This window comes from Paramicrobacterium fandaimingii, from assembly GCF_011751745.2.
GTDB classification, from domain to species: Bacteria; Actinomycetota; Actinomycetes; order Actinomycetales; family Microbacteriaceae; genus Paramicrobacterium; species Paramicrobacterium fandaimingii.
This window is the reverse complement of sequence record NZ_CP061170.1, coordinates 1,478,254-1,534,262: the sequence shown is the minus strand read 5'-3', so window position 1 is coordinate 1,534,262 and position 56,009 is coordinate 1,478,254. Positions and strand designations below refer to the sequence as shown.

The window sequence follows — 56,009 nt, the reverse complement described above, 5'->3', positions numbered from 1 at the left end:
CCTTTCCGTCCTTGATCTTCTGCATCACGTCGGGTTGGGCGGCGAGTGCGTCATCGATCGCGGCAATGAGGGCACCATCGTCCGAGACGACGGCAAGGCCGCGCTTGTCAACGACCTCCGACGGAGTTCCCTCGCCATCGATGACCCCCTCGAGCACCTGCCGAGCAAGCTTGTCTGTGAGGGTTCCGTCCTCGACGAGCGTCGTGAGCTCGGCGACGCTCTGCGGAGTGATCAGAGACGTCGGTTCCTCGCCGCGGGAGTTGGCGAGTCGCGAAATCTCGCCTGTCCACCACTTGCGTGCAGCAGCAGGCGCGGAGCCCGCGGCGATCGTGGCGGCGACCTCGTTCACAAGGCCGCCATTCTGCACGTCCTGAAACTCCAGGTCGGTGAAGCCCCACTCGGCCTTGAGGCGCCGACGCCTGGCCGCTGGTGGTTCGGGGAGCGCAGCCCTGAGCTCGTCGATCAGCTCGGCGCTCGGCACAACGGGAAGCAGATCAGGCTCCGGGAAATAACGGTAGTCATCCGCGTCGCTCTTCGGGCGACCTGCCGACGTCGTTCCCGTGTCTTCGTGCCAGTGACGGGTCTCTTGCGTGATCGTTCCACCGCCATCAAGAATTGCCGCCTGACGCCGAATCTCGTAGCGCACAGCGCGCTCGACGGATCGCATCGAGTTCACGTTCTTCGTCTCGGTGCGCGTGCCGAGCTTCTCCTGGCCGTACGGGCGAAGCGAGACGTTCGCATCGCAGCGCAGGTTTCCGCGTTCCATGCGCGCCTCAGAGATTCCCAACGAGATGACGATGTCGCGAATCGTCGAAACGTACGCCTTCGCGATCTCGGGAGCAAGGGCACCCGCTCCGAAGATCGGGTGCGTCACGATCTCGACAAGAGGAACGCCCGCACGGTTGTAGTCGACGAGCGAGTGGTCGGCTCCCTGAATGCGGCCGCTTGTGCCCACGTGCGTCAGCTTGCCCGCGTCTTCTTCCATGTGCGCGCGCTCAATGGGAATGCGCCGAATGCTGCCGTCAGACAGCTCCACCTCGACTTCGCCCTCGAACGCGATCGGTTCGTCGAACTGGGAGATCTGGTAGTTCTTCGCCAGGTCGGGGTAGAAGTAGTTCTTGCGTGCGAACGACGACGACTCGGCAATGGAGCAGCCGAGCGCGAGGCCGAGGCTGATCGAATAGCGTACAGCCTGCTCGTTGACGACCGGGAGCGAGCCCGGAAGGCCAAGGCACACGGGCGAGACGTTTGTGTTCGGTGTGTCACCGAAGCCGTTTGGCGCCGCCGAGAACATCTTCGTCTTCGTTCCGAGTTCAATGTGAACCTCGAAACCGAGCACGGGCTCGAACTTCTCGATCGCCTCGTCGAAGTCCATGAGTTCAGCTGTCGACATCAGTGCTTTCCTCCCAGCTGCGGAGCCTGTGACATGAGCGTGTGTCCCCACTCTGCTTCCAGCAGAGCCTCGAGCGATGCGCCAGCTCGGTACAACCGGGCATCTTCCCTCGCCGGAGCCATGAATTGGATGCCGACGGGCAAGCCGTCTTCTGGAGCAAGCCCGACGGGAACGCTGATTCCTGGCACTCCCGCCAGGTTCGCGGGAATCGTCGTGACGTCGTTGAGATACATCGCCATGGGGTCGTCGAGCTTTTCTCCGAATTTGAACGCCGTCGTCGGCGCGCTCGGGCTCGCAAGAACATCGACCTGGGCGAATGCGCTCTCGAAGTCCCGCTGAATGAGCGTGCGAACCTTCTGCGCGCTGCCGTAGTAGGCGTCGTAGTAGCCAGCACTGAGCGCGTACGTTCCCAGAATGATGCGCCGCTTCACCTCGGGGCCGAAACCGGCTTCGCGGCTCGCGGCCATGACGTGTTCAACGGTTCCCCCGGAGTCCGGTGTGACGCGAAGTCCGAAGCGCACAGAGTCAAACCGGGCGAGGTTCGACGATGCCTCTGCCGGCAGAATGAGGTAGTAGGCGGCAACGGCGTACTCGAAGTGCGGAGCCGAGATCTCGACGATCTCCGCCCCGTTCTTCTCGAGCACGGCGAGCGCTTCGCGAAAGCGCGTTGCGACACCGCTCTGCACGCCGGGGCCCATGAGATCGGAGATGACGCCGATCTTGAGTCCCGCGACTCCCTCGCCGCGAGCACCAGCCCGCGCGGCATCCGCCATCGATGGCCACGCGTCTGGCAGCGATGTGGAGTCGCGCGGGTCATGTCCCTGAATGACGTCCTGCATCAGACCGGCATCCAGCACGGTGCGCGACACCGGGCCGATCTGGTCGAGCGACGAGGCAAGCGCGATGGCGCCGTAGCGACTGACAGCACCGTACGTCGGCTTGACGCCGACGGTGCCCGTCACGTGTGCGGGCTGGCGGATCGATCCGCCCGTGTCACTGCCGAGGGCAAGCGGCGCCTCGAATGCGGCGACGGCTGCGGCGGAGCCTCCTCCGGACCCTCCCGGAATGCGGTCAAGGTCCCAGGGGTTATGCGTCGGCCCATATGCTGAGTGCTCTGTCGACGACCCCATGGCGAATTCGTCCATGTTCGTCTTTCCCAGAGGCACAAACCCGGCCGCTCGCGAACGCTCGACCGCCGTCGCGTCAAACGGCGACATGTACCCCTCGAGAATGCGGCTTCCCGATGTCGACGGCATGTCGTTGGTGACGAGAACGTCCTTGATTGCGAGCGGTACGCCGGCGAGAGGGCCAAGCTCGTCGCCCGCGGCGCGACGCGCGTCGATGTCGGCTGCAACATCGAGAGCATGGTCAGACACGTGGAGGAACGCGTGAATATCTCCATCGACAGCGGAGATTCGATCGAGATGCGCCCGCGTCACCTCGACCGAGCTGACCTCGCCAGACGAGAGCTTTGCCGACAGCTCGGCGGCGGACAGTGCGGTGATGTCGCTCACTACTGCTCCTCCCCCAGAATCGCGGAGACGACAAAGCGCTCACCGTCGTCGTCTGGCGCGTTCTGCAGCGCCTGCTTCTGTGTGAGGGTGTCGCCGACCACGTCGGGTCGATACACGTTGCGCAGCGGAATCGGGTGACTCGTCGCCGGCACGTCGGCTGTCGCGACTTCTTGCACCTTGGCGATGCTGCCGACAATTTGGTCGAGTTCTGACGTGAGATTCGTGATCTCTTCGTCAGTGAGCGCGATTCGAGCGAGGCCCGCGAGGTGCGCCACCTGCTCCTCGGATATTTCAGACATAGGTCTCCGTCACATGGATCGTGGGGTATCTGACCATTCTAGGCGGTGAAGTAGACGTGGGGTTCTGCCTTGTGTCGGCGTTAAGGTGGATGGGTGACTCCCGAAGACGCCCCGTGGCTGCACAGCTACGCACCAAACGTTCCGCACACGATCGACGACGTGACGGGATCGCTCGGCGACATCGTCGCAGAGTCCGCCCGCTCGTATCCGGATGCTCCCGCTCTGGAGTTCTTCGGCGTCGAAACGACGTACTCCGAGCTCGACGATGCTGTTGCTCGTGCCGCCGAGGGACTGCGCCGTCGCGGCGTTGCCCGCGGCGACCGCGTGGCGATCGTTCTCCCCAACTGTCCGCAGCACATCGTCGCGTTCTATGCCGTGCTGCGACTCGGCGCCATCGTCGTCGAGCACAATCCGCTGTATACGGCGCGCGAACTGCGGCATCAGTTCGAAGACCACGGCGCCACAACGGCGATCGTCTGGAACAACGTCGTCGACACCGTCAAGGATTTCCCCCGTGATGTCGCGGTGAGTACGCTCATATCCGTCGATGTTGCGCGCGCACTTCCCACCGGAATGCGACTGGCGCTGAAGCTGCCGCTGAAGAAGGCCCGAGAGTCGCGGCGCGCGCTCACGACACCCGTGAGCGGCACGATTCGGTGGGAGCGGCTGACCGTCTCGGAACGGCTGGCAGACGACCACCCGGTCCCGTCGAAAGACGACGTCGCCGTGATTCAGTACACGAGCGGCACAACCGGAGCCCCGAAGGGTGCCGTGCTCACCCACGCGAACCTCCTCGCGAACGCCGCCCAGGCTCGGGCGTGGGTCCCCACGATCTCTCGAGGCGAGTGCGTCGTCTACGCCGTTCTGCCGATGTTCCATGCCTACGGCCTGACGCTTTGCCTTACCTTCGCAATGAGCATGGGGGCACGGCTCGTGCTGTTCCCGAAGTTCGAGCCCGATTTGGTGCTCAAGGTCATGCGCAAGCATCCACCGACCTTCTTCCCCGCGGTTCCACCGATTGCAGAGAGATTGCTTTCCGCGGCGAAAGACAAGGGCATCTCCCTCACGGGAACGGAGATTTGCATCTCGGGGGCGATGCCGCTGTCGCAAGACCTCGTCGAGCCCTGGGAGGAAGCGACAAACGGCTACCTCATCGAGGGATACGGCCTCAGCGAATGCTCGCCCGTGCTCATCGCCAACCCGATATCACCGGGGCGCAAGGCAGGAACCGTCGGCCTTCCGCTTCCCAATACCGAGATTCGCGTTGTCGACCCGAAGAACCCGTCAGCCGATGTCGAGCGTGGAGAACCCGGCGAGCTCATGGTCCGAGGGCCACAAGTGTTCAGCGGCTACTTCAACAAACCAGACGAGACAGCTGCGGTGTTCACGGATGACGGCTGGTTTCGAACGGGCGATATCGTCACGCTCGATGACGATGGTTTCGTTACCGTGGTCGACCGCATCAAGGAACTCATCATCACCGGCGGGTTCAACGTGTCGCCGTCCGAAGTCGAAAATGCCCTCTGCTCGCACCCGAGCGTCGACGAGGCCGCCGTTGTGGGCATGCCGAGCGAGCATTCGGGCGAAGATGTCGTCGCGGCAGTCACCGCAGCGCCCGGCGCGACGATCGACCCCGAGAAGCTGAGAGCGTTCGCTCGCGACATCCTCACTCCATATAAGGTTCCACGCCGCATCGTTCAGGTCGATGAGCTGCCGAAATCGCTCATCGGCAAAGTGCTGCGAAAGGACGTGCGGGAGTCGCTTCTCGACGCGTGAGGCGAGACTAATCGTCTGAGTCTGAGTCTGAGTCTGAGTCTGAGTCGGCGAGAAAGCCGGGCCCCTCCGTCACGAGGCGAGCGAACTGCTCGGCGTCGAGAATTGTCAGACCGAGCTCTTCGGCTTTGCCGAGCTTCGAGCCGGCCCCGGGCCCTGCGGCGACGAAGTCCGTCTTCTTCGATACGCTCGCTGCTGCCTTTCCCCCGGCGCTGATGATCGCCTCTTTCGCGCCGTCTCGGGAGAATCCCTCGAGCGACCCCGTCGCCACCACCGTCAGACCGGCAAGCACGCCGCCCTGTTTGGCTGCTGCCCCCGGCCCCGGGTGATCCGGGGTCGAAAACTGCACTCCGGCATCGGTCCAGACCGTCACGATGTCGCGATGCCAGTCCACGCCGAACCAGGCGAGGAGCGAGTCAGCGATGATGCCGCCGACGCCGTCGACATCGGCCAGCTCATCGCGAGACGCCTTTCTGATTGCGTCGAGCGAGCCGAACCAGTCGGCAAGCGCTCGCGCGGCGACGGGCCCGACATGGCGAATGTTGAGCGCAACAAGCAGCCGCCAGAGCGGTTTTGTCTTTGCCCGCTCGATGTTCTCGATGAGCTCGAGAGCACTCTTCGACGGAACGAAGCCGTCGTCGCCGGAGAACTCGGCGGATTCAGGATCGAACCCACCGTCTTTCTTCGTGCGCTTGCGGGCAAACGGCGTGACGACCTTCGCCTTTCCCTCGTCATCTGTTCGCGGCCGCCCGGTTTCGGGATCGATCACCTGCGTGCGAATCGGAAACACATCGGCGAGAGTGAGGTCGAAGAGGCCGGCCTCCGTCACGAGCGGAGGCTCTGACGGTTCGATCGGCTGCGTCAGTGCGGATGCGCTCACTTCCCCGAGCCCCTCGATGTCGAGGGCTCCTCTGCTGCCGATGTGCTCCACACGTCCACGAACCTGCGCCGGGCACGAGCGCGCGTTCGGGCAGCGCAGATCGATGTCGCCCTCCTTCGCCGGCTTCAGCGGCGTCCCGCACTCCGGGCACTCTCTCGGCATGACGAATTCACGTTCGCTGCCGTCGCGCGCCTCAACCACCGGACCGAGAATCTCCGGAATGACGTCGCCGGCCTTGCGCAGCACGACGGTGTCGCCGATCAGCACTCCCTTGGCCTTCACGACGTCTTGATTATGCAGCGTTGCCTGGCTCACCGTCGACCCGGCGACATGTACGGGTTCAACGACAGCATATGGTGTCGCCCTCCCGGTGCGACCGACGCTCACAACGATGTCGAGCAGCCGCGTATTCACCTGTTCTGGCGGATACTTGAACGCTGTCGCCCATCGGGGCGCTCTGCTTGTCGCCCCGAGTTCGTCGTGAAGCGCCAATTCGTCGACCTTGATGACGATTCCGTCAATCTCGTGCTCGACCGATCCCCGGTTTTCTCCATACCAGTGAATGAAATCGACAACCCCGTCTGCGTCGTCGAACACTCGATAGTGCGTCGAGGTCGGAAGCCCCCATCCCCTGAGCAGTTCGTAGACGTCCGATTGGCTCGCAACGGGCGGGTTCGGCCACGCGCCGATTCCATGAACAAGCATCTGCAGGCGCGAGAGCCTGTCTCTCATTGTTTCGCGCTGCGCGTCTGTCTTGGCTTCCGACTTCTGCCTCAGGCTCCCGCTCGCTGCGTTGCGCGGGTTCGCAAACACCTTCTCCCCGGCTTTTTGCTGTCGTTCGTTCAGGGCAGTGAACGCGTCGACGGGAAAGAAGATCTCTCCCCGCACCTCAACGAGGTCAGGATGCCCCTCCCCCACGAGCGTGCGTGGAATGGAGGGAATGTACCGCACGTTCTCTGTGACGTCTTCACCGACAACCCCATCGCCACGCGTTGCGGCAGAGACCAGACGGCCGTTCTGATAGCGCAGGTTCACGGCGAGACCATCGATCTTCAGCTCAGAGAGGTACCGGATGCTGCGGCCCGCCGCGCGTTCGGTGCGCGACGTCCACTCACGCAACTCCTCGTCGCTGAACACGTTGTCGAGACTGAGCATCCGCTCGGCATGAATCACCGGAGCGAACAGAGTCGTCTCTGCGAATCCGCCGACAGTCTGCGTCGGTGAGTCCTGCCCCTGCAACTCGGGGTACGCTCGCTCGAGCGCTTCGAGGCGGTGCATCATCTCGTCGTACTCGTGGTCAGAGACGAGCGACGCATCACGCTCGTAATAGGCATCGCGAAGCTCGATGATTCGCGACGTCAGTGCGCGGGCTTCTTCTGCTGCCTGGTCAAGACTCAATTCGCTGGCGTCAGTCACGGAATTCAGTCTACGATCCGCAACCGACATCGGTTCCGCCGAAATGCGCTATCACACGCGCAGAGAGTCGGCCACTGTGCGTTACAGTGATTCCGTGGCTCAGAAAGGCGACCCCTACCGGGTCGAATCAGTGGATCGGGCAATGCATCTGCTCGAGCTCCTTGCCGAGCGAGGAACTCTCAGTGTCACCGACGCCTCGGCAGAGCTTGACGTGGCCGCGTCGACGGCCCACCGTCTACTCACCACAATGACGCACCGCGGCTTCGTCGAGCAGGGTGAGAAGCGCCTCTATCACCCCGGCCCGAAGCTCACGGGTCAGCGAACGGACGGCAATCAGCTTCGCCGAATCGTGCGCACGATGCGCCCGCACCTCGAGTCGCTCGCCCGCCGTCTCGATGACACCGTTCACCTCGTCATTCTCACGGGGCCAGACGTACGCTTCCTCGACGGCATCGAGGGCACGCAATGGCTGCGCGTCAGCCTTCGCATCGGGTCACGAACTCCGGCTTTCGCCACGTCGGGAGGCAAAGCGATTCTGGCCGACCTCGGCGACGCCTCGCTGCCCGCCCTCTACCCGACGGGACTGCCGCCGTGGCGCAATGAGAAGCAGGCGACGCTCGACGAATTTCGGCGAGAGCTCACCGGCGTGCGACAACGCGGATACGCCGTCAATTTCGGCGAGAGCGACCCCGACGTGGTTGCGGTCGGCGTCTGCATCGCGAGGGAGCCGTCGCTCGCGCTCTCCGTCGCGGTAGCCCGCGATCGATTTGACGAGAACGTCGAGAAGACACTCGCGCGGGAACTGCTGGCTACAGCAGCATCCATTCGGTCACACTGACGCGCCGACCGGAACGGCGCTCACCGTACGGTCGATCGTGAACTGTCCGAGCACTCGCGTTCCCACGTACAGCACGGCACTCTGCCCGGGAGCGACACCGTCAAGCGGTGTCTCGGGGCGCACGACGACTTCGAGGTCGCCGGACTCACCATTCGCTTCCATCACCGCGACAGCGGGAACGGGGTCTGCGTGTGCGCGAATCTGAACAGCGCACGAGAACTCGCTCTCGGCGCTCTGCGGGGGAAGACCCGCCCAGCTGTATCGAGACCCAGCAATCTCGGCGATCGCAAGCGCCTCCTTCGGCCCGACGATCACTTCGTTGCTTCGCGGCTTCACCTCGAGAACGAATCGCGGTCGACCGTCTGGCGCCGGAACGCCGAGGTTCAGACCACGCCGCTGTCCGACGGTGTACGCGTGCGCGCCCTCATGGTTACCAACGACGTTTCCCTCGCGATCGCGGATTTCACCCGACTCCGATCCGACGTGCTCGGCGAGCCACCCGCGGGTATCTCCGTCTGGGATGAAGCAGATGTCGTGGCTGTCTGGCTTGCTCGCCACGGTGAAGCCGCGCTCAGCGGCCTCGGCGCGAACGAGATCCTTCGACGGCGTATCTCCCAGCGGAAAGAGTGAGTGCTCAAGCTGGTCGGCGGTGAGCACGCCGAGCACATACGACTGGTCTTTCGCCCACGCGCTTGCCCTGTGCATCTCGCGATTGCCGTCGGCGTCATACCGGATGCTGGCGTAGTGCCCTGTGCAGACGGCATCGAATCCGAGGTCGAGCGCCTTCTCGAGAAGCGCGGCAAACTTGATCTTCTCGTTGCAGCGCAAACACGGGTTCGGCGTGCGGCCTGCTGAATATTCTGCGATGAAGTCGTCAACGACGTCTTCTTTGAACCGCTCCGAGAAATCCCACACGTAGTACGGAATGCCGATCATGTTCGCGGCGCGCTGGGCGTCCATCGAATCCTCGATGGTGCAGCACCCACGACTGCCCGTGCGCAGCGTGCCTGGCATGCGGCTGAGCGCCAAATGGACACCGACGACCTCGTGTCCTGCGTCAACGGCTCGAGCGGCCGCAACTGCAGAGTCGACGCCTCCGGACATAGCAGCGAGAACTTTCATCGTTCCAGTTTACGGCCGCGCGGCTGAACGTCAGCGCCGTGTCACCTCGCGGTCAGAGAGCCCAGCCTTCTTCGCCTGCCGATGGGCCTCGGGAAGCGCGGCGAGAAATGCGTCGATATCGGCCCGAGTCGTTGTGCGGCCGAGACTCACTCGCAGAGCACCATGAGCTTCGCGCTCATCGCGCCCCATCGCCTGCAGAACATGCGACGGCTCGGGAATCCCGGCCTGGCATGCAGAACCTGTCGACACCGCGACTCCGGCCATGTCAAGCAGAAAGAGCAGCGAATCTCCTTCGCAGCCGGGAAACGAGAAGTGAGCGTTGTTCGCCAGTCGATGAGTGCGCGAACCGTTCACGCGCACCTCGGGAACCGCGTGCCGAACACCGGCGATCAGCACATCCCTCAGTTCGGTGAGCCGCTGCGCTTCGTCAGCACGCTCGCTCGCGGCCAGCTCCGCTGCCGTTGCGAAGGCGATCGCCCCCGCGACATCTTGGGTTCCCGACCGCACGTTCCGCTGCTGTCCACCCCCGTGCAGAAGCGGCTCTACCGTCGCACCCCGCGAAAGATAGAGAGCGCCGACCCCCACCGGCCCCCCGATCTTGTGTGCAGACACGCTCAGGGCAACAAGCCCGGCTTCTCCGGATGCACCGCTGATCGCTCGCAGCCGTGCAACGTCGATGTCCACGTGCCCGTATGCCGCCACGGCATCAACGTGAAGCGGAACCCCGTGACGCGCGGCCACCCGGCTGAGCTCATCGATCGGCTGCACGGTGCCAACCTCGTTGTTCCCGTAGATCACCGTGGCAACCGCGCACCGGCCCGCCGCCTCGACGAGTGCCGCATCGAAAACATCGGCATGCAGGGTCCCTTCCTCGTCGAGCGGAAGCCACCGAACGTCCGCTCGATCGTGCGCGACAAGCCACTCGAGCGTGTCGATCGTTGCGTGGTGCTCGCCGCCGGGCGCGAGAATGATCGGGCGCGCCCCTTCGGCATTGCGCGACCAGAACAGGCCCTTGAGCGCAAAGTTGATCGCCTCTGTGCCACCGGAGGTGAGGATCACTTCGATCGAATCACAGCCGAGCGAGCGGGCGATTGTCTCTCGCGACTCTTCGAGCAGCTGCTTTGCCCTCTGGCCGACCCCGTGAATGGATGCCGGATTGCCGACGATGTCGAGCGCGTCAATGTATGCAGCACGCGACTCCGCACGCAACGGGGTCGTTGCGGCATGATCGAGATACACGCTCACGTGTCGCCTTTCACCGGTCGGCTCAACGCAGAATCGCGTTGCATTCACTACTCTAGATCCGTCACGCGGGGTCTCGGAACTCGGCGTCGCGAGATCGATCGGAGGGGTCATGGCGAAATCGAATGCGTCGGGAACGGGCGGAACCCCGGCAACAGCTTCGCTCACGGCGAGCGACGTGCCGTTCACTCTGCACAGATACGAGCACGATTCCACCGTGACCGATTTTGGTGCAGAGGCGGCGAGAAAGCTCGATGTCGCGGCCGAGCGCATCTTCAAGACCCTCGTCGTTGATGCAGGCGGCCAACTCGCAGTTGCCGTCATTCCCGTGAACTCCCGCATGCAGCTCTCCGCTGTTGCCTCAGCCCTCGGTGTCAAGCGAGTACGGCTCGCCGATCCGGCGGTCGCACAGCGAAAAACGGGCTACGTCGTGGGCGGGATCAGCCCGCTCGGCCAGAAGAGCCCTCTGCCGACGGTCATCGACGAGTCCTGTCTCGAGCACCCCACCGTGTTTGTCTCGGGAGGGCGCCGCGGCCTCGATATTGAGATCGACCCGGCTGCCCTCCTCGCGCTCACACGCGGAAAGGCGGCACAGCTCACCTCGAGCTGATGCTCAGAACAGCAGACCGGCCAGTCGAGCGCGAGCCTTGGTGACGCGCGGGTCGGCCCCGACGATCTCGAACAGCTCCAAGAGCCTCTCGCGCACCGTCGACTTGCCATCATCGTCAAGGTCAGGGAAGAGCGTGAGAAGCCGGTCAAATGCATCGTCGACGTGGCCGCCCGAAACGTCGAGGTCCGCGACGGCCATCTGCGCGGCGACATCGAGAGGAGAGGATGCCGCGGCGCTGCGCGCCTCGTCGAGCGACGTCCCGTTCACGCGAACAAGCAGGCGAACCTGTGCTCTCCCGGCTTTTGCCTCGTCGTCCTTCGGGTTCTGCGCGATTGCCTTGTCGTACGCGGCGACAGCAACGGCGAAGTCTCCGCGTTCGATCGCGTCAAGGGCTTCCTGGTGCAGAGGGGGAAGCGGCTCGGGCTCCGGCTCCTTCTCTTCGGCATCTGTCGTGTCCTCAGACACTGTTGCCGTGCCGGTGACACCGTTCTGCGCGGCGATCTGCAGCACCTGCTCCAGCACCTCACGCACCTGTGCTTCGGGAACGGCCCCCTGAAAAACCTGCATCGGGCGTCCGCCGAGCAGCACTCCGACCGTTGGGATCGACTGCGCCTGAAAAACCTGCGCAAGCTGGGGGTTTGTGTCGACATCAACCTTCATCAGCAGAATCTTGCCCGCGTACTCGGCAACGACCTTCTCGAGAATGGGCGTGAGCTGCTTGCACGGGCCGCACCACTCGGCCCAGAGGTCGACGAGCACCGGAACCTGCATCGAGAGCTCGACGAACTTCTCGACTGTCTGGTCTGTCGCGTCGAGCACGAGGCTGTCGACGACGATCGGACCGTTGTTCGCCTGGGAAGGCTGAGCCTGACCCGGCGCAGGCTGCTGCGTGGTCGGGGCGTCTCTGTTGACAAGGCTCGACAGGTCGACAGCACCGCGTATGGATGCTCCGTCAAAAGGCATTTCACTCATTTCAACTCCGTGGCACTCAGAAGCCCCTGACTGAAGCCGAGAAGTGTGATCTTGCCTTCGGAGTCAGCGGGCGGAACATAGAACAGCAATTGATCAGAATACGTCGATTCGATGCCTTTTGCAGTCTCATCGAGTCCTGCAAGAGCGGCCATCGTCGTTCCCTTGATCTTGATGAGCGCACCCTCTTGCTTCGGCTTCACCGTTTCGACCTCGAGCATGCTGACCGAAACAATCGCCCCCGAGTTCAGCGTCGCGAGCGACACGGGCGCGGAGTCACCGGCCTTCGTCGCGAACGAGATGGTTGCGGTATCGGGCAGCTCCGACTTCTTCGTGTCTCGATCGGAGGCGATCGCGTCAATGAGCGTGTCGTTGCTCACATCGAATTTCGAAGCAAATTCGCTCTCATCGCCCTTCGCCACGACATCCGCGTAGGCGGACGCCAACTCACCGGGAGGCATTGTCAGCCACGCGGAATCCGCGGGGATGCCGGCAGCGCCAACGCTCGCCGGTGCGAGCTGGGGCACAACGGCGTCCGGTTCGAGGCGTTGCGTATAGACGACCTTGTAGTTGTCACGCGGTGTCTTCTGCTCGAGCACAACCGACGTCGGAGCAACAGTTGGATCTTCGTCCTTCACCATGGTGATCACGGTTCGCGGCCAGGTATCTGTCGCTTTCGGGAGGCTGATCGTCAGGGGCGATGCGGGAATCGGCTCGGGCGCCGCGTAGTCAGAGATCTTCTCTCTGATGTCGTAGTTTGTCTGTCGCTCCGTGAGCGCTGCTCCGGCAAAGCGGGTCGCGGCAAGATCTGAGTCGCGTGCGCTGTCAGCCTCGGTGGCAACGGAAGAGACCTGGGCCATGATGCGCTCGAGCTGCGGCACGGATACCGCTGGTTCGGGCAGTTCTTCACCGTCGGCGGTTGGTGTCGGCGTCGCCGTTGTCTGGAGGCGCGGATCGGGCGTGAAGTCGGGCCAGAAGGCCTGTGAACACCCACTGAGACTGATGGCGCCAACCAAAACGAGGGGCACCGCAACCATGCGCAACCGCCCTCGACCCGACTTCTGTGAACCGGTGAGGGCTCGCGGGCGCGGTCCTCGGCCGAGGAGGCCCTTCTTGCGCCCATCGTCGATTCCCTTTCTGCGCGGCCCTCGCGACCGGCGCAGATGGTTGATCCCTAAGAGATAGAGGATGAGGCCGACGATGATCATGATGATTCCGCCGACGATCAGCGGGCCGGCCCAGGGCGTCGAGTTATCGCTCGGCCAGGTGAGTTTGAGCTGAGACGGAGCAGCGTGCGCGCCGTCGGACGCGACGAGAACGCTCACGCCTTTCGGAATGTTCATCGGAGCGATAACAGCATCCTCCTCGATGTTCTCCATCAGCCAGAGGTCAGATCCGGCGGGATTTGGGGCGGTCCTCTCGTCGTCCGCTTCTGTCTCCGAGGCGGCTGCATCGTCGGTCGCCTCGGGGTCAGGAGTCTCGGTTGCGTCGGGGGCCGGAGTCTCGGTCTGGTCAGGATCGGGTTCTGCCGGCTTCGCCTCGTGCTTCTTCGAGACGAGTTCTGTCTTGTCGTCGTTGAAGGAGATCGTGTTGTAGGGCTCGTCACCCAGCCATGCCGTAATGTCTCCCGTGCGCGCGTACGCGACGAAGACGGTGTCGGACCCGGTCGCTGTCACGGACTGCTTGCCTGGCAAAGCCGTCATGGTCTCGCCGTCGATGACGGTGAACGCCAGATCATCGTCGGTGCTGACCTCATACGAAACCGCTGCCGGCGGAAGAAAGATCGTCCGCTGGGCGATTCCGAGGACGATCATGGCAGCCGCCACGACAAACGCGGCTATAGCCAAGACGAATCGCACGAGTTTCTCCTCCAGCATCACCGCGATTGAGGCGCAGCATCCGAATCTCGGGTCGAGAGCAACGGCGGTGACGAATACAGACGCTACAGATTAGCCCATTTGCCTGAAAACCCGCTCGGCGACTCGGCCCCGGATGTGCCGGTGGCGAATGCCGTGGGCGTTTAGGATGAGGGGCACGCATTTCAAGGGGGCTCGAGTGAAAATCCAGAACGCGTTCCGGGTCGGACTCGTTGGCACCCTCGGCGTCGGCATCGGCCTTCTGATCATCAACTCGGTCGTGTCGCTGTCGACGATCATCATTTACATCGGGGCCGCACTCTTCATCGCGCTCGGCCTCGACCCGATCGTCACCTGGCTCGAAAAGAAGAGCTTTCCGCGCTGGGCCGCGCTCATCACGGTGATGGTGTGCGTACTCGCGCTGTTCACCGGCGTGATTTGGATGGTCGTTCCGATCATCGTGGACCAAGTGGGAAAACTCGTCGCTCTCGTGCCGCAGATCCAGCGTCAGATCGGCGATCTGACGCTTCTGCAGTTTCTCGAGCAGCAGTTTCCGTTCGTTCCCTTCGACGAGCTCATCGACAGCGCCGCAGGCTGGCTCACCGACGCGAGCAACGTCTCGAATCTCTCGAGCGGAATCCTCAATGTCGCCCTCTCGATCGGTTCGTTCTTTTTCGGCGCGCTGATCATCTTGATTCTCACCCTGTACTTCACGGCGTCGCTCCCCACGATGCGCCGCGGCATGTACCTGCTCGTCCCGGCGTCGAAGCGGGAACGGTTTGCCGATCTGAGCGAGCAGATCACGGACTCGATCGGGCACTATGTGATCGGACAGGCAAGCATCGCCGCCTGCAACGGCATCCTGTCGTTTATTTTTCTGTCGATTATCCAGGCACCGTTTCCGCCCGTGCTCGCCGTGATCGCTTTCGTCGCCTCGATGATTCCGCTGGTCGGCACGCTGTCCGGCTCGATCATCATCACGCTCGCCTGCTTGATTCCTGGGCTTGGCTCACCCTTCACCGCGCTCGTCGCGGGCATCTACTATCTCGTGTACATGCAGATCGAGGCATACGTGATCAGCCCGAACATCATGCGGCGCGCTGTTTCGGTGCCGGGCGCTGTCGTCGTCATCGCCGCTCTTGCCGGGGGCTCGCTCCTCGGCCTGCTGGGAGCCCTCGTGGCGATCCCGACGGCCGCGGCGATCCTTCTGATCATCAAGCAAGTGGTAATTCCGCGGCAGAACGAACTTTAACCGAGGTGGCCATCCCACTCCTGCGCGAGAGGAAGCGCCTCAGGGTTGACGACGGAGAGAATCTCGGTCAGCACTCGACGAGTCTGCTTCTCCCCCACCCAGAGGTGTCTGCCGTTCTCAACGGGCACCACAGTCGCGTCGGGAACGAGCGAGAAGCGCTCTGTCGCCTCAGCGGGTCGCAGATAGTCATCCAGCTCGGGAATGACGGCGATGAGCTGTCGCGAATCACCGGCCCAGGCGCCCAACTCGACATCCGTCGTGCGATGCAATGGCGGAGAAAGCAGAATCGCCCCGGTTACCGGGTGGGCGCGGCCGTACTTCAGTGCGAGCTCTGTGCCGAATGACCAGCCGAGAAGCCACGGGTTCGGCAAGCCGCGGTCGGCGACGAACTTCATTGCCGCCGCAACGTCGGCCTCTTCGTCGATGCCGTCGCCAAAGCGGCCCTCGCTCGTTCCGCGGGGGGATGTCGTGCCGCGCGTGTTGAATCGCAGAACGGCAATATCGGCGATGGCCGGAAGTCGAGCGGCGGCCTTCTTCAGAATGTGCGAATCCATGAACCCGCCCGCCGTCGGCAGAGGATGCAGCGTCACGAGCGTCGCAATCGGTGTGCCGGTTGCGGGAGTCGCGAGTTCGCCGACAAGGCTCAGACCATCTTCGGTGCGCAGCGTGATGTCCTCACGGTTTGCGGGCAGCACGATCGCGCCCTTGATCTCAGTCGTCATGAAATTCTCCAGCAGTGAGAGTGCCAATGGCGCCGGGCATCGAGGTCTGAGGAGTCGCCGAGAACACCGTCTGCGCGCCAGGCGACAAGGTGGGCGACACCCGTCACCACGACGCCGCCGCATCCAGGGCAGCTGTACTCCTTCAGCGCACGGGCAGCGGACACCGGCTGAACGTTCCAGGCAACACCGCGACGCATCTCCGTCCGTTTCCAGCCCGAGAGCAGGTGACTGAGGTCATCGTCATCGTTCTGAACGGCAGGGCGTCGTCGACGCGGCCGATTGCTGCGCGGCATCATCAACTCCACAGAGATCGTGTGAGGTCAGTACCAGCCCGTCGCTTGCGAGTGCGACCATGCCCCGCACGGCGACCCGTACCGTCCTGAAATATAGCCAAGGCCCCACGAAATCTGCGTTGCCGGGTTCGTCTGCCAATCGGCTCCCGCCGAAGCCATCTTGCTGCCTGGAAGCGCCTGAGGAATGCCATAGGCGCCGGAGGAGCCGTTGTGGGCGTAGACGTTCCACCCGGATTCCCTGTCCCACAGGGAGACGAGGCAGTTGTATTGATCATCGCCCCAACCACGGTCGGCGAGCATTGCGTGCGCAATCGCCTTGGCAGAGCCGGGGTCGGGTGTTCCTGCGGGCGGAGCGCTGGACCCAGAGGATCCAGATGACCCACCGTTGTCTGTCGACGTCTCTTCAACGGGGTCCGGCTTGGGCTTGGGCTTCGGCTTGATGTAGACGTCGTACCCGTCGCGATCAACTGCCGTCTCGTACGAGCCGGCAACGACAAGCGATTGCGCATCGGCAGCGCGATCGGTCTGGGCGACTTGGAAGTACGGTGACGCGGTTGCGCCGGAATACGGGTCAACGATATTGACAGCTAAGAATCCGAAGGCGGCGAGAAACGAGAAGAACCCGAGCGCAATGGCGCGCCGCGTACGGGGTCGTTGACGCCTGGCCGTGACCGGATGAACGGTGGCCGAGATTTTTGCAACATGCTTTCCCACGATAACGGTCATGTTACACGAGAGGCGCGCCGGGATTCCAGTGCCACGCGCCGACCGTCAGCGAACGGCCAGCATCACGCTCACAACAGTGTCGAGCACAGCGTCAACCTGCGCTTCGTCGTATCCGCCGCGCTCGCTCGCGAAAACGACGGTGCGCACCCGGTCGATGCTGATCGGCGCGCCATCTGTGAAATAGTCCTCGATCTTTCGGGCGAATGAATCGACGTCGTCGCGTCGGTACCCCTGCGTCAGAATATTCACGCGGCGAAATCGTTCGCCGTCCGGTCGAGCGAGGCGGTTGAGAACGACTTGAGCCGTCGTCGTCGCCTCCTCGATCCAGTGGTCACGCCCTTTCTCGTCATACGAATTCTCACGCTCACGCCGAGCAAAAGCATCCTCGAGGCGCTCGAGAGCGGCATCAACGTGCACGGGCGAGTATCCCTTGCGTTTCATGCTGAACGACGCCGAACGTAAGTCGGAGGCGGTCATCTGCGCGGACTCGGACTCGTTGTACGCCTCACGGGCACGCTCGAGGAACGCTTCGACTTCGGCGACAGCGTATCCCTTGCCGTGCTTGACCAACGGAAAATGTGATGTCACGTTTTTATTGTCTCTCACGAGCTGCTGAAAACATCCTCACTGCACCGCCACCGTGTAGACAGCGAACATCACGGCTGCCGAGGGCAGTATCGAATCAAGTCTGTCGAGAAATCCGCCGTGCCCCGGCAGCCACGAGCTCATGTCCTTGATGCCCATATCGCGCTTGATCATCGACTCGACGAGGTCTCCGACCGTCGCGCTGCCCAGAATGAGCAACCCCAGAATCACCCCGACCCACCACGGCTGACCGATCATGAAGAGCGCGAGCAGCACGCCGGCGAGGATGCTGCAGACGACGGCGCCGGCAAAACCCTCCCACGTCTTCTTCGGGCTGATCTTCGGGGCCATGGGGTGCTTTCCGAACGACAGACCTGCGACATATGCGCCGACGTCAACCATCACGACGAGCGCGATGAAGGCGAGCGTCCACCATTCCCCGCCCTCCTGCGCGACGAGAACGACAGCGAAGCTCGCCAACCAGGGAACGTACACCTGAATGAATGCAACGGTTGCCAGGTCGCTCACCGTCTGCTTCACACTTCGCGCCTGCCCAGACGCCATCTGCGCGACGAGCCGATAGACGATGACGAACACGATGCCGCCAGCGAAAACCATGCCGCGGGAGGGAGCATCGATGAAGTAAGCGGTTCCGATGATGAGCACCGCTGAAATCACAGCGGCGATCGGGTCGACGGCCCGCCCTGTTCGCTGCAAGGCCTTCGCGAGCTCAAAGGCGGTGAAACCGACGATAATCGTCGCGAAGACCGCGAAGACGACCTTCACGAAGATGAGACTCGCCACGAGACCGCCGCCGAGAACGACGCCGATCAGGATCGCGAGAATCAGATTTCGACCCGTTCGGGCCTCAATCCGCTCATTCACCTGGTCAAAGCGCACCCGTCCGTCACGAACCTGACGTTCGAGATCGTCTCTCGTTTCGCGCAGCTGCGCGTGCAAGTCCGATCGACGACGACGGCCGCTCTCACGTCGCGCCGGGTGCTCCTCATCAGCGTTCACTGAATTCCTCGCTTGTGATCCCCGATGTCACACCTCGAGAAGCTCGGCCTCTTTGCGCTTGAGCGCTTCGTCAATGGCATCGGTGTGCGTCTTGGTGATCTGCTCGAGCTCTTTCTCGCCGCGCGCAACCTCGTCATCTCCGACGTCGCCCTTCAGCGCATCGAGATCGTCTTTCCCCTTGCGCCGGACGTTGCGTACGGCGACCCGTGCATCTTCGCCCTTGCCCCGCACCAGTTTGACGTATTCTTTGCGACGTTCCTCTGTGAGTTCCGGCATCGTCACTCGAATGATCGTCCCGTCGTTTGTCGGGTTCACACCGAGGTTCGGAGCGTCTCGAATTGCCTGCTCGATGTCTTTCATCGCCGTCTTGTCGTAGGGCGAGATGACGATCGAACGGGCATCGGTGTTGTTGACGGAAGCGAGCTGTTCCAGCGGCGTCGGTGATCCGTAATAGTCAACGAGAATGCGCTGAAAGAGCTGCGGGTTCGCTCGTCCAGACCGCACGGTCGCGAAGTCTTCCTTGGCCACTTCAACGGCTTTGTCCATCTTTGCTGACGTCTCGGTCAATACATCGGCGATCACTCGTCGCTCCTTCTCGTCGTAGGCCTTGATCCAGTCTAGTTGCTGACGAAGGTTCCCAGTTCACTGCCGCGCAGGGTGGACGTGACGTTGCCCGAGGGCTCCATGCCGAACACCTGCATCGGCATGTGGTTGTCCATGCACAGGCTGAACGCTGTGGAATCGACAACCTTGAGTCCCCGCTGCAGTGCTTCCTGATACGTGATGTTGTCGATGAGTGTGGCATCTGGGTCGATGCGCGGGTCGGCCGTGTAGACGCCATCGACCCCGTTCTTCGCAACGAGCACGACATCGGCACCGATCTCAAGGGCACGCTGAGCCGAGACGGTATCGGTCGAGAAGTAGGGAAGGCCCGCCCCGGCGCCGAAAATAACGACTCGGCCCTTCTCGAGGTGCCGCTCAGCGCGACGGGGAATGTACGGCTCGGCCACCTGGGTCATCTCGATTGCAGACTGAACGCGCGTCGTTGCTCCCGCCTGCTCGAGGAAGTCTTGCAGAGCAAGAGCATTCATGACGGTGCCGAGCATGCCCATGTAGTCGGCGCGTCCGCGTTCCATGCCTCGCTCTGAGAGCTCGGCTCCGCGAAAGAAGTTGCCACCTCCAACGACGATCGCAATCTCGACTTCACCGGCGGCCTCTGCAATCTCGCGGGCGATGTTGCCGACAACGTCGGGGTTCACTCCGAGCTGGCCTCCACCGAACGCTTCACCAGACAGCTTCAGCAGTACCCTGCGCTTCTTTTCCGACATGCAGATGACATCCTTCCGATCCTGTGCTCTTCAAACTACTGGGTGTCGTGCATGCATGCACACACAAAGAAGTCCGGGCTGCTGAATTCGCAACCCGGACTCCTCTTGTTTTGTTACGCGCCGACCTTCAGACGAGCAAAGCCGGTGACGGTGAGGCCGGAATCGGCAAGCACCTTCTTCACCTGCACCTTGCTGTCGCGGGCGTACGCCTGCTCGACAAGCACAACCTGCTTGAGGAAGGCATTCACGCGACCCTCGATGATCTTCGGCATCGCGGCTTCGGGCTTGCCCTCGTTGCGCGAGATCTCGGTGACGATCTCTCGCTCCTTGTCGAGCACGTCTGCCGGAACATCGTCAACGCCAAGGTAGGCCGGGTCGAACATCGCAACGTGCTGCGCGAGGGCTCGAGCGGTCTCTGCGTCGTCGCCTTCGTACGACACGACGACGCCGATCTGCGGTGGGAGGTCCTTCGACGTGCGGTGCAGGTAGACAGCGAAGTTGGAGCCCTCGACGCGCACAACGCGACGGAGTTCGATCTTCTCGCCGATTGTCGCTGCCTGCTCGCTGATGATGTCGGCGACGGGCTTGCCGTCGCTGACGGCAGCGAGCCCTTCGTCGACAGACGACGCGCCAGCCGCGGCTACCGCGTCGGCAACCGTGTTTGCCAGGTCGCCGAACTTCTCGTTCTTCGCGACGAAGTCGGTTTCGCAGGCCAACTCGACGAGCGTCGTTGAGCCCTCGGACTCGCGTGAGAGGATCAGTCCCTCGCTCGTCGAACGGTCAGCGCGCTTGGCGTTGCCCTTTGCACCCTTCAGGCGAAGGATCTCCGTCGCCTTCTCGATGTCACCGTCAGCTTCGACGAGCGCGGCCTTTGTGTCGGCCATGCCCGTGCCAAGCTGCTCACGCAGCGTCTTCAGATCGGCGATGCTGAAGTTTGCCATTGTGTGGAACTCCTTGTAGTCGAAAGTTACTTTGCGTCGTCGGCTGCGGCGGCCTCGTCGGCCTCAGCAGCAGGAGCCTCTGGTGCCTCTTCGGCAGCTTCGTCAACCGGAGCCTCAGTTGCCTCGGCGGCGGGAGCCTCTGCAGCAGGAGTCTCGGTTGCCTCAGCGGCAGGAGCCTCGGCAGCAGCGGGAGCCTCGGTTGCCTCAGCGCCAGGAGCCTCGGTTGCGTCAGCAGCAGGAGCTTCGGCCTTCTGCTCGGCTGACTCTTCGGTGGACTCGGTCGTGGATTCGCCCTGCTCGGCAGTGAGAAGTTCCTTCTCCCACTCGGCGAGCGGCTCGGCCTGCTCAGAACCCTCGGCAGGCTTCTGGTGACGCTGAATGAGACCCTCTGCTGCGGCGTCGGCGACGATGCGCGTGAGCAGGCTCACAGAGCGAATCGCGTCGTCGTTACCCGGAATCGGGTAGTTGACCTCGTCGGGGTCGCAGTTGGTGTCGAGGATGGCAACGACGGGAATACCGAGCTTCTTCGCCTCGTCAACGGCGAGGTGCTCCTTCTTCGTGTCGACAATCCACAGAGCGGAAGGTGTCTTCGTGAGATTGCGGATTCCGCCGAGCGACTTGTGAAGCTTGTCGAGCTCGCGCTTCTTGATCAGCAGTTCCTTCTTCGTGAACGACGACTTCGAGGCATCCTCGTAGTCAAGTTCCTCAAGCTCCTTCATGCGTGCGAGGCGCTTCGAAACTGTCTGGAAGTTGGTGAGGAGCCCACCGAGCCAACGCTGGTTGACGTACGGCTGACCAACGCGCGTGGCCTGCTCGGCAATGGACTCCTGAGCCTGCTTCTTCGTTCCGACGAAGAGAACGCTTCCGCCGTGGGCAACGGTCTCTTTGACGAAGTCGTATGCGCGGTCGATGTACGCGAGCGACTGCTGCAGGTCGATGATGTAGATGCCGGAACGCTCGGTGAAGATGAAGCGCTTCATCTTGGGGTTCCAGCGACGGGTCTGGTGCCCGAAGTGCACGCCGCTGTCGAGCAGCTGGCGAATCGTTACGACGGCCATGGCCGTGTCTCCTTCTCTGACGCCGTGCGGCGTCTTGGCGGTTGATGGTGCGAACTGGTGATCGCACTCCCTGGTGCCCGGCACACACCCACAACGCTCACAGAGCGAAGACCGTTGGGTGAGGAGGCCGATTGGGCACGCGTAGTCATCCCGACATACGGGATGCTCCGGTTATTCTAGCATCTGGCTGGGTCTGAATTGTCGTCCACACCTGAACGCGAGTGTGTCGACGTGCACACCATGGCAGACGTGTGAGATGAACGACTCCCCTGGGACGACAATCGGGGCATGAGAACCCATTCCTCTCGACGAAGAACGCGCTGTGTCATTGCGGTCGCCGCCGTGATTCTCGGGGTATCTGCGGTGTTTGCCCATGCCCCCGCCGCGGCTGCGCCTTCCCCCGCGCCCTCGACAGCGGCCGCAACGTGGCAATGGCCGTTGGACGGTGAACGGCGCGTTGCCCGAGCGTTTGAGGCACCGGCAGATCCCTGGGGAAAGGGACACCGAGGCATCGATGCTGCCGCGACGGCGAATCAGCAGGTTCGCGCACCATCGGATGGAACGGTGTTCTTTGCCGGCACGGTTGTCAACAGACCGGTGATCACGATCGAGCACAGTGACACTGTGCTGAGCAGCTTCGAGGCGGTGACTCCGCTCGTCGCGAAGGGCGAGAGCGTGAAACGCGGACAGGTGATCGGCACCGTCACGACGGGGCCGCACTGCGAATCCGACTGTCTGCACATCGGCGTGCGCGTTCACGGCGAGTACGTGAACCCGCTCATCTATTTTGGAGGGGTCGAGAGAGCTGTGCTTCTTCCTCTCTCATCGCACGCTATGCGCGGGGGTGGGCGAGTCGATAGCTCTCTCTGAGACGGTCGGCAGACACGTGAGTGTATATCTGCGTTGTCCCGAGGCTCGAGTGGCCCAATAGCTCCTGCACGGCACGCAGATCTGCCCCGCCATCGAGCAGATGCGTTGCGGCGGTGTGCCTCAGCGTGTGCGGGCCGACCCCGCTTGCCGCCGGGACACGAGAGAGAATGCGTGAGATCACTGTATACGCCGACCGAGTGCTGAGGCGCGCTCCCCGAGTTCCCACAAACACGGCAGAGGTGTCTCCTGCCGTCGGAGCCGAACTCTGACGGAGCAGGTGGGCGCGGGCGTCGCGGAGGTAGTCAATGATCGCCGACTGAGCCGGAACGCCGAAGGGAACAATGCGCTGCTTTGATCCCTTTCCCGTCACGCGCACGGTGAGCCGGTCGAGATCAATGTCGTCGATGTCGAGACCGCACAGCTCTGAGACGCGAAGCCCCGATGCATAGAGCAGCTCAACGATCGCGTGATCGCGCACGTCGGTTGGACCGCCCTCGGCGGCTGCAGCACCCAGCCCGCGAAGAACCGCATCCATGGCGTCGCGCGGAACAACCTTCGGCAGGCGCTTGCCTGTCTTCGGGGAACGCAGACGCGCCGCAGTGTCGGTCTCGGTTGCTCCTTCACGCCACATCCACGCGGACCAGCTGCGCAGTGTCGCGGAGCGCCGGGCGATCGTTGACGGCGCGAGTCCATCGTTCGACATCTTCCAGAGCCAGTCCCGGTAGTTGTCGAGTTCAACGTCGCGCGTGTCGATCAGCGCACGCGCGGCCGCCCATTGCACGAACGCGTTCAGATCTGAGGCGTAGGCCCGAGCGGTCTGTGCAGAGAAGTTGCGTTCGACGCGCACGTAGTCGATGAACTCCTCTCGTGCCGCAGCGATGTCCATGACCACAGTTTCCACCGGCAGTGCAGGATTGTCTGCTCGGCGCACCGCGATTCTCGCAACCGAAGCCGAGCGCACACGGGTGCCGTTCCTCGCTCCTCACGACATGATCCATCCGTTCGCTGAATGACGCACATCGCCGAGAACATCGAGCGCGCCAAGACTCGCGCGGACGCTGTCGTGATCGAGTCCGCTCAACGTGGCAATCTCATCGACGCTTCGCGACCTCCGAGAGGTCATCGCGTCGAGAACTCGCGTCTGCGTCCAGTCGCGGAGCGGCTGGAGGAGGTCTCCGTCACCGCTGACACCGGCAAGCTCGGCGACGTCGTCTGCCGTGGTGACGCACGTTGCCCCGTTGTCGCGGAGCAGCCGATGGCACCCTGCCGATGTTGCGCTCGTCACGGGCCCGGGCACGGCTCCCAGCGGGCGCCCGAGCGTTGCAGCATGCGCTGCCGTGTTGAGTGAGCCGCTGCGCCACCCCGCTTCGACCACCACCGTGGCGGTTGCCAGAGCGCTTATGAGCCTGTTTCGCTGCAGAAAACGCCACTTTGTCGGCGGCGATCCGCACGGCACCTCGCTGATCAGTGCACCGTGCGTTGCTACGCGTTCGATCAGCTCAGTGTGCCCCGCGGGATACGGTCGGTCGACGCCCCCGGCAAGAATCGCAATGGTCTCACCTCTCGATGCCAGAGCGGCACGGTGGGCGTGCCCATCAATTCCATACGCTGCGCCTGAAACCACTCCCAATCCGCGCGAAACCAGACCAGACGCAATCTCGACAGTGACGTGCTCTCCGTACCCCGTCGAATTGCGAGATCCGACAAGCGCCACCGACCTGTCGGGAAAGGTGCCGAGAGCACCGCGCACCCAGAGCCCAAGCGGTGCATGCTCCCCCAGATCGTCGAGCGCCCATGGCCACTCTGAATCGGCGGGAATGACGAATCGCGCTCCGCATGCGGCGGCCGAGCGACGGACGGCGTCGACGTCAATGGCCCCAAGACGCCCTGACCACCGTTTGAGCCCATCGCTGACGAGATCAACGAGGTCGTCAATGAACTCCGCCCCAGCATCAACGTGCTCCACGAGAACGTCGACGATGTCGCGGGCAGATGCCCCAGCCGACACAAGCTCGAGCGCTGTGGAAGCCCCGAGTGCGCCGATGACGGAGTGCGCCGTACTGTCGCCGGGCTCAACAATGCCGAGCCAATGCTCGCGTGCGCGCCGTTCTGCCTCGTCTCGAGCGTTTTCGATCGCAGGGGCATTGTTGCCGACATCGTCTGGAGTCATCACGTCGTCATTCCCTTTCTCAGATACAGCGCCGTGCCGACATGCTCTGCTGTGGGCCTCGGCGATTCAGCAAGGTCGCTCACGCTCCACGCAACGCGCAGAACCCTGTCATAGCCGCGCATTGTGAGCCCGCCGCGTTCCAGCGCTCGATCGATCACCGCAGTGACGCTGCGGGGAAGCGCGCCGTCGCCGCGCAGCCAGGCTCCGGTGACCTCCGAGTTTCGGGCCCACGGTGTTTCTCTCAGCCGCTCCGCTGCACGGGCTCGCGCGGCCGCAACCCGCTCTCTCACATCACTCGACCGACGCGCTGACGCCGGGTGCGCCCCACGCAGATGTGCCGTGGAGACGCGCGGGATATTCATATGGATATCGACGCGGTCACGCAGCGGCCCCGACAGTCTCCCCAAATATCGGCGGATGGATGCCGGAGGACACGTGCACGAGCCATCCGCGGATCCGTATTGCCCGCACGGGCAGGGGTTGGCCGCGATGACGAGTTGAAACCGCCCAGGAAAACGGGCAACGGAATTCGCCCGGTGAATGGTGATGATGCCGTTCTCCAGCGGTTGCCTGAGTGCATCGAGAACGGTGCGAGCAAACTCGGGGGCTTCGTCGAGAAAGAGAACACCGTTCACCGCTCGGGCCGCCGCGCCGGGTCGGATCGTTCCGCTCCCGCCCCCAACGATCGAAGCAGCAGTCGCCGTATGGTGCGGCGCCTCGTAGCCAGGACGCACGCAGAGAGTTCCGTCGATCGGCTCCCCTGCAAGTGAGCGAACACTCGCCGTCTCGAGTGCCTCGTCGATCGTGAGGTCGGGCAAGATTCCGGGCAGTCGCTCGGCAAGCATCGTCTTTCCCGCCCCAGGCGGCCCGAGCATCATCACATGATGCCCGCCGGCCGCTGCCGTCTCGAGAGCAGTGATTGCCTCGGTCTGCCCAACGATTTCGCCAATATCTCGCTCGTCTGGAGGCGTTTGGCCCCGCGACACGGCCTGAATCGGCTCGACGACGTGGGCATCGAGATCGGCGCCATGGTGAATTGCTGCATCGCGAAGCGACGCAACGGGCACAACAGTGGCTCCCGGAACGAGGCGTGCCTCCTCGGCGTTCGCCGTCGGAACCATCACGACAGCTCTGCCTTCACGAACGGCGGAGCGCACGGCGGGAAGAACCCCCGGGGTTGGTCTCAGACGGCCATCAAGCCCCAGCTCTCCAATGTGAACCACGCGGTCCACAGAGGTGCGCTCCACCATTCCATCCGCGGCAAGGCACGCAAGCGCGATTGCCAGGTCGAACGTCGCACCGTGCTTAGGCAGACTCGCCGGCGACAGGTTGACGGTGATGCGTCGCGGTGCCAACCGGCATCCTGAGTTGCTCGCCGCTTGCCTCACCCGGCCCTCGGCCTCACGGAGCGAACGATCCCCAAGACCGATGATCACAAAAGCAGGCAGCTGCGCAGAAATATCGGCTTCGACCTCGATGAGTGTGCCGTCGAGCCCGATCAGCGCGACGGCCCACGTGCGTGCGACGGGCATCAGCACACCTGCTCAAGATGTTCGATGGATGGATGCCCATCGCTCGGCCAGAGAACCGCTATCGCGTCGATGCGGATGCGGCGCGGCACCGAGTGCGTATCGGCGACCCACTGACCGGCAAGGCGGCGAAGACGACGAGATTTGTCGCGTGTTATCGCCTCGAATGGGTGCCCGTAGCCGATGCTCGACCGCGTCTTGACCTCGATGAAGACGACGGTGTCTCCCACGCGCGCAATGACATCGATTTCACCAGCCGCATTGCGCCAATTGCGCTCGAGTATCTCGTAGCCTGCCTGCTCAAGGTACGCACACGCTGCCTCTTCGCCCCGCGCACCGAATTCGATCGTTGACTCTCGCATACGACCATCGTGTCGCCGCGGCATCGTGCTCGCGAGGGCCTCACGCCCATCTGTGAGCGCGTCGAGTCATGGGGCAGGCTGTGGACGACGATTCGCGTGGCGTGACCTGGGGACGACGCCGGCACGCGGCATCCGGAATTCGACTACTCGTCGAGAGCGAGATCCTTGGGAAGCTCGAACTCTCTGCTCTGCAACTCCTCGATGTTGACGTCTTTGAACGTGAGCACACGCACCGATTTCACGAAGCGGTCCGAACGGTAGATATCCCACACCCAGACGTCTTTCATCGTGATCTCGAAGTAGAAATCGTGCTCCGTGTCTCGGCGGACGAGCTCGACGTCGTTCGCCAGATAGAAGCGGCGCTCGGTCTCGATCACATAGCCAAATTGCCCGACGACGTCACGGTACTCACGAAATAGTGCAAGCTCGACCTCACGGTCGTAGTCCTCGAAATCCTCTTCATCCATTGTCGTCTCATCCTACGTGGTTCTTGAGCCAGGTTCGGCGGTGCAGCGGTGTCGGCCCGTTCAGCTTGATCGCTTCCATGTGCACCGAAGATCCGTATCCCTTATTGGCAAGCCATTCGTACTCTGGGTACATCTCGTGCTGGGCGATCATCATGGTGTCGCGGTGCACCTTTGCGACGACGGATGCCCCAGAGATCGATGCGCAGTCACGGTCGCCTTTCACCCGCGTTCGCACGTCGAGGGGGTGAGTGAGCATCGGAGAAAGGTAGTCGTGGTTGCCGTCGAGCAGGATCACTCCCGAGGCAACGGCGAGTCCTTGTTCGTGCAGAACGCCGAGGGCGCGCTTGGCCGCCAACCCGAGCGCAGCAATGATGCCGATGTCGTCGACCTCGCCAGGGCTCGCAAGGCCAACGGCGGAATGCAGAGCCCACGACTGCACGATGGGCGCGAGCATCGTGCGTTTCTTCTCACTGAGCATCTTCGAATCACGGAGTCCCTCGGGGATGCTCACGTGCGTCGCATCGACGACGGCCATTCCCACCGCGACAGGTCCCGCGACGGCTCCGCGGCCGACTTCGTCGCAGCCGATCACAAACGGGGCTCCAGCGGTGAGCAGCTCAGACTCGACGTCAAGCCTCGGATCACAGACAACCATGCACGACTCGCTTAGCTCCCAGCATCCGGAATTCCTGCAAAAGTCTCAGGATAGTCGCTGAGCCACTGCCATCGTGCGAGAGGCCAACTGATCACGAAGGCACGGCCGACAACGTTATCAACAGGCACGTAGCCCTTTCCCGGTGTGTTTCCGTTGTACCGGGAATCCTTCGAGTTATAGCGGTTGTCTCCCATCACCCAAAGTGAATCATCGGGCACGGTCACATCGAACGACGTCGCCGAGACGGCCTGAGCCGACTGAGGGAGCAGCAGGTAAGGCTCGTTGAGCGGCACACCGTTGACGCTCATCTGCCCGAGTGTGTTGCAGCAGGTCACATGGTCGCCCGGCAGTCCGATCACGCGCTTGATGAGATGGTCGTTGCTGTCGCTCACAGAAAGACCAACCGAGTTGAGCAGCCCGTCCCATGCGCTGACGATCCACGGAACGTCGGCGGCAGGTGGGGGCGAGTTCAGCCATCCGCCCGGGTCCGTGAACACGACGACGTCGCCGCGCTGCATATCGACGATGTCGGGGACGAGCTCATTGACGATGATGCGGTCATCGATCTGCAGCGTGTTCTCCATCGACCCCGAGGGAATGTAGAACGAGCGAACGAGAAATGTCTTCACGAGGAACGACACCAGCAGCGCCACGATCACAATGATCACCAGGTCGCGAAGGAACGCGAGCGCTCCGCGCCGCCGTCTGTCTGCGGGATTCTCCGCCGTCATTGATTCTTCTGTCATTAATCAGTCCGAGCTCCCCACCAGTCTAGGTGGGGAGCTCGGGACGTCTGACCAACGGCGCGGATCAGTTTGCGCGCTTCTCGCGAATCTTCGCCTTCTTGCCGTGCAGCTTTCGCAGGTAGTAGATCTTTGCGCGACGCACGTCACCGCGCGACACGAGCTCGATCTTGTCGATGACCGGCGAGTGAACGGGGAACGTACGCTCGACGCCCACCTGGAAGCTCACCTTGCGAACCGTGAAGGTCTCACGTACGCCGTGGCCCTGACGGGCGATGACGGCGCCCTGGAATACCTGAACACGCGAACGAGTTCCCTCGATGATGTTCACGTGAACCTTGACGGTGTCACCGGGGCGGAAGTCGGGGACGTCGGACTTGAGTGATGCTGCATCGACGCTGTCGAGGATGTGCATGATTGTTCGCTCTCTGCGCCCGCCACAGGTCGAGCGCGAATCATTAGGACGTTGAAGGTGCATGCCCTTTTCGGATTACTCCGGTGCGCATAAGTTCCCCTGAGGCAGAACCGAGCCAAGGCACAAGCGTCAATTCTGCCACGATTGTGGCTTAGACGCCAATCGATCAGGCGCTTTTGTCCTGGGGCCCTTCGTAGATGACAAAGACGTCGTCAGCGGATTTCGGACTGTCGTCTCGAGTGCGCGGAGGAGTCACCGTGCTGTGGCCGCCCGCTCCGGCCATCGATTCAAACTCTCTCAGCGTTGCGCGTGCTTTGCGCGTGACGCTGCGCACGAGCTCCCACAGTGCGACCCAGAATGCCGTGAGGCCGAAGACCGCGGTGAGCACGGCGAAGAGGGATGCTGTCGATCCAAAGCATCCGAAGCCGATGATGCTTGCGTGCCACGCGGCCAAAATTCCCACGTCGATCCATGAAAGCGCATTGTGCTCGCGCACTTCAGCGCGGCCATAGATCACAAGCGTGACGATCAGCAGCGAGACAAAGAGAATCGGTGCAGCGACGACGACGCCGAAAAACGTCCATGCGCTCCCGCCCCAGATGCCCCAGCCGACGAAAAGCCAGAGGGGAAGAAGCAGCACCGCGGCGAGTTGCCAGTAGTAGACGGCCCTGCGAAGAAACATGACCTCATGCTAGGTCGGCAAACTGAGAGAACAACCCACGCCCACTGCGTACTCGCTGGCTGAAAGAATGGACGTGGAGGAACCAATGATCGAATTGAAGACGCCAGACGAAATTGAGCAGATGCGGCCAGCTGGACGCTTTGTCGCCGACACTCTGAGCGCGTTGGCGGATGCCGCTGACGTCGGTGTGAACCTGCTCGACCTCGACAGGCTCGCCCACGATAGAATTCGCGCTGCCGGCGCCGAGTCCTGCTACATCGACTACCACCCGTCGTTCGGCGCCATGCCCTTCGGAAAGGTGCTGTGCACCTCGGTGAACGACGCGGTGCTGCATGGGCTTCCTCGCGACTATCGCCTCCGCGACGGCGACCTGCTCAGCGTCGACTTTGCGGCATCCGTCAATGGCTGGGTCTCCGACTCTGCGCTCAGCGTGATTGTGGGAACGCCGCGTGACGAAGATGTTCGGCTCATCGACGTGACGACCCGCGCACTCGACGCGGGAATCGCCGCGGCGAATACGGGCGGAAAGATCGGCGACATCTCCGCCGCAATCGCCGAGATCGCGCACGACGCGGGGTACTCGATCAACACTGACTTCGGAGGGCACGGTGTCGGCCGCACGATGCACGGCGAGCCACACGTTCCCAATGATGGTCGTGCCGGCCGGGGTTACCCGTTGCGCTCCGGCCTTGTCATCGCCATCGAACCGTGGTTCCTTCTGACGACGGACAAGCTGGTGACGGATGCCGACGGCTGGACGCTCCGCAGCGCAGACGGCTCGCGCGGCGCACATATGGAGCACACCATCGCGATCACCGATGACGGCCCCATCGTACTGACGCAGCGCTGACGGCTATTCGGGCAGCAGGTCGGGGCGAACGCGTCGCGTCCGTTCGATCTGCTGCTCGCGGCGCCACGTGTCGACAGCACCGTGATTGCCGCTGAGCAGCACGGCGGGCACCTCACGTGAGCGCCAGACGGAGGGTTTCGTGTAGCTGGGGTACTCGAGCAGTCCGTCTTCGTGCGACTCCTGAACAAGGCTCTCCGGGTTGCCGACGACACCGGGAACGAGACGCCCGATCGCCTCAATCATGGCCATCACCGCGACCTCTCCCCCGTTGAGCACATAGTCGCCGAGGCTCACGAGCTTCATGCGCGCCCGGGTCTGAGTGTGGTCGAACACCCTTTGGTCAATTCCCTCATAGCGACCGCATCCGAAAACCAGGTGGGACTCCTCGGCCAGCTCACGCGCCATGCGCTGTGTGAAGACCTCGCCTGCGGGCGACGGAAAGATCACCAGCGGATCGTCGGCCTCCTCAATCACATCATCGAGGGCCTCACCCCACGGCTCCGGCTTCATCACCATCCCCGCTCCGCCCCCGTACGGCGTGTCGTCGACCGTGCGATGTCTGTCGTGCGTGTAATCGCGCAGGTTGTGAACGCCGAGTTCAATCACTCCGCTCTGACGGGCGCGTCCGAGTAACGAGATGTCGAGAACTCCGAAGAACTCGGGAAAGATCGTGACGATGTCGAAGCGCATCTCACCAGTCTCCCATCGCCGTGACTGTGCAGCGCTACTCGACTGGGCCGGATGCGTGCTTCGCGCGGGTCTCGCTACCGTCGTCCGGTGCCTCCTCGAAGAGCCCATAGGGCGGAGTCACGGTGACCGTACCGGCGTCGATGTCGACGAGCGGAACGATTGCGGCGACGAACGGAACCATGACGTCCCCGTTGTCTGTTGCAACGATGAGAAGATCTTGCGAAGGAAGATGGTCGACGCGACTCACTGAGCCGACGTCAACACCGTCGCGATGCACGCGCAAGCCGACGAGCTGGTGGTCGTACCAGGCGTTCTCTTCCGTCGACTGGTCTGCGTCGTCCGTCCAGAGGATCGCCTTGACGAGCGACTCGGCGGCCGTGCGATCCGACACACCCTCGAAGAAGGCGACGGGCGCTCCGTTGTACCACCGCAGTTCCGAGAGCACGATCGACGAACCGTGCCACGGTGACGTTGAAGGAACCTGAAGGCTGAACGCGGAGCCGGGAACGAATCGACGATCTGGATCGTCGGTGAAAAGCTCAAGTTTGAGGGCGCCCTTGAGTCCGTGCGCCTTCGAGAGACGTCCGACGCGGAGCGATGTACGGCGAGGGTCTTGCTGTGCCACGTCAGTCGTCAGTGTCGACCACGTCGACGCGAACGCGCGAGCCATCGGCAAGCGCTCCGACGACGGTGCGCAGTGCCTTCGCCGTGCGACCCGCGCGACCGATGACCCGGCCAAGGTCCTCGGGGTTCACGCGAACCTCGAGGACCTCGCCGCGAGACGTACTCTTGGCAAGAACATTCACGTCGTCAGGGTTCTCGACGATTCCCTTGACGAGGTGCTCCAGAGCGGGTGCGAGCAAGACTAGGCCTGCTCTTCGGCCGGCGCCTCAGCTGCGTCAGCTTCCTTGGCCTCGTCAGCGGGCTTCTCAGCCGCCTTCTCGGCAGGCTTCTCAGCCTTGGGCTTGAGTACAGGCTTCTTCTTCTCGTCAGCCACGAACTCCGCCTTGGCGTCGGCCAGCTTCACCGTCGAAACGGCGTCCTTGTCGCCCTTGAAGGTTCCCCAGTCGCCCGTGAGCTTGAGCAGCGCGAGCACCTGCTCGGTGGGCTGAGCGCCAACCGACAGCCAGTACTGAGCGCGGTCGGAGTTGACCTGAATGAGCGAAGGCTCTTCGGTCGGGTGGTACTTGCCGATCTCCTCGATGACCCGACCATCGCGCTTGGTGCGCGAGTCGGCGACGACGATACGGTAATAGGGCGAACGGATCTTTCCGAAGCGCTTCAAACGAATCTTGACAGCCACAATTCTCCTGAGATGTCTGTTGGTTGGTGTGCTCGGCCCGACCGGTGGGGTACACAGACGGCACGAAAACTAGTGGTAGGCGATGGTTGCCGGATAGAGGGTCGAGCAACCAGAGCTTCAGCGATATATTCTGCCAGATTACCGGGCCGACCGCTAATTGATCATTCGAGCGGCCCGTCGCATCATCCTGCATTGATCGCGCGTGTGAGGATAGTGACCCGGGCAGAGGAAGGTCACAGGCCATGACGATCGAATTCGCGCAATCGGCCAGGTCGTCGATCGGCATCGAATGGGAGCTCGCCCTCGTCGACCAGAAGACAGGCGAACTCGCCAATGCGGCCGGTGACGTGCTCAGAGATCTGCGTCGTGCCGACGGCAAAGATCATCCTCAGATCGTCTCCGAACTCCTTCAGAACACCGTCGAGCTCGTGAGCGGTGTGCACACGAGAGTGTCGGATGCCGTCACGGAGCTCTCCCGCCTTCTCGACGACCTGCGCACCATCGCCGCAGCACGCAACGTCGTTCCGATCGCCTCGGGCACGCATCCGTTTGGTCAGTGGTTCGACCAACCGGTCACGGACAAGGAGCGCTACCACAAGCTCATTGAGCGCACACAATGGTGGGGCCGAAATATGCTCATCTGGGGCGTGCACGTGCATGTGGGGCTCGACGACGTCGACAAGGCTCTGCCGATCGTCGCGGGGATGCTGCGGTTTTTTCCGCATCTTCTTGCCCTGTCGGCGTCGAGCCCGTTCTGGGGCGGTGTCGACACGGGGTACGCCTCGAATCGCTCGCTCATGTTTCAGCAGCTGCCGACCGCGGGGCTTCCGTACGAGCAGATTCGCACGTGGAGCGACTACGAGCGCTACGTTGACGACGAGCTGTCGACAGGAATCATCGAGGACCAGACGGAGGTGCGCTGGGACGTGAGGCCGTCGGCTACGTGGGGAACCGTCGAGGTGCGCTTTTGCGACAGCACGTCGACCGCTGCGGAACTCGCCGGCATCGCTGCGCTCGTGCATTGCCTCGTCGATGACCTCGCGCAGAGGCTGGATGACGGGGAAAGCCTCGCTGAGCTGCCGCCGTGGTTCGTGCGCGAGAACAAATGGCGAGCGGCACGCTACGGGCTCGACGCGACGATCATCATCGACAGCGAGGGTCGCCAGCGGTCAGTCGCCGACGACATCGCTGCGCTCATTGCGCGTCTCGAACCTGTCAGCCACCGTCTCGGCTGCGCCGCCGAATTGTCATCGCTCCACGGCATCATCGCCGACGGGGGAAGCAGCGCCAGACAGCGGAAGGCGGCCGCGGAATCGAACGGTGATCTCACCGTCGTTGTTGCGCAGCTCGCGCGCGAGCTTGGTCAGCGCCCGAGAAACTTCTGAAGCGAAGCGAGCTCTTCTTCACTCGGCTCCGGCGTACCGCCCGCGCCAAGCCCGAAGCCGTTACCCGCCGGCGCCTTCGTCGTCTCGCTGATGCCAGCGTCCTCTGCTGCCCGCTTTGCGGGGTTGCCCGAGCGCGAACCGCCCTTCTTCTTGCCCTTCTTCGCCTTGCGAGCGCCACCGCCACCGCGGGCTCCGGGCACGGGACCCATGCCGGGAATCTGCGGAACTCCACCCTTGGCAACGGTCTTCATCATCTTCGCGGCTTGCTCAAAGCGATTGACGAGCTGGTTGACGTCGGTGACGGTTGACCCCGAGCCCCGCGCGATGCGCAGTCGCCGAGAGCCGTTGAGGAGTTTCGGGTTGGTTCGCTCCGCGCGCGTCATCGATTGAATGATCGCCTCGGTGCGCACAATTTCATTCTCGTCGAAATTGTCGAGCTGCTCGCGCTGCTGCGCCATGCCAGGCAGCATCCCCATCATCTTCTTGATGGAGCCCATGTTGCGCAGCTGCTGCATCTGCTTGAGGAAGTCGTCGAGGGTGAACGTGTCTGTCGCGAACTTCTCTGCGACCTGACGCGCCTCCTCTTCGTCGAACGCCTCCTGCGCCTGCTCGATCAGGGTGAGAATGTCACCGAGGTCGAGAATGCGGCTCGCCATGCGATCGGGGTGGAACGGCTCAAAATCACCAAGCCCCTCCCCCGTCGACGCGAACATGATCGGCCGGCCGGTGACCGACGCGACAGACAGCGCGGCTCCACCGCGCGCGTCGCCGTCGAGCTTCGACAGCACGACCCCGGTGAAGTCCACTCCATCTTGAAAGGCCTTTGCCGTTGCCACGGCATCCTGACCGATCATGGCGTCGATGACGAACAGCACTTCGTCTGGGTCGACGGCCTTGCGAATGTTCGCTGCCTGCTTCATGAGTTCGGCATCAACGCCGAGTCTGCCGGCCGTGTCGATGATGACCGTGTCGTACTGCTTGTCACGCGCGTGCTTGATGGAGTCTTTTGCCACGCGAATCGGGTCACCGACGCCGTTGCCTGGCTCGGGAGCGAAGATATTCGCTCCGGCCTGCTCGGCCACGACGCTCAGCTGCGTCACCGCGTTGGGACGCTGCAGGTCACAGGCGACGAGAAGCGGAGTGTGGCCGTCTTTCGCCAGCCACTGCGCGAGCTTTCCCGCAAGCGTCGTCTTTCCGGCGCCCTGGAGGCCGGCGAGCATGATCACCGTCGGCGGAGTCTTGGCGAACTCCAGCCGACGCTGCTCACCTCCGAGAATGCCGATGAGCTCGTCGTTCACGATCTGAACGACCTGCTGTGCCGGGTTCAGTGCCTTGCTCACCTCGTCACCGAGCGCACGTTCGCGAATTCGCGACGTGAAGTCTTTCACAACGTCGAAGGCGACGTCGGCGTCGATGAGTGCACGCCGGATCTCCCGGACGGTGCCGTCGATGTCCGAGGCCGAGAGCGTGCCCTTCTTGCGAAGATTCTTGAAGGTCTCTGCGAGGCGGTCTGAGAGGGTTCCGAATGTAGCCATTTGGACACAGATTCTACTGGGTTTCGCTGGACGAGTGCGCCACGGGGGCGACACGACGCGAAATCGTTTTATAGACGCAGTACATTAACGCTACGGTGAAGAAATGCTGACAACATCAACAGTCGGGCTTGCCCCCAATTTCGTCCCCTATCTCGACGCGTGGTCCCTGCAGCGCGCAACTCATCGCCAGGTTGCCGACCGCACACGTCCTGAGACGCTGCTGCTTCTCGAGCACGAGGCCGTGTACACGGCGGGCAAACGCACAGAAGCCAGCGAGCGCCCAGACGACGGCACGCCGGTGATCGACGTCGATCGTGGAGGGAAGATCACCTGGCACGGCCCTGGGCAGCTTGTCGGCTACCCGATCCTGAGACTCCCCGACCCCATCGATGTTGTCGCGTATGTTCGCACGCTCGAAACGACGCTCATCGAGGTTCTCACCGAGCTCGGCATCGATGCCGTTCAGGTTCGGGATCGTTCGGGAGTGTGGGTGCATGGCCGCGATCGCGACGCGAAGATCGCGGCGATCGGCGTTCGCGTCGCAGAAGGCGTCACCATGCACGGCTTCGCGCTGAATTGCGACAACGACCTCGACCCGTTCGAGCACATTGTCGCGTGCGGCATCCGGGATGCCGGTGTCACAAGCATCACGGAGCAGCTCGGTCGGCGCGTATCGCCGGCTGACATGGCGGATTCGGTCACGCGCGCCATCGTCGACGCATTCGACACTGCTGAGGTGGTCGCATGAGCGGGTGCGGAGTGGAGAGCGGAGATCAGGCTGCGGCGACAGCGCCCTCGGGAAGACAGCTTCTGCGCCTTGAGGTGAGAAACGCGCAGACGCCCATCGAACGCAAGCCGGAGTGGATCAAGACCCGGGCACGCATGGGTCCTGAGTTCACCCAGCTCAGCGCACTCGTCACAGACGAGAATCTGCACACGGTCTGCCAAGAGGCAGGCTGCCCGAACATCTACGAATGTTGGGAAGACCGTGAGGCGACGTTTCTGATCGGCGGTTCACAGTGCACGCGGCGCTGCGACTTCTGCCAGATCGACACGGGAAAGCCCGCGGCGTACGACACGGATGAGCCGCGGCGGGTTGCCGAGAGTGTTGCACGTATGGGTCTGCGCTATGCGACCATCACCAGCGTCGCCCGCGACGACCTCCCCGACACCGGTGCCTGGTTGAACGCCGAGACGGTGCGTCAGATACGCGCCCACAATCCAAATACCGGCGTCGAGCTGCTTGCCAACGAGCACAACGGCGATCCCGCGTTTCTCGGCGAAATCTTCGCTGCACGCCCCGAGGTGTTCGCCCACAATGTCGAGACTGTTCCCCGCCTCTTCAAGCGCATACGCCCCGCGTTTCGCTATGAGCGCTCGCTCGGAGTGCTCACGCAGGCACACGACGCGGGGCTCATCACCAAGTCGAACCTCATTCTGGGAATGGGCGAAGAGCCCGAGGAGGTCATCACCGCGCTGCACGACCTGCGCACGGCCGGCACCGACATCATCACGTTGACGCAGTATCTGCGGCCGTCAGCGCGACACATGCCGATAGCGCGCTGGGTCAAGCCTCAGGAGTTCATCGAGCACAAAGAGGCCGCAGAGCAAATGGGCTTTCTCGGGGTGCTTGCCGGGCCGCTCGTGCGCTCGTCGTACCGAGCGGGAAGGCTCTGGGCGCAGTCGATGGTCGCCTCAAAGCGTCCCGTTCCCGATGCGCTGCGTCACCTTGCCGATGACACGCGGCCCTTTGCCCAGGCGGTCTGACCGGCTCAGTCGAGAAAGTCAGTCGAAACGGGCTCGCCGCTCATGCTCAGATGCACGAGCAGAGCGAGCTCGTTCTCATCTGGCGCCAGAGCGAACTCGAGAGACACGAAGGAGTCTCCTTCTCCGATTTGGTGCGGGTGGAATGCCACGCGCAACAGTTCGAGCGAGCGAATGACGTCAATGCCGAGGTCACCGGATTCGCGGGTGATGAAGGCGGTGAGCTCGGAGCCGAAACGCTCTTCGATCTCGAGCAGAAAAGCAGCGACATCGGATGCCGGTGTGCCGAGCTCTGCAACAAGAGCCTCCCGCGCCCGCAAATCGAGCCCCTCGAGGGTGGCGATCATGGCCTGAGCCACCTCGAGAGCCTCGTCGCTCACCGTCACCTGCGGCGGTGTGCTCAGTGTGACATCGACGGACTGATCGCCGGCCTCGACGCTCTCTGACCAGAAGAGTGCGCCAGAGGCATCCGATTCGATGACTCCGAAATAGTCGTGCTCGATTCCCATTTACGCCCCCACGAGGTTCTGGGCGAAGACGTGAGGGGTGAAACCGGTGATGTCGCCGATGCCCTCGCCTTGGCCGATGAGCTTGATTGGCAGTCCCGTTCGCTCTTGAACGGCGAGCACGAAACCGCCCTTCGCAGAGCCGTCGAGCTTCGTGAGCACGAGCCCCGTGACGCCGGCGTGCTCAATGAATGCCTGCGCCTGCTGCACGCCGTTTTGGCCCGTTGTCGCGTCGAGCACAAGCAGCACCTCCGCAATGGGCGTCTGCTTTTCGACGACGCGGCGGATCTTCGACAGCTCGTCCATGAGCCCGCCCTTTGTGTGCAGACGACCGGCCGTGTCGATGAGCACGATCTCGGTTCCGGCGCTGAGGGCGTGCTCAACGGTCTGATAGGCGACCGATGCAGGATCCTGCCCAGGGTGCTGGGGTTTGACGATGGCGACGCCCGCTCGCTCTGCCCAGGTTCCGAGCTGCTCGACGGCGGCCGCACGGAACGTATCTGCGGCTCCGACGACAACGCTGCGCCCCGCATTGCTGATGAAGCGCGCGAGCTTGCCGATGGTTGTCGTCTTGCCAACGCCGTTCACACCGACCATCAGCACGACTGCTGGTCGTTCGCTCAGCGTCAGCGTCGGATCGAAGCGCGACAGCCGCTCATCGACGGTTTCCCGCAGCATCCGCTGAAGATCGCGGGGGTCGGTTGTGTGATACCGGTCAACGTTCGCACGAAGCTCGTCGATAATCGCCTCGGCGATGTCAGAGCCGAAGTCGGCGGTGATGAGTGCGTACTCGAGGTCGTCCCAGGTCGACTCGTCGATGGTGGGCCTCCGGAACATGCCTTTCAGGGCGCCGGAGAGCGACCACGGGGTGCTATCTGCCATGGTTCAAGCGTAGCCGCCAGCACGCGTCACGCGCTCGCGGGTTCTCGCTCGTCGGCGAGCCGCTGTCCGACCACGGCCGACACGCCGTCCTGGCGCATCGAGACGCCGTAGAGGGCGTCGGCGATCTCCATCGTGCGCTTCTGGTGCGTGATGACGATGAGCTGCGACGCTTCGCGCAGCGATTCGAAGATTGTGAGCAGCCGACCGAGGTTTGCATCGTCGAGGGCTGCCTCCACCTCGTCCATGATGTAGAACGGGCTGGGGCGAGCCTTGAAGATGGCGATGAGCAGCGCGACAGCGGCGAGTGAACGCTCGCCGCCCGAGAGCAGCGACAATCGCTTGATCTTCTTGCCCGCGGGGCGCACAGCCACGTCGATCCCCGTGTTCAGCATGTCATCGGGATTTGTGAGGGCGATGCTCCCCGTTCCCCCGGGGAACAAGATGGGAAACACCTCGCTGAACGCCTGCTTCGTGTCTTCGAAGGCATCCCGGAAGATCGTCTGCATCTTGTCGTCGAGTTCGTCGATGATGGTGAGCAGATCTTTGCGTGTATTCGTGAGGTCGGTAAGCTGCTCCGTGAGAAATTTGTGTCTCTGCTCGAGAGCGGCGAACTCTTCGAGCGCCAGCGGGTTCACCCGACCCAGCTTCTGCAGCTGGCGTTCGGCCTTCTCGAGACGTCGCTGCTGCTCTGCTCGATCGTAGGGAACGGTTTCGAATTCCGGCCCGGCCTCGGTGTCGATGGCTTCCTCGTGATGCGGCTTCGCAGGTGGCTCAGCGTGGGCACTCCCCCCATCATCCGCGTCCTCGTTGCCACCCGCGGCCTCGTCGGCTTCCGGGTCGCTCTCGGCCGGTTCGGGCAGCTCTGGAGCGTCGGCAACATCGACGGGAACCGGCACATCGGGGCCATACTCGGCGACAAGCACGTCTTCGACAAGCCCCAGCTCGCTTCCCGCGCGCTCGAGAAAGCTCGACAGCTGCAGCTTCTTCTCATAGATCTGCAGCTCGAGACCATGCACATCTTCGGTCACGGCCTGCAGACGCTGGCGCAGCGCCGCCTCTTCCTGTCGCAGTGTGGTGAGCTCCTGATTCTGGCTGGCGCGCTGCTCTTCGGCTTTCGCGAGGGTCACGGATGCTTCGCGCACCGAGCGGTCGACGGAAGCGAGCACATCAGGAAGCGCGTCGGCCACTCGCGAGGCGGCTTCCAGCTGCCTGCGCCTGATGACGGCGCGGCGGGCCGCAGCGTCCGCCGCCTGCTTCTCACGCTCACGGCGCTGCGTGAGCGAGCGCACCTGCTCGTGCTGAGCAGAGACCCGCTCACGCGCGGTCTCCACGTGGAATCGCGCCTCCACCTCCGCCTCGCGGGCGCGCTCGCGTTCGGCCGCGAGCTCGTCACGGGCCGAGACGTCGAGAATGGGCCTCGGGCGACTCTGCGCCGTCGCAAGAGATGCTTTCACCGTCTCGCTCGCTCGCTCTGCCTCGACAACGGCAGCGTCTGACTCGGCGAGCGACGCCGTGAGGCGTTCACATTCGGCAACGGAGGCGTCGTATTGCACCTTCGCCTTGTTGAGGGCTTCCGTCTCAGCGGCAAGCTGTGCGTCGAGCTCCCTCAGAGACTGCAGCGCACGCTGGGACTGTTCCTTTGCCGCCGTATGCTCGACACGCTGCTCGTCGAGCTCGAAGCGCGAGCGCTCGATGATGCTCACAACCTCAGCGTGGCGTTCGTCGGCGGCATCCCGCTCGGCGAGAAGCTCAATGCGGCCCTGTGTTCCGCCCGAGCCTCCTCGCAGCACATGTTCGGTGATGACGTCGCCGTCTTCGGTGACAAAGGTGATCTGACCGGCAGCGCCTCTGAGTTCTTTGCGCGCGCCGCGAGCGGCGCCGATATCGGCGACGATGCCGATGTGGTCGAGAAGCCCCAGAACCCCGTCAGGTGCAGTGACGACGGATGCCGCGGAGACGACGGATGCGCTCGGCCACGCGATTTCGCGACGCGGTCCGTCAGCGAGAACCACTTCGACCCGACCGAGGTCGTTCTGCTTGGCGTAGGCGAGCGCGTGTTCGGCCTCTGCCGATCCGGCCGCGAGAACCGCGTCGGCAAGCGTGCCGAGCCCTGCCGTGACGGCGGCCTCGTAGCCGGGCTTCACCTGCACGCTGTCAGCGACGATTCCCGTGACTCCGTCAAGCTTCGCCGCCACCATGTCCGCGGCGCCGTCGCGAATGTCGAGGGCACGAGAGAGCGCACTCGTCTTCGCAGCGAGGGCATCGCGTTCCCGCTCGTGCCCGTGCAGAACATCGCGGAGCCTGTCGATCTCTGCTTCCGCGTCGAAGACTCGTGACTGCGCGAGCTCGTAGGCCTCATCGAGCCCCGACTCGTTCACGCTGCTCTCGCTCGATGCGCTCTCGATCTCGTCAAAGCGATGGTGGGCCTCGTCACGGCGCTGCACCGCAGCATCCAGTGAATTTTGCTGGCGCAGCTTCTCTCCACGCACGGCAGCGAGTTTCGAACCGGCCGTTTCGACCTGCCCCGACAGCTTGGCGATGTCGAGATCGTGTTGAGAGACCAAATCGCTCTGCGCCTGAATCTCCTGATCGACGGCGTCGAGGCGCTCCCGCGTCTGCGCCGTGTGCGTGCGCGCCGCCTCTGAACGCTGCTCTGCCGTCGCGATGTCGTCGCGCAGCTGCGCGAGCTCGCCCTCGGCGTCGGCGATCATCTGCTCAGAGACGGTCGACGACGACTCGGTCTGCTCCGTCTGCGCGTCGAGCAGCGCTATGCGCTGGCCCGTCAGCGTGTGCAGGTTGCGCAGCCGCTGCTGCACGGAATCAAGCTCGTACGAGACACGGCGAGCGTCATCGACGGAATCGCCCAGTTGCGCCTTCTCGATGTGCGCAATGCGAAGCTGCTTCTGCTCAAGCTGCTCTTGCAGCACAATGCGCTCCGTGTGCCTCTCGCTCTCGGAACGGCCAAATGAGTCAAGCGTCGTGCGCAGCGTCACGACGTCGTCTGCGAGAATTCGCGCACGGGCATCGCGCACGACGGCGGCGATCGTCTGTGCCTCTCTCGCAATCTCCGCCTGCCGTCCGAGCGGCTTGAGCTGCCGCCGAATCTCCCCCGCGAGGTCGCTCAAGCGAGTGAGGTTCGTCTCCATCGCCTCGAGCTTGCGCACGGTCTTCTCTTTGCGGCGTCGATGCTTGAGAATTCCGGCGGCCTCTTCAATGAAGCCTCGTCGTTCTTCGGGGCTTGCGTGCAGCACGGTGTCGAGGCGACCCTGCCCGACGATGACGTGCATCTCGCGGCCAAGCCCGGAGTCGCTGAGCAGCTCCTGCACGTCGAGCAGGCGGCATCCCTCTCCGTTGATCGCGTACTCGCTGCCGCCGTTGCGGAAGAGAGTGCGGCTGATCGTGACCTCGGAGTACTCAATGGGAAGAGCGCCGTCTGAATTATCGATTGTGAGCGTGACTTCGGCGCGGCCGAGCGGCCCGCGCGTTGACGTGCCGGCGAAAATGACGTCTTCCATCTTTCCGCCGCGCAGGTTCTTGACGCCCTGCTCCCCCATCACCCAGGCAAGGGCGTCGACGACATTCGATTTTCCCGATCCGTTCGGCCCGACGACGCAGGTCACCCCTGGCTCGAAGGCAAAAGAGGTCGACTGAGCGAACGACTTGAAGCCCTTGAGGGTGAGGCTCTTCAAATACAACGCGCTGGCCTTTCGCCGACCGAGATGATGCGGAACTCTGTGGTCTACGGTAACGGATCACGGCCGTGATTCCGCGGAACCAGCGGGCTCGTCGTGTGACGCGGTCATGAGCGGCGCCTCAGCGCTATCGCAGACTGATCAGGCGAGAGCGAAGCGCGCGGTGGCCGCTGTCGAAGGGAAGACCTGGAACGACTACCGTTCCGACTGAATTCGCAAGGCCGCCATCGAACGTCAAATCGAAATCATCGGATGCATCGGAGTTTCACACCGCCCGCGTGTCAGCGATGCGAGAAACGGCACGCCGCATCCCGGAGCTGCGAGTCAATGGTCGAGCTGGAGGCGCTTCCAGGCCAGGCACGTAAACGCAGAAAAGGCAAGCGGAATGACACCGCTGACGGCGAGTTGCACGGTGGTGACGGTGGTTCCGTCCGACATGGCCCAGAGCGCGGGTGCGGCCAGCGGCATCCACCCTCCGCCCCCCGCGAGGGCTCCCACTTGCGCGATGACGACCAGTGCGACGGTGCTTGCGACTGCGGCGAGAAGTGAACGAGTGATGGTGGCAATTAAGGCAACCGGGATAGCGAGCCCTGCCGAGAGTATCCCCAGTGCGCAGAGCCGTCCGAGTGCCGTCCAGGTCTCGACCCCTGGCGAGCCATACCCGGACAGAAGCCCGAGGGCAAGCACACTGACAACGAGGGCGATGCTGACCGAGGCGGCCCAGATCGCGTAGACGACAAGCTTCGCGAGCGCGATGCGGCTCCGGCTGATGGGCAGAGCGAAGAGGCCGGTGATCGTGCCGTCTGTGAACTCGCGGCCGAACATCCAGGCCAACACGATCCCGAAACCGAGGATGCCGACGACGGCGGTGATCTGTGACGCGCCCGCGAGGAGACCATCCCAGTCCAGTGCGGCAGCGGCTCCGGCTTGTCCGATGAGCTCAGGGTTTCCGCTGGCGACGCCTGCGGTGATACCGCCGAGCAGCGCGACCATGCCGATGACAATGGCGAGGGTGGCGATCACTCCGACGAGAGACCGCGTCAGTTTGAGCTCCTCGACGCGGATCACCGCGTTCATCTCGCCTCCTCAACGACTTCTCGGTGTGTATCGTCCAGTCGGATGCGCTCGAAGAACGCGCGTTCGAGATCAGCACCTGTGGTGTCGAGCTGTCCGATCAGTCGGCCTGCGTTCATCAGCAGTACCCGGTCCGCAATCCGCGATACTTCGTCGAGGTGGTGGCTGCTGACCACGATCGCCGCGCCCTCTCCAGCGCGCCTGGTGAGTTGTTCACGCAGCAGGATCACTGAGGCGGGATCGAGCGCGTTGCTCGGCTCGTCCAGCACGATCAACCGGGGATCGTGCTGGAGCGCTGCGGCCAGGCCGACACGTTGCCGGTTGCCCAGCGAGAGACGACGGAACCGGCGATCGGCAACCGGGTCGAGCTCCCATGCCTCCATCGAGTTCTCCACCCGCCCTGGGTCACAGCCGTGGAGCAGGCAGGCGATGTGCAGGTTCTGTTGAACGGTCAACTCCGGGTAGGCCAGCGGCACCTCGATCAGCGCACCCACCTGCGCCCACCCGTCTGCGGGCACATCGTCCAACACGTGGTCAAGGATCCGCACTGTGCCCTGTTGAGGTCGGAGCATCCCGAGCGCAAGCCGCATCAGTGTGGTCTTGCCGGCCCCGTTCAAACCAATCAGCGCCACGATTTCGCCCGGTCCGACCTCGAATGTCAGATCGGACACGCCAGCGCCACCTCGAAATTTGCGGGTGACCATCTCGAACTGGAGCACGCCTAGTTACCTCCCAGTGTGTCGAGGGCCGAGTCAAGCGTGGAGTCCAACGAAGTAGGCTCCGACCGCGCCCAGTTCAGCAGAGCGTTGCTCAGGCCGGCGATGACGGCAGTTGCCGCGACTCGTGCCTGCTCCGAACACGCTCCACGATCCATCAACGCTTGCACAAGGGCAGCGATGGTTTTCTCACTGTTGCGTTCGATCCCGCCCCGCAGTGTCGGTGCTTCAGCAATGATCCGAAGTCGGTCATGCAGTAGCTTCGCGTCCTCGGCACCAATTCGCGTCCATGCCTGTCTAATCCCCTCTGCCAACGCACGCATGTTGGACTCATTCGCAGGACGCGCGCGAACTGCCTCGGCCATCGACGGATCGAACTGGTCATCCAGAAGCAGCGCTTCCTTGGTTGGGAAGTGCCGGAACAGAGTCATCTCGCTTACGCCCGCGCGATTTGCGATCTCGGCTGTCGCCGTCGCGTCATAGCCGTGCTCAGCAAACAATGTCCACGCAGCGCGCCTCAACGCTTCATGCGTTCGAACCCAGCGAACCATACACGTAATGTTAGTCACTAACAATTATCGATGCAAGAGTCGCGCTGATCCGAGTTCATTGGTTCAACGCGGTCGAGCGTCTCGGCACCGCAAGTCTTCCCGCGTTGCTCGACTACCTGACCTCTTCTTGCGGATGGCAACCGTTAGTCGCGTGCCGTTCTGGCTCCACCGTCCTCGGAGTACCCGACAAATGCACGAGCAGCGAAGAGCGAGGCCGTCGCCACACCGACACCAGGCGTCCAATGCATCCCCGAACTCCCCCGGTGCTGGTCATCTCTCGCATATCAGCCACTCCGCGTACGTCAACGTCATTGCACGCTCCCGGTCCACCTAGACTTCAGGTACAGAGAGTCGAAGCGGGGCCTAACCAACACAAGTACGGCGAGCCGCCCAAGGACCTGCATGCGCCAAGCGCATTGGCTAGCGTTTCCGCTGGCATACCGGGCAGAAGTGCGACGCGCGGTTCATGAATTTCTCCCTCGCGATAGGGCTACCGCAGCGGTTGCAGGGCTCTCCCCCGCGGCCGTAGACGTTGAGCGAATGCGAGAAGTAACCGGACTCTCCGTTGACATTCACATACTGCGCATCGAAGCTTGTGCCGCCCTCGGCCAGAGCCTTTTCGAGCACCTCGGCGACCGCATCGAGCAGTGTTGCTATGCGTACACGCGACATGCGGGATGCCGGTTGCTCACCATGTACGCCGGCGGCCCACAGCGCTTCATCCGCATAGATGTTGCCGATGCCGCTGATCAGCGTCTGATCGAGGAGGACGCGCTTGATCGCTGATCGTCTGGATCGGATGCGGGAGATCACCGCGTCTTTGTCGAGCGCCGGGTCGAGAACGTCACGCGCGATGTGTGCCATCTGCGACGGAATGCTCGGTGTAGCCGTCGCGCCACCGGCAAAGCCTGCAGGGCATCCATCTGCTGTCGGCACGAGCCTGTCAACGGCCATGCTTCCGAAGATGCGCTGATCGGCGAAGTTCACGCACAGCTCCCCGTGCTGCGGGTGCTCGATCATCAGGGCGATGCGCGTGTGTCGATCGTCGACCCCGGGCTCGCGCAGCAGCACCTGCCCGCTCATGCCCAGATGAGTGACAAGAGCCTCGGTGCCGCCGAGCGGGAACCAGAGAAACTTCCCGCGACGAACGGCTCCCGCGAGGCGCCGACCGGTCAGCACATCGGCGAATTCGCCTACCGTGCGGTCGTGGCGTCTCAGTGATCGTTCGTCACGAACATCCACTGCTGTCACGAAGGCACCGGTCACGGCCGGTTCGAGACCTCGCCTGACGACCTCGACCTCAGGAAGTTCGGGCATTGAGCTCAGTCCAGGCAGTCAGGGCCGCGGCCATTTCTGCCTGCTTCTTGCTCGTTCCCGTGCCCGTCGCGGCAACAAGATCGCCAACGGTCACTGTCGCCGAGAAGCGGCGGTCGTGATCGGGACCCGTGCTCTCTACCGCGTACTCGGGAGAGGGCGCGCCACGCTCGTTCGCGGCTTCCTGAAGGTGTGTCTTCGGGTCCATCGCGGCGCCGAAGCGTGCGGTGTCGTGCAGCAGCGGACCGATGAGGCGCATGACCGTCGCTGTTGCGGCATCCTGACCCTTGTCAAGATAGACAGCGCCGAACAGCGCCTCCATGGTGTCCGCAAGAATCGATGACTTTTCTCGACCGCCCGTGAGCACTTCACCGTTGCCGAGCAGAATGTATTGGCCGAGCCCGATTGTCGTCGCCACCTCTGCGAGTGCGACTGTCGAGACGACGGCCGCGCGCATCTGTGCGAGGTCACCCTCTGAAAGTGTGGGGTTGTCGCGGTAGAGCGCCGTTGTGATGGCGAGTCCGAGAACGGAGTCGCCAAGAAACTCAAGACGCTCATTGTGCGGGGAACCGCCATGCTCGTACGCGTACGAGCGATGCGTGAGCGCAAGTTCGAGTAGGTCTGCGTCAAGCGAAACACCGAGGACCGCCAGAAGCGGCCCTCGGTCAATGGTTTCTCGCTCGCGACGAGCGGATGCGGCGTGCCGCACCTTAGACGTCGGCGACCTTGCGTCCCTTGTACTCAAGGAACAGCTCGGTTCCGGCTGAGTCGGTGACGACCTTTGCACGGTGCGGGAGGCTGTAGGTGACCTGGCCGTTTTCAACGGTCTTCACCAGCGCGGGGGCGCTAGCCTTCCACTGCGAACGACGGGCGTGGGTGTTTGCCCGCGACTTCTTTCGCTTGGGAACAGCCATGGTTATCTCTCTTCTCTGTCTGACGCACTCGAGTCTTCGGTGCCTGGGCTTGAGGAGAACCGGGCGAGTGCTTCCCAACGGGGATCCAACAGCTCACGGGGTTCTTTCTCCGGGTGATCAGCCAAACGCGCGCCAGACTCGGGGTCGAGTCCGGGGCAATCTGGCCGGCACACCGGCTGAAACGGCAGTGATAGAACCACTGCGTCTCTGACAAGAGGTTCAAGATCCACGTGGTCATCGTGAACCGCCTGCTCAGAAGCTTCCTCAGTAGAATACGCGAAAAGTTCCTGAATCTCGACTTGAACGTTTTGGGCCATGTCGGTCAGGCATCGTCCGCACTGCCCCGTTGCCGTTGCGGTCACGTCAGCCGTGACAAGAATTCCCTCGTGCACCGACTCGAGTCGGACATCTTCGCTGATCTCTGAGCCTTGTTTGACCGAGATCAGACCCTCGCCAAGCTGCTCGGGTGCCACGACGGTCAGTTCGTGCTCACGCATATGCCCTGGGCGACCGAGGAGATCGTGAACTCCGATCGCAAACGGGCCTTTCTTGCTTCCACTCACAGGGGACAAGTCTACCGGGCGAGGTTGGCTGTCGGCTGGACGCCGCGCGAGAACACCGATGCAGGCCAGACCACTGCCCTCAGCCTCTCACCACGGGAAGCCGCCGATTCAAGAGCGGCGATGATGGCTCGGGCATCCGAGTCGGCCCCCTGCGGCTCTGCACTGCGCTGCGGGCCGAACCGCGCATGCTCGACGCGACGCACAAGTCGATCGATCGCATCGCTTGCCTCGTCATCGGCGCCGACACGAGACCGGATTCTCTCTCCCAACATCCGGGGTGTGTCGGCAGGCGGATGCTGCCAGCCCAGGTCGCGCGCGGTGTCCACGACTTCCGCCCATGCCTCCGTCACGCTGTCCGCCCTCGTTCTCGCCCGATGCATCCGTCGCGCCCTTCTCGACGAACGCACCAGTGTGGGAATCAGAAGCAGGGCGATCAGCGCGACACATGTGATGCCCACCGGAACCAGGTTCGGTTCTGCCTCGTCGCGCTGGGTCGGAACGGCGGCTTCGGTTTCGGGAGTCTCCGAGGCATCCGGCTCAGACGATCTCTCGATGGTTCGAGGATCTACGTCGTCTGGCCCCGCCGCCTCGGCCGTTGACGTCTCCTCCGGAGCATAACTCGGAGTGCCGCCTCGCCCTGGAGTTGGCTCGAAGGCCACCCAGCCAGCTCCTTCGAAATACAGTTCGGGCCAAGCATGCAGATCATCGGAGCGCACCACATGTGTTCCTCCGGCCTCTTCGTCGCCGGGCAGAAAACCGAGGACGATGCGTGAGGGAATGTCGATCATGCGCGCCATTGTCGCCATCGTCGCCGCGAAATGCACACAGTATCCAGCCCGCCGCTCGAGGAATGTTGCAATCACCCCAAGGCTGTCCCCGTCGTAGCCCTGAGCAACAGGTGCTGACAGCGAGTACGCGAAATCGCCATCGCGAAGAAACGATTGAATTGCGTAAGCCCTCTCGTAGGGGTTGTCTATCCCGTCAATGACGTTCTCGAGAGTTCGCGTGATGAGTGCGGGAATCTCGCTTGGCAGTTCACGCTCAGCTGTGAAAATTCCTCGGTCGGGTACATCAGCGGCACGCATCCGTGTCACCGTCGGCTCTGCGCGCACCGACGACACAGTGTATTCGAGGCCGACAGTGCTGTCTGTTCGACTGCTCATCGTCTCATCGGCCGGATCCCACAGCCACGTACCCTCCGCGCCATGAACCTCGATCGCGCCATCGGGAATCGGCAGAACTCGGTCTCGGAGACCCGCGATGGCCACCTCCGTCTTGACGAGCGTTCCCGTCAGAGAATCGGATGCATCTGAGCGCACGAGACTGCTTCCCTCTTCCACGGTGAACAAGCCCGATCGCTCGCGCGTCGACTCCCACGTCGACCCGTCGAACGAGTCAAGGGTCATCAGGCGAAATCGTTCGGGGTCATCGGCGGAGGACGTATATCGAAACTGAACCGAGTTGCCGGTGCGCTGAAGATCTTCTCCCAAGTGCAGAAGCGGAGACACTCCAGAGGCGAGCGTCGACGACGACGTGACTCTGAACGGGTTCGTGCCATAGAACCCCGGCACCGCTGCCGCGCCGATGCCCGCAACGGATGCCGCCACAACCCCGACAGCCAGCATGCGGGCGAGACCTCCACGTGATCGTTCCCGCGCACGATCAGCCCAAAGCACGAACAGGTAGGCGAGTGCGGTCGCCGCGAAGGGGGCAAAGGGAATCTCGTCAAGCAAAATTGACGGCGGCACCACAATCGCAAGGGAGACGAGCCCAACGGGAGCTGCTGTTGCGGCCGCCGTTGCCATGAGATCAACGGTCACCGATGCCATCAGACTGGCGAAGATTAAGAGAAACGTGATCCCTGCATCGGCATACGCGGGAATCGACTGTCGATAAATTGATTCCCCCGCAGATTGGGAGAGCTCCACGAAGTGGCCAATGGTCGCCGGCGTCGGAATCACACCGACAAGCGCGGTTCCTCCCCCGCATACCGCCGTGATGCCCAGCACGCCGGTGGCAGCCCCAACGAAGCTTCCGAGAAGCCGCGAGAGTCCGGCCACGCGCGCGACGGCCGCCGCCCCGTTGACAGCGACCACGACGACGATGCAGCCCAGCCACCAACCGACGCCGTCGACGACCGGCAGAAACGCCGAAAGGGACGCGACGATCAGAAGCGAGAGGGCAATGCTGAGAGGAACGTGTCGACGGCCGTCGCGCATTGCGCTGCGGCGGATCGTCCCGTGCTCGTCAGCCATGAACGAGCCTCCTCTGCAGACGATCCCAGCTCGCCGCGACATCTACCCGATCAGCGAGTCCCGCGGCAACCCACGGTGCGGGCACAGCCGCTCGGGACAGACCGGATCCCGACGCGACAAACGCGACAGCCGGAACGGCGTTCGCAGCGATGGCGACAAGATCACCGAGCCGATCGACATCGGACGTGAGAACGAAAATGGGGATGCGGTCGGAGAATCGCCGTTCGCTGCGAAGCGCAATATCGCGAGCTGCGCCGAGTGTGCCGCCTGGCCAGACGGCGAGTGCTGTGAGAATCGCGTGAGGATCGCGGGGAGGCGCGTCGACCCAGGTGGTGTCAGATTCGGCGAACGTCACTCGGAAGCCTTCATTACTCAGGTGCACGGCGATCGAGGCCGCCAAATCGACGAGAGCGTCGGCTCGCACGTGTCCCGCTGCGACGTCAAGCAGGATGAGCGTCTCGGGGTCAGCCTGGGGCTCCTCCTGGCGCACCATCAGTTGGCCGTGTCGAGCCGTTGCTCGCCAGTGCACTCGCCTCAGCGGATCACCCGGGCGATAGTCCCTGGCGATCAGCTCATCGGCGCGCGGCGCTGTCGGACGGGTTCTGTCATGCTGATTCCCCTCTCCCGCCGGCGGAATGAGATCACCTGCCGCGAGGACGCTCACGAGAGGAAGAACGAGAATTCCGGTGCTTTCGCCGACAGATCGAGACATGTCGCAGACGCCAAGTGCATCTGAGAGGGTGATGCGGAACGGTCCGATGTCGTACCGGCCGCGAACGGACGGGACAACCTTGTAGCGAACCGCAGCCCGTCCTCCGCGCATCATCCGTCGCGGAGGCAGAACGCCCGTCGGGGCCGGGCCGAAGGTGCTGGGAATCGAATCCGTCCATCCGCTGACGGCGGCCAGTGAACCCGTTGCGTGAATCTCGCACACGATCTCGAGAGACTCACCACACTGGCCGTCCTCGGGAACGCGCCGGACGACGCGCACTTTCGCCTTCTGGCTGGCGACAGACACCGCGCACAGCACGACGACGATCATCAGAAAGACGGCGACGAAGAGCCCCTCGCGCCGCTCCAACAGCGTGCCAAGCGCCAGACTGGCGAACGATGTCCAGACGAGTGCCCATCCCCGCGCCGTGAGGCGAATCGTGCGCACCGACATGATCGCGCCTACCGAATGTTCGGAACAGGAGTGGAGTCGACGATCTCCGCCACGATCTCTGCGAGCGCCGTCCCGGCGTCTCTGCTGCGCTCCCCCACTCGCGGCACAGGCACCAGCCTGTGCGCGAAAACCGATTCGGCAAGCGCCGCCACGTGGTCAGGAAGCACGAACTCGTGCCCCTCGACGGCGGCTCGAGCCCGAGCGACATTCAGAAGTTGAAGAGTTGCCCGTGGACTAGCGCCGAGCCGCAGCTGAGGATGCTCGCGGGTGGCCGTTGAGAGTGCCACGGCATACGCCTTCACCGCCGGAGAGGCGAAGACGCGATGAACGGCATCGATCATCGCCACGAGCTCTCTCAATGACACAACGGGCTCGACCTCGCTCAGAGGGTCGCTCCTGTCGCGGCTGGTGAGCATGGCGATCTCGGCATCCGTGTCGGGATACCCCATCGACAGTCGAGCAGTGAATCGATCTCGCTGCGCCTCGGGCAGAGGGTACGTGCCCTCCATTTCAATCGGGTTCTGGGTTGCAAACACCGTGAACGGTCGACTCAGCTCATAGGTTGTTCCGTCGGCCGTCACTTGGCGCTCTGCCATGCACTCCAGAAGCGCGGACTGCGTCTTCGGCGATGCCCTGTTGATCTCGTCGCCGATAACGATATGTGCGAAAACGGGGCCCGGCTTGAACTCGAATCGGCTCTCACGCTGATCGAAGACTGCAACCCCTGTGACGTCACTGGGCAGAAGGTCGGGCGTGAACTGAATGCGACTGACGTTTCCGCCGACCGTTGCCGCGAGCGCACGAGCCAGCATCGTCTTTCCCACGCCGGGAACGTCTTCGATGAGCAGGTGCCCTTCGGCAAGCAAGACGGTGAGGGCGGTGCGAACTGCCTCGTGCTTTCCGTCGATGACCCGTTCGATGGCACCGACGATCTGCGCCGATAATCTGCTCACCTCGGTGACGGAGAGCGTCGTGCCGGTAAGCGGTGACACCTCTGAGCGTCGGCGCTCCGCTGCTGCGGGCTCGCTCATGTGGCCCTCAGAAAAGATGCGACGGCATTCGGAACGTAAGGCGTGACGTCACCACCGAGCGCGGCGACCTGACGAACCAGCGAGCTGGAAACGTGCCCATGAGCGGGATTGGGGAGCATGAACACCGTCTCCACGGCTGCCAGGTCGCGGTTCACAATCGCCATGGGAGTCTCGTACGCCACATCGATCTGGGAGCGGATGCCCTTGATCAGCACGGAAGCACCGACGTCAGTGCAATAGTCGACAAGGAGGCCGACGCTCCACGAGGCCACGACGATATTGCGCGGCAGCCCGGCCTCCGAGATTGCCTCCTCAAGAAGCGAGACGCGCTGCGCAATCGGCAGGAGGGCTTCTTTGCCTGGGTTGTGCACCACGACGACGTGCAATTCGTCATACAGCGGCGCTGCTCTCTCAATCACATCGAGATGCCCAAGGGTGACGGGGTCAAATGATCCGGGAACGACGGCGATCCTGCTCATGCGTCAAGCCTACCCGGCGCGCCCTCATCTATGCGACGAACCCGTCATGACTTCGACATCGCCTCGCGCTCGCTCTCGTCGAGTCGTCTGTCGATCGCCTCTCGAAGCTCCGGATGCTGCGCGAATCCGGGGTCGTCAGCGCGCAGAGCCTCAGCGGCATCCCGTGCCCGAACGATGACGTCGCCGTCGGTTGCCACTCGCAGAAGCCGAAGCGACGACCGCCCTCCCGACTGCGCACCGCCCAGAACATCTCCTTCGCGACGAAGTTCGAGGTCGCGCTGCGCCAGCTCGAACCCGTCGTTCGTCGCGGCAACGGCTTCGACGCGCTCAAGCGAGGTCGACTCGGGCACGGCATGGGTGACGAGAAGACACAGCCCTGGCACTGAGCCTCGACCAACGCGCCCGCGAAGCTGGTGCAGTTGGGAGACCCCGAAACGGTCGGCGTCGAGCACGATCATCGTCGACGCATTGGGCACATCGACACCCACTTCGATGACCGTTGTCGTCACGAGCACGTCGATGTCTCCAGAGGAGAACCGAGTCATCATCTCGTCTTTCTCTTCCGGCGAGAGCCGGCCGTGAATGATCTCGATCGTCAGGCCCTGCAGCGACGGCTCCGCCCGCAGCATTGCGGCCGTCTCGAGCACTGTTGCGGGTGGCCGCTTCGCGTCGATGTCGCTCTCGCGATCGCCGTCGGCGTCGATCTCGGGCTCTCCCCCGCGGTCGGAATCGATCGCGGGACACACAACGAACGCCTGGCGCCCAAGGTCGATCTCTTCACGCATCCGCGTCCACACCCGCGGCATCCAGGTGGGTTTGACGACAAGCGGAACGACGAACGTCTCGATGCCCTTGCGCCCGACGGGAAGCTCGGTGATCGTGCTGACGTCGAGGTCGCCGAAGACGGTCATCGCGACAGTGCGCGGTATCGGGGTCGCCGTCAGCACGAGCGTATGTGGGTGTGCGGCGCTCTTGCGCCGGAGCGTGTCTCGCTGATCGACGCCGAACCGATGCTGCTCATCGATCACGATGAGCCCGAGATCGTAGAACTCCACGATGTCGCTGAGCAGCGCGTGCGTTCCGACGACGATCTTCGCCTGCCCGCCGATGATTCTCAGCAGCGCCCGTTTGCGATCGGCAGCCGGCATACGCCCTGTGAGCAGAACCGGCGACATATCTGCGGCGAGATCGGGCCCGAGCGAGGCGACGATCGATCGGAGGTGCTGCGCCGCGAGCACCTCCGTCGGTGCCAGCAGCGCTGTCTGGCCTCCGTCTTCAGCAACAGCAAGCATGGCGCGCAGCGCGACGAGCGTCTTTCCGGAGCCGACTTCGCCCTGGACCAGCCGGTTCATCGGGTTGCTCCGGGCCAGATCGTCGGTGATCGCGGCTCCGACCGCGACTTGGTCACCCGTCAGAGTAAAGGGCAGCTGAGCCTCGAAGCGTTCGAGCGGGCCACCGGGCATCGCTTCGCGAGGCATCGCCATCTGCTCTCTCGCCTTGGCCCTGCTGTCGATGAGCGCCGCCTGCAGCACGAACGCCTCGTGAAAACGCAGGCTGCGCCGCGCGCGCTTCCAATCATCATCACTGCGTGGCCGATGGATGCGCTCCAGCGCCGTTCCGTAATCAAGCAGCTGCTCGGCGTCGCGAACGGCCGCCGGCACCGGATCGACGACGCCGAGGCCGACGTGTTCGAGCACGATCTTCATCGACTTCTCGATTGACCAGGTCTGGAGCGCGCTCGTTGCGGGATAGATGGGAATGGGCTTCTCCGCCCACACCTGAGCATCGTTCTCAGAAATTCCCGCCCGATCAAACAGCTTGTAATCGGGGTGAGTCAGCTGCATGGACCCGCGGTACGAGGAGATCTTGCCAGAGAAGACGCCACGTGCGCCGGGCACAAGCTCCTCCTTGCGCCAGTTCTGATTGAAGAAGGTCAGAGTGAGAATTCCGCGGCCGTCCGAGATCACCGCCTCGAAGATCGTGCCCTTGCGTTTGTTCATCTTTCGCGACGACGCCCGAACGACATCGGCGACGAGAGCGACATTCTCGCCGACCGGAAGAGAGCCCAACTGCGTGAGCTCGCCGTGGTGGGCGTAGCGGCGTGGGTAATGGGAAAGGAGATCGCCGACCGTCTTGTACCCGAACGCCCGATCGAACGCCCCTGCCGTGCGCCCTCCGAGCGGACCAGAGAGTTTCTCCTGCAACCCCGACTCGTTCATGTGTTCGATTCTACGCGGAGCGCCCGACACACGTTATTCTCGATGACAATGACCAGAATCATCGGCGGAGACGCCGGCTCGCTCACGTTGAAGGTGCCTCCCCAGGGGACGCGCCCCACGAGCGATCGCGTGCGAGAGGCGATCTTCTCCGCTCTCGAGTCTCGTGACGCCCTGCGCGGCGCCCACGTTGCCGATCTCTACGCCGGCTCAGGGGCACAAGGTCTTGAAGCGGCGAGCCGCGGCGCAGCATCGGTGACGCTCGTGGACAGCTCGTCTCGCGCGGGGGCGATCTGCCGCGCCAATGCCTCGACGGTCACCCGCGCCGCCGAGAGATCCTTGCACGTCGACACCGTTGTCGCCGCTGTGCAGACCTGGCTCGAACGGCCGCACGGCAGCATCCGGTACACGCTTGTCTTTCTCGACCCGCCCTATGATCTGGCAGAAGAGCATCTCGCCGAGAACCTTGCCGCGCTGGTTCCGCTGCTCGACGACGACGCGACGGTTGTCGTCGAACGCAGCTCACGATCTCTCGAACCGCACTGGCCGCACGGCATCACGTGTGTGCGATCCCGCCGTTACGGTGAAACCGTTGTGTGGTGGGCGGAGCGCGATGCCGGTCAGCCGACCGCGCCGTCCCACGCTGTGTAGGGGTCCCACCCCGTGGCAGCGACCGCGTCTCCATCGCAGGTGACATCGTCGGCTCCCCGCTCGCCCACCATCCCGATCCGTTCAAAGCCGCCCGGCATCTGGGTTCCAGGGGAAAAGCACGCGAGCAGCCCGTGATCTTCGCCCCCGTGCAGCGCGGCGTCGACGTCGTCCCCGAGAAGAAGCGACTCAAAGGCAAGAGTCACCTGACTCGCGCGTGCCAGTCGCGACGCGTCGAGAGCAAGTCCATCTGAGATGTCCATCATCGCTGTCGCTCCGGCATCGGCGGCGAGGGGTCCGTCGCCAATCGGGGGCTGCGGTGTCAGCTGGGCTCCGACAAGGTGCGGATGCTGCTCGGCGACGCTCTGCGCTCGCGACGCATCGGGCGCCCCCGTGGCGTCAACGCCGTGCGAGAACAGTAGATCGAGACCGCGGGATGCTGCTCCGAGACGCCCAGAGACGGCAACGACGTCGCCGGGCCTCGCGCCCGAACGCATCACGGGCCGACGTCCTTCAAGATCGCCGAACGCCGTCACGGCAATTGTGAATGTCGCGGAGACTGACAGGTCGCCTCCGACCACGCCGCAGCCCGGAGCAAGCGACTCGCAGGCACTTCTGAGCCCATCGGAGAATTCCTCGAGCACCCTCACCGGCGTTGACTCCGGCACAGCAAGGGCAACGACGAGTCCCGTCGGGCGCGCACCCATTGCCGCGACATCTGAGAGGTTTGTCGCCGCTGCCTTCCA

At 63.3% G+C, this 56,009-nt stretch carries 57 protein-coding genes (2 of these 57 only partly in view); 10 read left to right on the top strand and 47 right to left on the bottom strand.

Annotated features, from left to right (window positions below; genetic code table 11):
- The 3 genes in view from gatB to gatC are tightly spaced (each overlapping or abutting the next) and all read right to left on the bottom strand, a layout consistent with a single transcriptional unit that may run on beyond the window.
- Positions 1–1,393, bottom strand: partial view of an Asp-tRNA(Asn)/Glu-tRNA(Gln) amidotransferase subunit GatB gene (gene gatB, locus HCR84_RS07440; RefSeq protein ID WP_166983464.1) — the 5' portion only. 104 nt of this gene lie to the left of the window's left edge; 1,393 of the gene's 1,497 nt are visible here — the first part of the coding sequence; the start codon lies at positions 1,391–1,393; its stop codon lies beyond the left edge, outside the window.
- Positions 1,393–2,907: an Asp-tRNA(Asn)/Glu-tRNA(Gln) amidotransferase subunit GatA gene (gene gatA, locus HCR84_RS07435; protein ID WP_166983463.1), complete on the bottom strand. Its 1,515-nt coding sequence runs from the start codon at positions 2,905–2,907 to the stop codon at positions 1,393–1,395. The genes gatB and gatA overlap by 1 nt, the downstream gene beginning before the upstream one ends.
- Complete coding sequence (gene gatC, locus HCR84_RS07430; RefSeq protein WP_166983462.1) at positions 2,907–3,206, bottom strand: Asp-tRNA(Asn)/Glu-tRNA(Gln) amidotransferase subunit GatC; 300 nt, start codon at positions 3,204–3,206, stop codon at positions 2,907–2,909. The genes gatA and gatC overlap by 1 nt, the downstream gene beginning before the upstream one ends.
- 93 nt (positions 3,207–3,299) lie before the next feature.
- Between gatC and HCR84_RS07425 the strand changes: the two genes are divergently transcribed.
- Positions 3,300–4,982 carry a long-chain-fatty-acid--CoA ligase gene (locus HCR84_RS07425; RefSeq protein WP_166983461.1) on the top strand — a complete coding sequence of 561 codons (1,683 nt, stop codon included), beginning with the start codon at positions 3,300–3,302 and terminating at the stop codon, positions 4,980–4,982.
- Between the two features lie 7 nt (positions 4,983–4,989).
- On the opposite strand, the gene ligA is transcribed toward HCR84_RS07425, so the two are convergent.
- Entirely contained in the window at positions 4,990–7,305 is a 2,316-nt protein-coding gene (gene ligA, locus HCR84_RS07420; protein ID WP_166983460.1) for an NAD-dependent DNA ligase LigA, read from the bottom strand.
- A 64-nt stretch (positions 7,306–7,369) separates the two neighbouring features.
- On the opposite strand from ligA, the gene HCR84_RS07415 reads away from it, so the two are divergent.
- Positions 7,370–8,113 carry an IclR family transcriptional regulator gene (locus HCR84_RS07415; RefSeq protein ID WP_166983459.1) on the top strand — a complete coding sequence of 248 codons (744 nt, stop codon included), beginning with the start codon at positions 7,370–7,372 and terminating at the stop codon, positions 8,111–8,113.
- Here the strand turns inward: HCR84_RS07415 and mnmA are convergent.
- Positions 8,105–9,235 carry a tRNA 2-thiouridine(34) synthase MnmA gene (mnmA, locus tag HCR84_RS07410; protein ID WP_166983458.1) on the bottom strand — a complete coding sequence of 377 codons (1,131 nt, stop codon included), beginning with the start codon at positions 9,233–9,235 and terminating at the stop codon, positions 8,105–8,107. The genes HCR84_RS07415 and mnmA overlap by 9 nt on opposite strands.
- 30 nt (positions 9,236–9,265) lie before the next feature.
- On the bottom strand, positions 9,266–10,480 hold the full coding sequence (locus HCR84_RS07405) for a cysteine desulfurase family protein (RefSeq protein ID WP_166983852.1): 1,215 nt from the start codon (positions 10,478–10,480) through the stop codon (positions 9,266–9,268).
- 109 nt (positions 10,481–10,589) lie between these two features.
- Here HCR84_RS07405 and ybaK point away from each other — a divergent pair, with 109 nt between their 5' ends.
- Positions 10,590–11,087, top strand: a complete 498-nt coding sequence (gene ybaK / locus HCR84_RS07400) for a Cys-tRNA(Pro) deacylase (RefSeq protein WP_166983457.1) — start codon at positions 10,590–10,592, stop codon at positions 11,085–11,087.
- Between the two features lie 3 nt (positions 11,088–11,090).
- Here the strand turns inward: ybaK and HCR84_RS07395 are convergent, their stop codons facing one another.
- Positions 11,091–12,059: a tetratricopeptide repeat protein gene (locus HCR84_RS07395; RefSeq protein ID WP_166983456.1), complete on the bottom strand. Its 969-nt coding sequence runs from the start codon at positions 12,057–12,059 to the stop codon at positions 11,091–11,093.
- The gene (locus HCR84_RS07390; protein WP_166983455.1) at positions 12,056–13,915 is read right to left on the bottom strand and encodes a DUF8094 domain-containing protein; all 1,860 of its coding nucleotides are present in this window, start codon (positions 13,913–13,915) and stop codon (positions 12,056–12,058) included. The genes HCR84_RS07395 and HCR84_RS07390 overlap by 4 nt, the downstream gene beginning before the upstream one ends.
- Positions 13,916–14,111: 196 nt before the next feature.
- On the opposite strand from HCR84_RS07390, the gene HCR84_RS07385 reads away from it, so the two are divergent.
- Entirely contained in the window at positions 14,112–15,164 is a 1,053-nt protein-coding gene (locus HCR84_RS07385; RefSeq protein ID WP_166983454.1) for an AI-2E family transporter, read from the top strand.
- On the opposite strand, the gene HCR84_RS07380 is transcribed toward HCR84_RS07385, so the two are convergent.
- From HCR84_RS07380 to rpsB, 9 genes are all read right to left on the bottom strand, one after another.
- Positions 15,161–15,886 (bottom strand): alpha/beta hydrolase, encoded by a 726-nt coding sequence (locus HCR84_RS07380; protein WP_166983453.1) that lies wholly within the window; start codon positions 15,884–15,886, stop codon positions 15,161–15,163. The genes HCR84_RS07385 and HCR84_RS07380 overlap by 4 nt on opposite strands.
- Complete coding sequence (locus tag HCR84_RS07375) at positions 15,883–16,179, bottom strand: Rv1322 family protein (RefSeq protein ID WP_166983851.1); 297 nt, start codon at positions 16,177–16,179, stop codon at positions 15,883–15,885. Before HCR84_RS07375 ends, HCR84_RS07380 begins: the two co-directional genes overlap by 4 nt.
- Before the next feature lie 27 nt (positions 16,180–16,206).
- On the bottom strand, positions 16,207–16,893 hold the full coding sequence (locus HCR84_RS07370) for an aggregation-promoting factor C-terminal-like domain-containing protein (protein ID WP_244972590.1): 687 nt from the start codon (positions 16,891–16,893) through the stop codon (positions 16,207–16,209).
- A gap of 57 nt (positions 16,894–16,950) precedes the next feature.
- Positions 16,951–17,493 carry a DivIVA domain-containing protein gene (locus tag HCR84_RS07365; RefSeq protein ID WP_166983452.1) on the bottom strand — a complete coding sequence of 181 codons (543 nt, stop codon included), beginning with the start codon at positions 17,491–17,493 and terminating at the stop codon, positions 16,951–16,953.
- A 36-nt stretch (positions 17,494–17,529) separates the two neighbouring features.
- A complete protein-coding gene (locus HCR84_RS07360) occupies positions 17,530–18,510 on the bottom strand; it encodes a phosphatidate cytidylyltransferase (protein WP_244972589.1) in 981 nt (326 codons plus the stop codon).
- Positions 18,511–18,537: 27 nt separating this feature from the next.
- Positions 18,538–19,092 carry a ribosome recycling factor gene (frr, locus tag HCR84_RS07355; protein WP_166983451.1) on the bottom strand — a complete coding sequence of 185 codons (555 nt, stop codon included), beginning with the start codon at positions 19,090–19,092 and terminating at the stop codon, positions 18,538–18,540.
- Between the two features lie 35 nt (positions 19,093–19,127).
- Positions 19,128–19,838 (bottom strand): UMP kinase, encoded by a 711-nt coding sequence (pyrH, locus tag HCR84_RS07350; protein ID WP_166983450.1) that lies wholly within the window; start codon positions 19,836–19,838, stop codon positions 19,128–19,130.
- A gap of 113 nt (positions 19,839–19,951) precedes the next feature.
- Positions 19,952–20,779, bottom strand: coding sequence for a translation elongation factor Ts (gene tsf / locus HCR84_RS07345; RefSeq protein ID WP_166983449.1), 828 nt, complete (start codon positions 20,777–20,779; stop codon positions 19,952–19,954).
- A gap of 26 nt (positions 20,780–20,805) precedes the next feature.
- Positions 20,806–21,837 carry a 30S ribosomal protein S2 gene (gene rpsB / locus HCR84_RS07340; protein ID WP_166983448.1) on the bottom strand — a complete coding sequence of 344 codons (1,032 nt, stop codon included), beginning with the start codon at positions 21,835–21,837 and terminating at the stop codon, positions 20,806–20,808.
- A gap of 288 nt (positions 21,838–22,125) precedes the next feature.
- Between rpsB and HCR84_RS07335 the strand changes: the two genes are divergently transcribed.
- Positions 22,126–22,707 (top strand): murein hydrolase activator EnvC family protein, encoded by a 582-nt coding sequence (locus tag HCR84_RS07335; RefSeq protein ID WP_166983447.1) that lies wholly within the window; start codon positions 22,126–22,128, stop codon positions 22,705–22,707.
- On the opposite strand, the gene HCR84_RS07330 is transcribed toward HCR84_RS07335, so the two are convergent.
- The 9 genes from HCR84_RS07330 to HCR84_RS07290 all read right to left on the bottom strand — a co-directional run bounded on the left by HCR84_RS07330 (position 22,670) and on the right by HCR84_RS07290 (position 29,730).
- Positions 22,670–23,593 carry a tyrosine recombinase gene (locus HCR84_RS07330; protein WP_166983446.1) on the bottom strand — a complete coding sequence of 308 codons (924 nt, stop codon included), beginning with the start codon at positions 23,591–23,593 and terminating at the stop codon, positions 22,670–22,672. The two genes, HCR84_RS07335 and HCR84_RS07330, sit on opposite strands and share 38 nt — an antisense overlap.
- Before the next feature lie 96 nt (positions 23,594–23,689).
- On the bottom strand, positions 23,690–24,877 hold the full coding sequence (gene dprA, locus HCR84_RS07325) for a DNA-processing protein DprA (RefSeq protein ID WP_166983445.1): 1,188 nt from the start codon (positions 24,875–24,877) through the stop codon (positions 23,690–23,692).
- Complete coding sequence (locus tag HCR84_RS07320; protein ID WP_166983444.1) at positions 24,877–26,409, bottom strand: YifB family Mg chelatase-like AAA ATPase; 1,533 nt, start codon at positions 26,407–26,409, stop codon at positions 24,877–24,879. The genes dprA and HCR84_RS07320 overlap by 1 nt, the downstream gene beginning before the upstream one ends.
- Entirely contained in the window at positions 26,409–26,768 is a 360-nt protein-coding gene (locus HCR84_RS07315) for a YraN family protein (RefSeq protein WP_166983443.1), read from the bottom strand. The genes HCR84_RS07320 and HCR84_RS07315 overlap by 1 nt, the downstream gene beginning before the upstream one ends.
- 143 nt (positions 26,769–26,911) lie before the next feature.
- Positions 26,912–27,235, bottom strand: a complete 324-nt coding sequence (locus HCR84_RS07310) for a DUF2469 domain-containing protein (protein WP_166983442.1) — start codon at positions 27,233–27,235, stop codon at positions 26,912–26,914.
- 7 nt (positions 27,236–27,242) lie between these two features.
- A complete protein-coding gene (rnhB, locus tag HCR84_RS07305; protein WP_166983441.1) occupies positions 27,243–27,890 on the bottom strand; it encodes a ribonuclease HII in 648 nt (215 codons plus the stop codon).
- Positions 27,891–27,901: 11 nt separating this feature from the next.
- Positions 27,902–28,636: a signal peptidase I gene (lepB, locus tag HCR84_RS07300; RefSeq protein WP_166983440.1), complete on the bottom strand. Its 735-nt coding sequence runs from the start codon at positions 28,634–28,636 to the stop codon at positions 27,902–27,904.
- A 64-nt stretch (positions 28,637–28,700) separates the two neighbouring features.
- Entirely contained in the window at positions 28,701–29,048 is a 348-nt protein-coding gene (rplS, locus tag HCR84_RS07295; protein WP_166983439.1) for a 50S ribosomal protein L19, read from the bottom strand.
- A 166-nt stretch (positions 29,049–29,214) separates the two neighbouring features.
- A complete protein-coding gene (locus HCR84_RS07290; protein WP_166983438.1) occupies positions 29,215–29,730 on the bottom strand; it encodes an MFS transporter in 516 nt (171 codons plus the stop codon).
- An 85-nt stretch (positions 29,731–29,815) separates the two neighbouring features.
- Here HCR84_RS07290 and map point away from each other — a divergent pair, with 85 nt between their 5' ends.
- Positions 29,816–30,580 (top strand): type I methionyl aminopeptidase, encoded by a 765-nt coding sequence (gene map / locus HCR84_RS07285; RefSeq protein ID WP_166983437.1) that lies wholly within the window; start codon positions 29,816–29,818, stop codon positions 30,578–30,580.
- A 3-nt stretch (positions 30,581–30,583) separates the two neighbouring features.
- On the opposite strand, the gene trmD is transcribed toward map, so the two are convergent.
- The 4 genes from trmD to rpsP are packed head-to-tail and all read right to left on the bottom strand — an operon-like array spanning position 30,584 to position 32,573.
- Positions 30,584–31,270, bottom strand: coding sequence for a tRNA (guanosine(37)-N1)-methyltransferase TrmD (gene trmD / locus HCR84_RS07280; protein ID WP_166983436.1), 687 nt, complete (start codon positions 31,268–31,270; stop codon positions 30,584–30,586).
- Positions 31,271–31,304: 34 nt separating this feature from the next.
- Positions 31,305–31,940, bottom strand: a complete 636-nt coding sequence (rimM, locus tag HCR84_RS07275) for a ribosome maturation factor RimM (RefSeq protein ID WP_195706701.1) — start codon at positions 31,938–31,940, stop codon at positions 31,305–31,307.
- Positions 31,897–32,133, bottom strand: a complete 237-nt coding sequence (locus tag HCR84_RS07270; protein ID WP_166983434.1) for an RNA-binding protein — start codon at positions 32,131–32,133, stop codon at positions 31,897–31,899. Before HCR84_RS07270 ends, rimM begins: the two co-directional genes overlap by 44 nt.
- A gap of 2 nt (positions 32,134–32,135) precedes the next feature.
- Positions 32,136–32,573, bottom strand: a complete 438-nt coding sequence (rpsP, locus tag HCR84_RS07265; RefSeq protein WP_166983433.1) for a 30S ribosomal protein S16 — start codon at positions 32,571–32,573, stop codon at positions 32,136–32,138.
- 242 nt (positions 32,574–32,815) lie between these two features.
- Here rpsP and HCR84_RS07260 point away from each other — a divergent pair, with 242 nt between their 5' ends.
- Positions 32,816–33,958: a glutamate--cysteine ligase gene (locus HCR84_RS07260; RefSeq protein ID WP_166983432.1), complete on the top strand. Its 1,143-nt coding sequence runs from the start codon at positions 32,816–32,818 to the stop codon at positions 33,956–33,958.
- On the opposite strand, the gene ffh is transcribed toward HCR84_RS07260, so the two are convergent.
- Positions 33,937–35,493 (bottom strand): signal recognition particle protein, encoded by a 1,557-nt coding sequence (gene ffh, locus HCR84_RS07255; RefSeq protein ID WP_166983431.1) that lies wholly within the window; start codon positions 35,491–35,493, stop codon positions 33,937–33,939. The two genes, HCR84_RS07260 and ffh, sit on opposite strands and share 22 nt — an antisense overlap.
- 103 nt (positions 35,494–35,596) lie before the next feature.
- Between ffh and lipB the strand changes: the two genes are divergently transcribed.
- Positions 35,597–36,241, top strand: coding sequence for a lipoyl(octanoyl) transferase LipB (lipB, locus tag HCR84_RS07250; protein WP_166983430.1), 645 nt, complete (start codon positions 35,597–35,599; stop codon positions 36,239–36,241).
- On the top strand, positions 36,238–37,260 hold the full coding sequence (gene lipA / locus HCR84_RS07245; RefSeq protein WP_166983429.1) for a lipoyl synthase: 1,023 nt from the start codon (positions 36,238–36,240) through the stop codon (positions 37,258–37,260). Before lipB ends, lipA begins: the two co-directional genes overlap by 4 nt.
- Positions 37,261–37,265: 5 nt before the next feature.
- Here lipA and HCR84_RS07240 read toward each other — a convergent pair whose 3' ends face one another.
- The 15 genes from HCR84_RS07240 to HCR84_RS07170 all read right to left on the bottom strand — a co-directional run bounded on the left by HCR84_RS07240 (position 37,266) and on the right by HCR84_RS07170 (position 54,618).
- Positions 37,266–37,766, bottom strand: coding sequence for a DUF2004 domain-containing protein (locus HCR84_RS07240; RefSeq protein WP_166983428.1), 501 nt, complete (start codon positions 37,764–37,766; stop codon positions 37,266–37,268).
- Positions 37,767–38,645, bottom strand: a complete 879-nt coding sequence (gene ftsY / locus HCR84_RS07235; RefSeq protein ID WP_166983427.1) for a signal recognition particle-docking protein FtsY — start codon at positions 38,643–38,645, stop codon at positions 37,767–37,769.
- Between the two features lie 26 nt (positions 38,646–38,671).
- On the bottom strand, positions 38,672–42,340 hold the full coding sequence (locus HCR84_RS07230) for an AAA family ATPase (RefSeq protein ID WP_166983426.1): 3,669 nt from the start codon (positions 42,338–42,340) through the stop codon (positions 38,672–38,674).
- A gap of 321 nt (positions 42,341–42,661) precedes the next feature.
- Positions 42,662–43,414, bottom strand: a complete 753-nt coding sequence (locus HCR84_RS07225; RefSeq protein ID WP_166983425.1) for an ABC transporter permease — start codon at positions 43,412–43,414, stop codon at positions 42,662–42,664.
- Entirely contained in the window at positions 43,411–44,082 is a 672-nt protein-coding gene (locus tag HCR84_RS07220; RefSeq protein WP_244972588.1) for an ABC transporter ATP-binding protein, read from the bottom strand. Before HCR84_RS07220 ends, HCR84_RS07225 begins: the two co-directional genes overlap by 4 nt.
- 50 nt (positions 44,083–44,132) lie before the next feature.
- Positions 44,133–44,696, bottom strand: coding sequence for a TetR/AcrR family transcriptional regulator (locus tag HCR84_RS07215; RefSeq protein ID WP_195706700.1), 564 nt, complete (start codon positions 44,694–44,696; stop codon positions 44,133–44,135).
- A gap of 402 nt (positions 44,697–45,098) precedes the next feature.
- Positions 45,099–45,995 (bottom strand): bifunctional DNA-formamidopyrimidine glycosylase/DNA-(apurinic or apyrimidinic site) lyase, encoded by an 897-nt coding sequence (gene mutM / locus HCR84_RS07210; RefSeq protein WP_166983423.1) that lies wholly within the window; start codon positions 45,993–45,995, stop codon positions 45,099–45,101.
- The gene (rnc, locus tag HCR84_RS07205; protein WP_166983422.1) at positions 45,979–46,701 is read right to left on the bottom strand and encodes a ribonuclease III; all 723 of its coding nucleotides are present in this window, start codon (positions 46,699–46,701) and stop codon (positions 45,979–45,981) included. The genes mutM and rnc overlap by 17 nt, the downstream gene beginning before the upstream one ends.
- A 1-nt stretch (position 46,702) precedes the next feature.
- Positions 46,703–46,906, bottom strand: coding sequence for a 50S ribosomal protein L32 (gene rpmF, locus HCR84_RS07200; RefSeq protein WP_166983421.1), 204 nt, complete (start codon positions 46,904–46,906; stop codon positions 46,703–46,705).
- A 2-nt stretch (positions 46,907–46,908) separates the two neighbouring features.
- The gene (locus HCR84_RS07195) at positions 46,909–47,403 is read right to left on the bottom strand and encodes a YceD family protein (protein ID WP_166983847.1); all 495 of its coding nucleotides are present in this window, start codon (positions 47,401–47,403) and stop codon (positions 46,909–46,911) included.
- A gap of 77 nt (positions 47,404–47,480) precedes the next feature.
- Entirely contained in the window at positions 47,481–49,724 is a 2,244-nt protein-coding gene (locus tag HCR84_RS07190) for a transglutaminase TgpA family protein (RefSeq protein ID WP_166983420.1), read from the bottom strand.
- Entirely contained in the window at positions 49,717–50,889 is a 1,173-nt protein-coding gene (locus HCR84_RS07185) for a DUF58 domain-containing protein (protein WP_166983419.1), read from the bottom strand. The genes HCR84_RS07190 and HCR84_RS07185 overlap by 8 nt, the downstream gene beginning before the upstream one ends.
- 8 nt (positions 50,890–50,897) lie before the next feature.
- Positions 50,898–51,920 (bottom strand): AAA family ATPase, encoded by a 1,023-nt coding sequence (locus tag HCR84_RS07180; protein WP_166983418.1) that lies wholly within the window; start codon positions 51,918–51,920, stop codon positions 50,898–50,900.
- Positions 51,917–52,399 carry a pantetheine-phosphate adenylyltransferase gene (coaD, locus tag HCR84_RS07175; RefSeq protein WP_166983417.1) on the bottom strand — a complete coding sequence of 161 codons (483 nt, stop codon included), beginning with the start codon at positions 52,397–52,399 and terminating at the stop codon, positions 51,917–51,919. Before coaD ends, HCR84_RS07180 begins: the two co-directional genes overlap by 4 nt.
- 44 nt (positions 52,400–52,443) lie before the next feature.
- Entirely contained in the window at positions 52,444–54,618 is a 2,175-nt protein-coding gene (locus tag HCR84_RS07170; RefSeq protein WP_166983416.1) for an ATP-dependent DNA helicase RecG, read from the bottom strand.
- Between the two features lie 48 nt (positions 54,619–54,666).
- Here HCR84_RS07170 and HCR84_RS07165 point away from each other — a divergent pair, with 48 nt between their 5' ends.
- Positions 54,667–55,266, top strand: coding sequence for an RsmD family RNA methyltransferase (locus HCR84_RS07165; protein WP_166983415.1), 600 nt, complete (start codon positions 54,667–54,669; stop codon positions 55,264–55,266).
- Here the strand turns inward: HCR84_RS07165 and thiL are convergent.
- Positions 55,236–56,009 carry the 3' portion of a thiamine-phosphate kinase gene (thiL, locus tag HCR84_RS07160; protein ID WP_166983414.1) on the bottom strand. The gene runs 228 nt beyond the window's last position, so the window shows 774 of its 1,002 coding nt (coding positions 229–1,002); its start codon lies beyond the right edge, outside the window; it ends in the stop codon at positions 55,236–55,238. The two genes, HCR84_RS07165 and thiL, sit on opposite strands and share 31 nt — an antisense overlap.

What these genes read in the sequence shown, in the direction of transcription:
- gatC (WP_166983462.1), bottom strand. Translation starts at nt 3,206, where the DNA reads ATGTCTGAAATATCCGAGGAGCAGGTGGCGCACCTCGCGGGCCTCGCT.
- ligA (WP_166983460.1), bottom strand. Translation starts at nt 7,305, where the DNA reads ATGTCGGTTGCGGATCGTAGACTGAATTCCGTGACTGACGCCAGCGAA.
- mnmA (WP_166983458.1), bottom strand. Translation starts at nt 9,235, where the DNA reads ATGAAAGTTCTCGCTGCTATGTCCGGAGGCGTCGACTCTGCAGTTGCG.
- ybaK (WP_166983457.1), top strand. Translation starts at nt 10,590, where the DNA reads ATGGCGAAATCGAATGCGTCGGGAACGGGCGGAACCCCGGCAACAGCT.
- HCR84_RS07395 (WP_166983456.1), bottom strand. Translation starts at nt 12,059, where the DNA reads ATGAGTGAAATGCCTTTTGACGGAGCATCCATACGCGGTGCTGTCGAC.
- HCR84_RS07380 (WP_166983453.1), bottom strand. Translation starts at nt 15,886, where the DNA reads ATGACGACTGAGATCAAGGGCGCGATCGTGCTGCCCGCAAACCGTGAG.
- HCR84_RS07375 (WP_166983851.1), bottom strand. Translation starts at nt 16,179, where the DNA reads ATGCCGCGCAGCAATCGGCCGCGTCGACGACGCCCTGCCGTTCAGAAC.
- pyrH (WP_166983450.1), bottom strand. Translation starts at nt 19,838, where the DNA reads ATGTCGGAAAAGAAGCGCAGGGTACTGCTGAAGCTGTCTGGTGAAGCG.
- tsf (WP_166983449.1), bottom strand. Translation starts at nt 20,779, where the DNA reads ATGGCAAACTTCAGCATCGCCGATCTGAAGACGCTGCGTGAGCAGCTT.
- rpsB (WP_166983448.1), bottom strand. Translation starts at nt 21,837, where the DNA reads ATGGCCGTCGTAACGATTCGCCAGCTGCTCGACAGCGGCGTGCACTTC.
- HCR84_RS07335 (WP_166983447.1), top strand. Translation starts at nt 22,126, where the DNA reads ATGAGAACCCATTCCTCTCGACGAAGAACGCGCTGTGTCATTGCGGTC.
- HCR84_RS07330 (WP_166983446.1), bottom strand. Translation starts at nt 23,593, where the DNA reads ATGGACATCGCTGCGGCACGAGAGGAGTTCATCGACTACGTGCGCGTC.
- dprA (WP_166983445.1), bottom strand. Translation starts at nt 24,877, where the DNA reads ATGACTCCAGACGATGTCGGCAACAATGCCCCTGCGATCGAAAACGCT.
- HCR84_RS07320 (WP_166983444.1), bottom strand. Translation starts at nt 26,409, where the DNA reads ATGCCCGTCGCACGCACGTGGGCCGTCGCGCTGATCGGGCTCGACGGC.
- HCR84_RS07315 (WP_166983443.1), bottom strand. Translation starts at nt 26,768, where the DNA reads ATGCGAGAGTCAACGATCGAATTCGGTGCGCGGGGCGAAGAGGCAGCG.
- HCR84_RS07310 (WP_166983442.1), bottom strand. Translation starts at nt 27,235, where the DNA reads ATGGATGAAGAGGATTTCGAGGACTACGACCGTGAGGTCGAGCTTGCA.
- rnhB (WP_166983441.1), bottom strand. Translation starts at nt 27,890, where the DNA reads ATGGTTGTCTGTGATCCGAGGCTTGACGTCGAGTCTGAGCTGCTCACC.
- lepB (WP_166983440.1), bottom strand. Translation starts at nt 28,636, where the DNA reads ATGACAGAAGAATCAATGACGGCGGAGAATCCCGCAGACAGACGGCGG.
- rplS (WP_166983439.1), bottom strand. Translation starts at nt 29,048, where the DNA reads ATGCACATCCTCGACAGCGTCGATGCAGCATCACTCAAGTCCGACGTC.
- HCR84_RS07290 (WP_166983438.1), bottom strand. Translation starts at nt 29,730, where the DNA reads ATGTTTCTTCGCAGGGCCGTCTACTACTGGCAACTCGCCGCGGTGCTG.
- map (WP_166983437.1), top strand. Translation starts at nt 29,816, where the DNA reads ATGATCGAATTGAAGACGCCAGACGAAATTGAGCAGATGCGGCCAGCT.
- trmD (WP_166983436.1), bottom strand. Translation starts at nt 31,270, where the DNA reads ATGCGCTTCGACATCGTCACGATCTTTCCCGAGTTCTTCGGAGTTCTC.
- rimM (WP_195706701.1), bottom strand. Translation starts at nt 31,940, where the DNA reads ATGGCTCGCGCGTTCGCGTCGACGTGGTCGACACTGACGACTGACGTG.
- HCR84_RS07260 (WP_166983432.1), top strand. Translation starts at nt 32,816, where the DNA reads ATGACGATCGAATTCGCGCAATCGGCCAGGTCGTCGATCGGCATCGAA.
- ffh (WP_166983431.1), bottom strand. Translation starts at nt 35,493, where the DNA reads ATGGCTACATTCGGAACCCTCTCAGACCGCCTCGCAGAGACCTTCAAG.
- lipB (WP_166983430.1), top strand. Translation starts at nt 35,597, where the DNA reads ATGCTGACAACATCAACAGTCGGGCTTGCCCCCAATTTCGTCCCCTAT.
- lipA (WP_166983429.1), top strand. Translation starts at nt 36,238, where the DNA reads ATGAGCGGGTGCGGAGTGGAGAGCGGAGATCAGGCTGCGGCGACAGCG.
- HCR84_RS07240 (WP_166983428.1), bottom strand. Translation starts at nt 37,766, where the DNA reads ATGGGAATCGAGCACGACTATTTCGGAGTCATCGAATCGGATGCCTCT.
- ftsY (WP_166983427.1), bottom strand. Translation starts at nt 38,645, where the DNA reads ATGGCAGATAGCACCCCGTGGTCGCTCTCCGGCGCCCTGAAAGGCATG.
- HCR84_RS07225 (WP_166983425.1), bottom strand. Translation starts at nt 43,414, where the DNA reads ATGAACGCGGTGATCCGCGTCGAGGAGCTCAAACTGACGCGGTCTCTC.
- mutM (WP_166983423.1), bottom strand. Translation starts at nt 45,995, where the DNA reads ATGCCCGAACTTCCTGAGGTCGAGGTCGTCAGGCGAGGTCTCGAACCG.
- rpmF (WP_166983421.1), bottom strand. Translation starts at nt 46,906, where the DNA reads ATGGCTGTTCCCAAGCGAAAGAAGTCGCGGGCAAACACCCACGCCCGT.
- HCR84_RS07195 (WP_166983847.1), bottom strand. Translation starts at nt 47,403, where the DNA reads ATGCGTGAGCACGAACTGACCGTCGTGGCACCCGAGCAGCTTGGCGAG.
- HCR84_RS07190 (WP_166983420.1), bottom strand. Translation starts at nt 49,724, where the DNA reads ATGGCTGACGAGCACGGGACGATCCGCCGCAGCGCAATGCGCGACGGC.
- HCR84_RS07185 (WP_166983419.1), bottom strand. Translation starts at nt 50,889, where the DNA reads ATGTCGGTGCGCACGATTCGCCTCACGGCGCGGGGATGGGCACTCGTC.
- HCR84_RS07180 (WP_166983418.1), bottom strand. Translation starts at nt 51,920, where the DNA reads ATGAGCGAGCCCGCAGCAGCGGAGCGCCGACGCTCAGAGGTGTCACCG.
- coaD (WP_166983417.1), bottom strand. Translation starts at nt 52,399, where the DNA reads ATGAGCAGGATCGCCGTCGTTCCCGGATCATTTGACCCCGTCACCCTT.
- HCR84_RS07170 (WP_166983416.1), bottom strand. Translation starts at nt 54,618, where the DNA reads ATGAACGAGTCGGGGTTGCAGGAGAAACTCTCTGGTCCGCTCGGAGGG.
- HCR84_RS07165 (WP_166983415.1), top strand. Translation starts at nt 54,667, where the DNA reads ATGACCAGAATCATCGGCGGAGACGCCGGCTCGCTCACGTTGAAGGTG.